56 protein-coding genes, 2 tRNA genes, 1 other RNA gene and 1 pseudogene (2 of these 60 cut by a window edge) are annotated in these 54,033 nt (G+C 70.8%); 31 read left to right on the forward strand and 29 right to left on the reverse strand.

Going from position 1 to position 54,033, the window contains the following annotated elements; genetic code table 11:
- Positions 1-262, forward strand: the 3' portion of a protein-coding gene (locus ACZ6YG_RS35205; protein ID WP_261808992.1) for a hypothetical protein. Its footprint begins 41 nt before the window's first position; the window shows 262 of its 303 coding nt (coding positions 42-303); its start codon lies beyond the left edge, outside the window; the stop codon is at positions 260-262.
- 3 nt (positions 263-265) lie between these two features.
- Here the strand turns inward: ACZ6YG_RS35205 and ACZ6YG_RS35210 are convergent, their stop codons facing one another.
- Together ACZ6YG_RS35210 and ACZ6YG_RS35215 are read right to left on the reverse strand one after the other, a co-directional pair.
- Entirely contained in the window at positions 266-865 is a 600-nt protein-coding gene (locus ACZ6YG_RS35210) for a TetR/AcrR family transcriptional regulator (RefSeq protein ID WP_148036010.1), read from the reverse strand.
- Positions 862-1,398 (reverse strand): GNAT family N-acetyltransferase, encoded by a 537-nt coding sequence (locus ACZ6YG_RS35215; RefSeq protein ID WP_148036009.1) that lies wholly within the window; start codon positions 1,396-1,398, stop codon positions 862-864. Before ACZ6YG_RS35215 ends, ACZ6YG_RS35210 begins: the two co-directional genes overlap by 4 nt.
- 60 nt (positions 1,399-1,458) lie before the next feature.
- Here ACZ6YG_RS35215 and ACZ6YG_RS35220 point away from each other — a divergent pair, with 60 nt between their 5' ends.
- The 4 genes from ACZ6YG_RS35220 (at position 1,459) to ACZ6YG_RS35235 (ending at position 4,982) form a co-directional block, all read left to right on the forward strand.
- Positions 1,459-1,920 (forward strand): winged helix-turn-helix transcriptional regulator, encoded by a 462-nt coding sequence (locus ACZ6YG_RS35220; protein WP_148036008.1) that lies wholly within the window; start codon positions 1,459-1,461, stop codon positions 1,918-1,920.
- Positions 1,921-1,962: 42 nt separating this feature from the next.
- On the forward strand, positions 1,963-2,751 hold the full coding sequence (locus ACZ6YG_RS35225) for an SURF1 family cytochrome oxidase biogenesis protein (protein WP_148036007.1): 789 nt from the start codon (positions 1,963-1,965) through the stop codon (positions 2,749-2,751).
- A 10-nt stretch (positions 2,752-2,761) separates the two neighbouring features.
- Entirely contained in the window at positions 2,762-3,490 is a 729-nt protein-coding gene (locus ACZ6YG_RS35230) for a tyrosine-protein phosphatase (RefSeq protein WP_466020386.1), read from the forward strand.
- Positions 3,491-3,782: 292 nt separating this feature from the next.
- Complete coding sequence (locus ACZ6YG_RS35235; protein ID WP_148036005.1) at positions 3,783-4,982, forward strand: amidohydrolase family protein; 1,200 nt, start codon at positions 3,783-3,785, stop codon at positions 4,980-4,982.
- On the opposite strand, the gene ACZ6YG_RS35240 is transcribed toward ACZ6YG_RS35235, so the two are convergent.
- From ACZ6YG_RS35240 to ACZ6YG_RS35250, 3 genes are all read right to left on the reverse strand, one after another.
- Positions 4,979-5,341, reverse strand: a complete 363-nt coding sequence (locus ACZ6YG_RS35240; protein ID WP_397196501.1) for a YkvA family protein — start codon at positions 5,339-5,341, stop codon at positions 4,979-4,981. The two genes, ACZ6YG_RS35235 and ACZ6YG_RS35240, sit on opposite strands and share 4 nt — an antisense overlap.
- Positions 5,342-5,403: 62 nt before the next feature.
- Positions 5,404-6,360 (reverse strand): LLM class F420-dependent oxidoreductase, encoded by a 957-nt coding sequence (locus ACZ6YG_RS35245; RefSeq protein WP_148036003.1) that lies wholly within the window; start codon positions 6,358-6,360, stop codon positions 5,404-5,406.
- Between the two features lie 33 nt (positions 6,361-6,393).
- Positions 6,394-7,062, reverse strand: coding sequence for a TetR/AcrR family transcriptional regulator (locus ACZ6YG_RS35250; protein ID WP_219549848.1), 669 nt, complete (start codon positions 7,060-7,062; stop codon positions 6,394-6,396).
- A 284-nt stretch (positions 7,063-7,346) separates the two neighbouring features.
- On the opposite strand from ACZ6YG_RS35250, the gene ACZ6YG_RS35255 reads away from it, so the two are divergent.
- Positions 7,347-8,069, forward strand: coding sequence for a hypothetical protein (locus ACZ6YG_RS35255; protein WP_466020387.1), 723 nt, complete (start codon positions 7,347-7,349; stop codon positions 8,067-8,069).
- 24 nt (positions 8,070-8,093) lie between these two features.
- On the opposite strand, the gene ACZ6YG_RS35260 is transcribed toward ACZ6YG_RS35255, so the two are convergent.
- The 5 genes from ACZ6YG_RS35260 to ACZ6YG_RS35280 all read right to left on the reverse strand — a co-directional run bounded on the left by ACZ6YG_RS35260 (position 8,094) and on the right by ACZ6YG_RS35280 (position 11,982).
- Positions 8,094-9,152 (reverse strand): aspartate-semialdehyde dehydrogenase, encoded by a 1,059-nt coding sequence (locus ACZ6YG_RS35260; protein ID WP_364233852.1) that lies wholly within the window; start codon positions 9,150-9,152, stop codon positions 8,094-8,096.
- A complete protein-coding gene (locus ACZ6YG_RS35265; protein ID WP_148035999.1) occupies positions 9,149-10,423 on the reverse strand; it encodes an aspartate kinase in 1,275 nt (424 codons plus the stop codon). The genes ACZ6YG_RS35260 and ACZ6YG_RS35265 overlap by 4 nt, the downstream gene beginning before the upstream one ends.
- Before the next feature lie 83 nt (positions 10,424-10,506).
- Positions 10,507-11,037, reverse strand: a complete 531-nt coding sequence (locus ACZ6YG_RS35270) for a DUF5063 domain-containing protein (RefSeq protein ID WP_148035998.1) — start codon at positions 11,035-11,037, stop codon at positions 10,507-10,509.
- Entirely contained in the window at positions 11,030-11,629 is a 600-nt protein-coding gene (gene recR / locus ACZ6YG_RS35275; RefSeq protein WP_148035997.1) for a recombination mediator RecR, read from the reverse strand. The genes ACZ6YG_RS35270 and recR overlap by 8 nt, the downstream gene beginning before the upstream one ends.
- Before the next feature lie 2 nt (positions 11,630-11,631).
- Complete coding sequence (locus ACZ6YG_RS35280; RefSeq protein WP_187281561.1) at positions 11,632-11,982, reverse strand: YbaB/EbfC family nucleoid-associated protein; 351 nt, start codon at positions 11,980-11,982, stop codon at positions 11,632-11,634.
- Between the two features lie 340 nt (positions 11,983-12,322).
- Between ACZ6YG_RS35280 and ACZ6YG_RS35285 the strand changes: the two genes are divergently transcribed.
- On the forward strand, positions 12,323-13,762 hold the full coding sequence (locus ACZ6YG_RS35285; RefSeq protein ID WP_466020388.1) for a helix-turn-helix domain-containing protein: 1,440 nt from the start codon (positions 12,323-12,325) through the stop codon (positions 13,760-13,762).
- Between the two features lie 1,512 nt (positions 13,763-15,274).
- Here ACZ6YG_RS35285 and ACZ6YG_RS35290 read toward each other — a convergent pair.
- Together ACZ6YG_RS35290 and ffs are read right to left on the reverse strand one after the other, a co-directional pair.
- Positions 15,275-17,200: pseudogene (locus ACZ6YG_RS35290) on the reverse strand (DNA polymerase III subunit gamma and tau); the annotation flags it as partial.
- Positions 17,201-17,229: 29 nt separating this feature from the next.
- Positions 17,230-17,328, reverse strand: an RNA gene (ffs, locus tag ACZ6YG_RS35295) — signal recognition particle sRNA small type.
- 82 nt (positions 17,329-17,410) lie between these two features.
- Here ffs and ACZ6YG_RS35300 point away from each other — a divergent pair.
- A tRNA-Ser gene (locus tag ACZ6YG_RS35300) sits at positions 17,411-17,495 on the forward strand.
- Between the two features lie 114 nt (positions 17,496-17,609).
- Here ACZ6YG_RS35300 and ACZ6YG_RS35305 read toward each other — a convergent pair.
- Positions 17,610-18,155 carry a sigma factor-like helix-turn-helix DNA-binding protein gene (locus ACZ6YG_RS35305; protein WP_466020389.1) on the reverse strand — a complete coding sequence of 182 codons (546 nt, stop codon included), beginning with the start codon at positions 18,153-18,155 and terminating at the stop codon, positions 17,610-17,612.
- Here ACZ6YG_RS35305 and ACZ6YG_RS35310 point away from each other — a divergent pair.
- The 5 genes from ACZ6YG_RS35310 (at position 18,143) to ACZ6YG_RS35330 (ending at position 23,217) form a co-directional block, all read left to right on the forward strand.
- The gene (locus tag ACZ6YG_RS35310) at positions 18,143-18,790 is read left to right on the forward strand and encodes an amidohydrolase family protein (RefSeq protein ID WP_466020390.1); all 648 of its coding nucleotides are present in this window, start codon (positions 18,143-18,145) and stop codon (positions 18,788-18,790) included. The genes ACZ6YG_RS35305 and ACZ6YG_RS35310 overlap by 13 nt on opposite strands.
- Before the next feature lie 51 nt (positions 18,791-18,841).
- Entirely contained in the window at positions 18,842-19,918 is a 1,077-nt protein-coding gene (locus tag ACZ6YG_RS35315) for a threonine aldolase family protein (protein ID WP_466020391.1), read from the forward strand.
- A gap of 58 nt (positions 19,919-19,976) precedes the next feature.
- A complete protein-coding gene (locus ACZ6YG_RS35320) occupies positions 19,977-20,387 on the forward strand; it encodes a VOC family protein (protein WP_271279878.1) in 411 nt (136 codons plus the stop codon).
- Positions 20,388-20,453: 66 nt separating this feature from the next.
- Positions 20,454-22,838, forward strand: coding sequence for an ATP-binding cassette domain-containing protein (locus ACZ6YG_RS35325; protein WP_148035992.1), 2,385 nt, complete (start codon positions 20,454-20,456; stop codon positions 22,836-22,838).
- 46 nt (positions 22,839-22,884) lie between these two features.
- On the forward strand, positions 22,885-23,217 hold the full coding sequence (locus ACZ6YG_RS35330; RefSeq protein ID WP_148035991.1) for a YbaB/EbfC family nucleoid-associated protein: 333 nt from the start codon (positions 22,885-22,887) through the stop codon (positions 23,215-23,217).
- On the opposite strand, the gene ACZ6YG_RS35335 is transcribed toward ACZ6YG_RS35330, so the two are convergent.
- The 4 genes from ACZ6YG_RS35335 to ACZ6YG_RS35350 form a co-directional block, all read right to left on the reverse strand.
- The gene (locus tag ACZ6YG_RS35335; RefSeq protein WP_466020392.1) at positions 23,210-24,163 is read right to left on the reverse strand and encodes a hypothetical protein; all 954 of its coding nucleotides are present in this window, start codon (positions 24,161-24,163) and stop codon (positions 23,210-23,212) included. The two genes, ACZ6YG_RS35330 and ACZ6YG_RS35335, sit on opposite strands and share 8 nt — an antisense overlap.
- Before the next feature lies 1 nt (position 24,164).
- Entirely contained in the window at positions 24,165-24,545 is a 381-nt protein-coding gene (locus tag ACZ6YG_RS35340) for a hypothetical protein (protein ID WP_466020393.1), read from the reverse strand.
- Between the two features lie 107 nt (positions 24,546-24,652).
- Positions 24,653-25,354 (reverse strand): DUF4097 family beta strand repeat-containing protein, encoded by a 702-nt coding sequence (locus tag ACZ6YG_RS35345; RefSeq protein WP_466020394.1) that lies wholly within the window; start codon positions 25,352-25,354, stop codon positions 24,653-24,655.
- Positions 25,355-25,423: 69 nt separating this feature from the next.
- On the reverse strand, positions 25,424-26,023 hold the full coding sequence (locus ACZ6YG_RS35350) for a LysE family translocator (RefSeq protein WP_246640995.1): 600 nt from the start codon (positions 26,021-26,023) through the stop codon (positions 25,424-25,426).
- 127 nt (positions 26,024-26,150) lie between these two features.
- Between ACZ6YG_RS35350 and ypfJ the strand changes: the two genes are divergently transcribed.
- On the forward strand, positions 26,151-26,981 hold the full coding sequence (gene ypfJ / locus ACZ6YG_RS35355; RefSeq protein WP_148035986.1) for a KPN_02809 family neutral zinc metallopeptidase: 831 nt from the start codon (positions 26,151-26,153) through the stop codon (positions 26,979-26,981).
- A gap of 48 nt (positions 26,982-27,029) precedes the next feature.
- A complete protein-coding gene (locus ACZ6YG_RS35360; RefSeq protein WP_148035985.1) occupies positions 27,030-27,326 on the forward strand; it encodes a type II toxin-antitoxin system VapB family antitoxin in 297 nt (98 codons plus the stop codon).
- Positions 27,327-27,425: 99 nt separating this feature from the next.
- Here ACZ6YG_RS35360 and ACZ6YG_RS35365 read toward each other — a convergent pair.
- The 4 genes from ACZ6YG_RS35365 to ACZ6YG_RS35380 form a co-directional block, all read right to left on the reverse strand.
- Positions 27,426-27,515, reverse strand: a tRNA-Ser gene (locus ACZ6YG_RS35365).
- Positions 27,516-27,525: 10 nt separating this feature from the next.
- Positions 27,526-27,963, reverse strand: coding sequence for a nucleoside deaminase (locus ACZ6YG_RS35370; RefSeq protein WP_148037197.1), 438 nt, complete (start codon positions 27,961-27,963; stop codon positions 27,526-27,528).
- Positions 27,964-27,977: 14 nt separating this feature from the next.
- Positions 27,978-28,454 (reverse strand): tRNA adenosine deaminase-associated protein, encoded by a 477-nt coding sequence (locus ACZ6YG_RS35375; RefSeq protein WP_148035984.1) that lies wholly within the window; start codon positions 28,452-28,454, stop codon positions 27,978-27,980.
- A 14-nt stretch (positions 28,455-28,468) separates the two neighbouring features.
- Positions 28,469-28,978 carry a tRNA adenosine deaminase-associated protein gene (locus ACZ6YG_RS35380; protein WP_148035983.1) on the reverse strand — a complete coding sequence of 170 codons (510 nt, stop codon included), beginning with the start codon at positions 28,976-28,978 and terminating at the stop codon, positions 28,469-28,471.
- Positions 28,979-29,131: 153 nt separating this feature from the next.
- Here ACZ6YG_RS35380 and upp point away from each other — a divergent pair, with 153 nt between their 5' ends.
- The 6 genes from upp to ACZ6YG_RS35410 all read left to right on the forward strand — a co-directional run bounded on the left by upp (position 29,132) and on the right by ACZ6YG_RS35410 (position 33,117).
- On the forward strand, positions 29,132-29,770 hold the full coding sequence (upp, locus tag ACZ6YG_RS35385) for a uracil phosphoribosyltransferase (protein WP_219549824.1): 639 nt from the start codon (positions 29,132-29,134) through the stop codon (positions 29,768-29,770).
- 130 nt (positions 29,771-29,900) lie between these two features.
- Positions 29,901-30,125 (forward strand): three-helix bundle dimerization domain-containing protein, encoded by a 225-nt coding sequence (locus ACZ6YG_RS35390; RefSeq protein ID WP_148035981.1) that lies wholly within the window; start codon positions 29,901-29,903, stop codon positions 30,123-30,125.
- Between the two features lie 97 nt (positions 30,126-30,222).
- A complete protein-coding gene (locus ACZ6YG_RS35395) occupies positions 30,223-30,381 on the forward strand; it encodes a hypothetical protein (RefSeq protein ID WP_187281558.1) in 159 nt (52 codons plus the stop codon).
- The gene (locus ACZ6YG_RS35400) at positions 30,378-30,911 is read left to right on the forward strand and encodes a PH domain-containing protein (protein ID WP_148035980.1); all 534 of its coding nucleotides are present in this window, start codon (positions 30,378-30,380) and stop codon (positions 30,909-30,911) included. Before ACZ6YG_RS35395 ends, ACZ6YG_RS35400 begins: the two co-directional genes overlap by 4 nt.
- A 96-nt stretch (positions 30,912-31,007) precedes the next feature.
- On the forward strand, positions 31,008-32,339 hold the full coding sequence (locus ACZ6YG_RS35405) for a helix-turn-helix domain-containing protein (RefSeq protein ID WP_219549822.1): 1,332 nt from the start codon (positions 31,008-31,010) through the stop codon (positions 32,337-32,339).
- Between the two features lie 103 nt (positions 32,340-32,442).
- Positions 32,443-33,117 carry a FadR/GntR family transcriptional regulator gene (locus tag ACZ6YG_RS35410; protein ID WP_148035978.1) on the forward strand — a complete coding sequence of 225 codons (675 nt, stop codon included), beginning with the start codon at positions 32,443-32,445 and terminating at the stop codon, positions 33,115-33,117.
- Between the two features lie 19 nt (positions 33,118-33,136).
- Here ACZ6YG_RS35410 and ACZ6YG_RS35415 read toward each other — a convergent pair whose 3' ends face one another.
- The gene (locus ACZ6YG_RS35415) at positions 33,137-33,955 is read right to left on the reverse strand and encodes an NAD(P)H-binding protein (protein ID WP_148035977.1); all 819 of its coding nucleotides are present in this window, start codon (positions 33,953-33,955) and stop codon (positions 33,137-33,139) included.
- Entirely contained in the window at positions 33,952-34,239 is a 288-nt protein-coding gene (locus tag ACZ6YG_RS35420; protein ID WP_219549818.1) for an antibiotic biosynthesis monooxygenase, read from the reverse strand. The genes ACZ6YG_RS35415 and ACZ6YG_RS35420 overlap by 4 nt, the downstream gene beginning before the upstream one ends.
- 61 nt (positions 34,240-34,300) lie before the next feature.
- On the opposite strand from ACZ6YG_RS35420, the gene ACZ6YG_RS35425 reads away from it, so the two are divergent.
- Entirely contained in the window at positions 34,301-34,756 is a 456-nt protein-coding gene (locus ACZ6YG_RS35425; RefSeq protein ID WP_466020395.1) for a MarR family winged helix-turn-helix transcriptional regulator, read from the forward strand.
- Here ACZ6YG_RS35425 and dnaN read toward each other — a convergent pair.
- The 3 genes from dnaN to ACZ6YG_RS35440 all read right to left on the reverse strand — a co-directional run bounded on the left by dnaN (position 34,739) and on the right by ACZ6YG_RS35440 (position 37,980).
- Complete coding sequence (gene dnaN, locus ACZ6YG_RS35430) at positions 34,739-35,836, reverse strand: DNA polymerase III subunit beta (RefSeq protein ID WP_271279664.1); 1,098 nt, start codon at positions 35,834-35,836, stop codon at positions 34,739-34,741. The two genes, ACZ6YG_RS35425 and dnaN, sit on opposite strands and share 18 nt — an antisense overlap.
- A 63-nt stretch (positions 35,837-35,899) precedes the next feature.
- Positions 35,900-36,550 (reverse strand): response regulator transcription factor, encoded by a 651-nt coding sequence (locus ACZ6YG_RS35435; RefSeq protein ID WP_148035973.1) that lies wholly within the window; start codon positions 36,548-36,550, stop codon positions 35,900-35,902.
- A complete protein-coding gene (locus ACZ6YG_RS35440; RefSeq protein WP_466020396.1) occupies positions 36,550-37,980 on the reverse strand; it encodes a sensor histidine kinase in 1,431 nt (476 codons plus the stop codon). The genes ACZ6YG_RS35435 and ACZ6YG_RS35440 overlap by 1 nt, the downstream gene beginning before the upstream one ends.
- 110 nt (positions 37,981-38,090) lie before the next feature.
- On the opposite strand from ACZ6YG_RS35440, the gene ACZ6YG_RS35445 reads away from it, so the two are divergent.
- From ACZ6YG_RS35445 to ACZ6YG_RS35475, 7 genes are all read left to right on the forward strand, one after another.
- Positions 38,091-38,996 carry an ABC transporter ATP-binding protein gene (locus ACZ6YG_RS35445; RefSeq protein ID WP_148035971.1) on the forward strand — a complete coding sequence of 302 codons (906 nt, stop codon included), beginning with the start codon at positions 38,091-38,093 and terminating at the stop codon, positions 38,994-38,996.
- Positions 38,993-39,727, forward strand: a complete 735-nt coding sequence (locus ACZ6YG_RS35450; RefSeq protein ID WP_148035970.1) for an ABC transporter permease — start codon at positions 38,993-38,995, stop codon at positions 39,725-39,727. Before ACZ6YG_RS35445 ends, ACZ6YG_RS35450 begins: the two co-directional genes overlap by 4 nt.
- 9 nt (positions 39,728-39,736) lie before the next feature.
- Entirely contained in the window at positions 39,737-40,456 is a 720-nt protein-coding gene (locus ACZ6YG_RS35455; RefSeq protein WP_466020397.1) for a metallophosphoesterase, read from the forward strand.
- Positions 40,457-40,466: 10 nt separating this feature from the next.
- Complete coding sequence (gene soxR / locus ACZ6YG_RS35460) at positions 40,467-40,946, forward strand: redox-sensitive transcriptional activator SoxR (protein ID WP_148035968.1); 480 nt, start codon at positions 40,467-40,469, stop codon at positions 40,944-40,946.
- 120 nt (positions 40,947-41,066) lie between these two features.
- On the forward strand, positions 41,067-41,549 hold the full coding sequence (locus tag ACZ6YG_RS35465; RefSeq protein WP_148035967.1) for a hypothetical protein: 483 nt from the start codon (positions 41,067-41,069) through the stop codon (positions 41,547-41,549).
- Between the two features lie 30 nt (positions 41,550-41,579).
- Positions 41,580-45,872: a cation-translocating P-type ATPase gene (locus tag ACZ6YG_RS35470; protein WP_466020398.1), complete on the forward strand. Its 4,293-nt coding sequence runs from the start codon at positions 41,580-41,582 to the stop codon at positions 45,870-45,872.
- 100 nt (positions 45,873-45,972) lie between these two features.
- Positions 45,973-46,098: a hypothetical protein gene (locus tag ACZ6YG_RS35475; RefSeq protein WP_261808989.1), complete on the forward strand. Its 126-nt coding sequence runs from the start codon at positions 45,973-45,975 to the stop codon at positions 46,096-46,098.
- Here ACZ6YG_RS35475 and ACZ6YG_RS35480 read toward each other — a convergent pair.
- Positions 46,095-49,631: a replicative DNA helicase gene (locus ACZ6YG_RS35480; protein WP_466020399.1), complete on the reverse strand. Its 3,537-nt coding sequence runs from the start codon at positions 49,629-49,631 to the stop codon at positions 46,095-46,097. The genes ACZ6YG_RS35475 and ACZ6YG_RS35480 overlap by 4 nt on opposite strands.
- Positions 49,632-49,913: 282 nt before the next feature.
- Between ACZ6YG_RS35480 and ACZ6YG_RS35485 the strand changes: the two genes are divergently transcribed.
- Both ACZ6YG_RS35485 and ACZ6YG_RS35490 read left to right on the forward strand, forming a co-directional pair.
- The gene (locus tag ACZ6YG_RS35485; protein ID WP_364233901.1) at positions 49,914-51,215 is read left to right on the forward strand and encodes an MATE family efflux transporter; all 1,302 of its coding nucleotides are present in this window, start codon (positions 49,914-49,916) and stop codon (positions 51,213-51,215) included.
- A gap of 88 nt (positions 51,216-51,303) precedes the next feature.
- Positions 51,304-52,773, forward strand: a complete 1,470-nt coding sequence (locus tag ACZ6YG_RS35490) for an APC family permease (protein WP_261808988.1) — start codon at positions 51,304-51,306, stop codon at positions 52,771-52,773.
- Here ACZ6YG_RS35490 and ACZ6YG_RS35495 read toward each other — a convergent pair.
- Together ACZ6YG_RS35495 and ACZ6YG_RS35500 are read right to left on the reverse strand one after the other, a co-directional pair.
- The gene (locus tag ACZ6YG_RS35495) at positions 52,770-53,513 is read right to left on the reverse strand and encodes an amino acid ABC transporter ATP-binding protein (RefSeq protein WP_187281557.1); all 744 of its coding nucleotides are present in this window, start codon (positions 53,511-53,513) and stop codon (positions 52,770-52,772) included. The genes ACZ6YG_RS35490 and ACZ6YG_RS35495 overlap by 4 nt on opposite strands.
- Positions 53,510-54,033, reverse strand: partial view of an amino acid ABC transporter permease gene (locus tag ACZ6YG_RS35500; protein WP_466020400.1) — the 3' portion only. It continues 325 nt past the right edge of the window; only the last 524 of its 849 coding nucleotides appear in the window; its start codon lies off the right edge, out of view; the stop codon is at positions 53,510-53,512. Before ACZ6YG_RS35500 ends, ACZ6YG_RS35495 begins: the two co-directional genes overlap by 4 nt.

Below are 54,033 nucleotides of genomic sequence, written 5' to 3' on the forward strand. Positions count from 1 at the left end.
CGACGACTACTTCGCCGCCTGCTCCGACTACAACCGCGGCCTGGACCTGGTGTCGTGGACGTGCCCGCACTGCGGCAACCGCGACGACCTCCGGGTGCTGCCCGGGGAGCTCGGGTTCGGCTACTCGCGCGGCGGGCGCTTCGACGTCCAGGACCGCGTGCGCGTGCCGGGGCTGCGCCGGCAGCGGGGAGAGCTGCGGCTGGACATCTCGCTCGACGCGGCGAGCTGGAGGGTGCGGACGCGGGTGCGGCAGCCCGCCTGACCGCTAGTCCTCGTCGCGCTGGCGCAGGCTGTGCCAGGCGGCCTCGCCCAGGCCCTTGACCTCTTCCTCGGTCGGGGTGTGCGCGCCGGCGAACCACAGCCGGCAGATCTCCTGCGCCGGCCCGAGCCACAGCACGTAGCACATGGTCGGGGAGACGGGCTGGAGCATGCCGTTCCTCATGTGCGGCCGCCACCAGTCGGACACCTGGCGGAAGAACTCGCGCCGGGCCTCGGCCACCTCGGCGCCGCCCGGCTCCTGCTTGCGCGGCGGGCGCTCGCTGACGAGCAGCCTGGCCCGCTCGGGGTGCTCGCCCGACCAGCGCATATGGAAGGCGACCACGGCCTCCACGCCGTCGCGGGCGTCGTCGTGGCGCCTCAGCTCGGCGACGAACTCCTGCTGGTAGGCCCGGAGCGTCTCGGCGTAGAGCACGCCGAAGACGTGCTCCTTGCTCGCGAAGTGGTGGTAGAAGCTGCCTACGCTCACACCACTCTCGTCACGGAGGCTGGCCAGGGTGGTGGCCGACACCCCATCCTGGCTGAATCGGCGGAGGGCCCCCTCGATGATCCGGGTCCGGCCGTCGCGTCCGTTCTTGGCACTCTTCACACTGTCAATGGTGAGCCACCAGAACCTTGTTCCGCAAATATCTGGGCCTCTCGGATCATAGCGGTCACCTCCACCGATCCGGCGGATACTTTCATCTGCGCGCCCGGCCAGATCCTGCGGATCATGCCCAGCACCTTGCGGTTGTCACCGAGCACGTCCATGCCGACGGTGCTGGCCCCGCGCACGGTCGCCCTGGCCAGCAGCGTGTCGATCAGGGCGGGGCCGAGCCCGAACCCCTGCCACTGGTCGGCCACCACCACCGCGATCTCCACGTCGGTCTGGCCGCCCCGGTAACTCATGGCGTGGCCGACGACCTCTCCCTCCAGCACGGCGACGAGCGCGTCCCTGGTCTCGTTCACCTCGATGAGCGCGCGCACCAGGCTCGCCGCCGGACGGCTGACGCCGGCGAAGAAGCGCAGGGTCTGCGTGTGCAGGGAAAGGCCCGTCAGGAAGCGCCGGACGCGCTCGGCGTCGTCGCTCACGGCCGGACGGATCAGCACGCCGCACGGAGGTTCCCCCTGAGTTCCAGACATGAACTCAGCTTGCTTCAGCAGACCTGAGTCTGTCAATTGAACTCAGGTAGAATGTGCGGCATGAACGTGCCTTTCCGGGTGAACAACTGCTCGATCGAGAGCACCCTGGACGTCGTCGGGGAGAAATGGACCTTCCTCGTGCTGCGTGAGGCGTTCAGCGGCGTGAGACGGTTCGCCGACATGCAGTCCAACACCGGCGCGCCGCGCCAGGTGCTCAGCGCCCGGCTGACGCGCCTGGTCGACGAAGGGCTGCTGCGCAAGGTCCCCTACCGCGAGCCGGGCCAGCGGCAACGCGACGAGTACCGGCTGACCGAGAAGGGGCGCGACCTCTATCCGCTGCTGGTCGCGCTCATGCACTGGGGCGACAAGTACCTCACGGGCGAGGAGGGGCCGCCCGTGCTGCTCTCCCACCGCGACTGCGGCGCCCTCGTCGAGCAGCACTTCCGGTGCGCCGAAGGCCACGAGGTGGGCGGCCCGAGCGAGGTCACCCCGCTGCCGGGAGCTGCGCGTAAGACCGCCTGAGCCGCGTGCGGGACCACCCGCCGCGGTGCCTACCCTTGAAGCGTGTACCGGTTCCTGCTCACACCCCGGTGGATCGCGCTCCACGTCGTCGTGCTGCTCGTGATCCCCGCCTTCGTGCTGCTGGGGCAGTGGCAGTTCGGGCGCTTCGAGGAACGCTCGGCCAACAGCGACCTGGTCACCCGCAACATCGAGAGCGCCCCGGTGCCCCTGGAGACCCTCGTCCAGCCGGGCCGGCCGGCCAAGGAGTCCGACCGGTTCAAGAACGTCACGGTCACCGGCACGTACGACCCCCAGCAGGAGCTCGTCGTGCGCCGGCGGCCGCAGGGCGGGCGGCCGGGCTACTACGTGCTCACTCCCCTGTCCATCGGCGGCGGCCACGCCGTTCTGGTCAACCGGGGCTGGGTCAAGGCGGGCGCCACCGCCGACGAGTATCCCGCGGTGCCGCCGCCGCCCACGGGTGAGGTAACTGTCACCGGGAGGCTACGCCCGAGCGAGACCGAGGCCGGCAGCGGCATCAGGGAGCGGTCCGGGCTGCCGCCCCGGCAGGTGCTGCTCATCAACCCGGCCTCGATCGGCCGGTCCCTGCCGTATCCCCTGCTCGACGGGTACGTCGAGCTGACCGGGCAGGAGCCCGCGGGCGCCGCCGCCCCCGAGCCGGTGACCGAGCCCGACGTGGGCGCGGGCGGCGGGCTCAACCTCGCCTACGGCGTGCAGTGGTGGCTCTTCATCGGCATCGCGATCGGCGGCTGGGTGCTGCTCATCAGGCGCGAGGTGGCTGACAGGAAGGCGCAGGAGTCCGTACCCGAGCCGGAGGAAGTTCGCGCCGATTAAGGTGTTGGACGTGATCCGGCACATCAAATTCGCCAACATCCACAATTTTCGTGACGTTGGCGGATATGCCACCGCCGACGGCCGGTCCGTCCGCTGGCAGCGCCTCTACCGCGCCGACTCCCTCGGCTGGCTGGCCGGCGAGGACCTCGACACGTTCCGGGCGCTGCGCGTGCGCACCGTCATCGACCTGCGCAACCCCTTCGAGGCGGAGAAGTACGGCCGGGTCCCCGAGGAGCACGGGCTGGCCTACCACAACCTGCCCATCGAGGGCCGCCGCTGGGACTTCGCCCTCTACGAAGAGGACCGGGGCGTCGCCCGCTACCTGGCGGACCGCTACCTGGAGGTGACCGAGGACGGGGTCGCCAACCTGCGCACCGCCATGGAGACGATCTGCCGCGCCGACAGCGCGCCCGTCGTCGTCCACTGCGCCGCGGGCAAGGACCGCACCGGCCTCCTTCTGGCGATCGTGCTGTCCCTCCTGGGCGTCGCCGAGGACGACATCGTCGCCGACTACGCCCTGACCGGCCTGGCCACCGACCGCTTCATCGCCGACTGGACGGCCCGCCACCCGGACGGAACACTCTGGCCCGGCTTCGGCCTGGCCCCCGCGGAAGCCATGCGCCTGTTCCTCACCGACTTACGCGCCCGCCACAACTCCATAGAGTCATACGCGACGAAAACCCTCCACCTCACCCCCGACGCCCTCACCGAACTCCGCCAACACCTCCTCACCAACTGACGGGCAGTGCCAGTGCCTGGACTGAGGAGGGAGGGAGCCCCGCGAGGAGCGCCGGTGTCTGGACTGAGGAGGGAGGGAGCGAAGCGACCGAGCGACGAGGGAAGACGCCGGGTCTGAGCGACGAGCCGCGATCCGCAGGATCGCCATAAGCACAGCGACTGAGCGACGAGGGAAGGCGCCGGGTCTGAGCGACGAGCCGGCGATCCGAAGGATCGCCAATCAAACACAGCAGATCGCAATTAGAGACCTCGCAGCTTGTTCCACGTTATCCAGCCGTCGTACGGTTACCTGCGTGACTACGCCGCTGCTTCCCGACCCAGAGCCGAGGCGGCGCGACTACGTGATCATTTCCGCCGACGATCATCTGATCGAGCCCCCCGACCTTTTCGAGGACCGGGTGCCGGAGAAATTCGCCGACGTCGCGCCGAAGGTGGTGGAGACCGAGGCCGGTCACCAGGTGTGGCGCTATGGAGGCGCCACCTATCCCTGCGCGGGGCTCGACGTCGGCGCCGGCCTGCCGCGCGAGCAGTGGACGCTCGACCCGGTCAGGTTCGAGAACATGCGCCCCGGCTGCTACGACATCGAGGCCCGCGTCAAGGACATGGACACCGCGGGCGTCTGGGCCGCGCTCTGCTTCCCCGGCATGGTGGCGGGCCAGTCCGGCATGGCCTTCGCCAGGACCCGTGACCAGGAGCTCGGCCTGGCCCTGGTCAAGGCCTACAACGACTGGCACATCGACGTCTGGGCCGGCACCTTCCCCGAGCGCATCATCGGCCTGCAGCTGCCCTGGCTCCCCGACCCCGACGTGGCCGCCAAGGAGATCAGGGCCAACGCGGCGCGCGGTTTCAAGGCCGTGGTGTTCCCCGAGTTCCCGACGCGGCTGCGGCTGCCGTCCATCCACAGCGGCCACTGGGATCCGTTCTTCGCGGCCTGCGAGGAGACCGGCACCGTGGTCGCCCTCCACACCGGCGCGTCGAGCTGGTCGCCGGTGCCGTCGCCCGACACGCCGATCGAGGCGATCACCACGCTGATGCCGACCGGCGCGATGTTCGCGTGCGCCGACTGGCTGTGGTCCGGGCTGCCGCTGCGCTTCCCCAACCTGCGGATCCTCATCGTGGAGGGCGGGGTGGGCTGGCTGCCGATGCTGGCCGATCGGGCCGACTACGCGCTCGACCACCCGGTGACGGGCGGCGAGACGTCGTGGGAGGGCGGGCTGAAGCCCAGCGAGGTGCTGCGCCGCAACTTCTTCTTCGGCACGCTCAACGACCACGCGCTCTCGGGGGTGCGGCTCGCGGTCGGCCTCGACCACGTGCTGCAGGAGAGCGGCTACCCGCACTCCGACTCGACGTGGCCCGACACGCAGAAGGCCGTGGCGCGCAACCTCGGCCCGCTGCCGCCGGCCGACATCGCCAGGGTCGCGTACGGTAACGCGGCGCGGTTGTTCGGCCACCCGCTCCCGTCACGCGCCTGGCTGCGCATGGAGGAGATCTAGCCTTCCTGCGGCCGGGCCTCCACGTGCCCGGTGACGACCTTGCGCTGCTCCCAGTCGACGTAGCGGCCGCTCTCCCCGAGCAGCGACGCCATCAGCCACAGGAACACCCCGAAGTCGTCGGCGACCCCGATCAGGACGAGGAAGTCGGGCACCAGGTCGATGGGCGAGATCATGTAGACCACGCCCATCGCCATGAGCCCCAGCTTGCCCTTGCCGAGCCCGTCGTACCGGCCGCGCATCACGTCGCCGATCATGCGCGGGATCGCCCGCACTCTCGTCATGAAGGACGGGGAGCCCGGCTTGCTCACTTCGCGGTACGTCCGATAGACCGCGGCGGCGCGTGCTGGTTTCGGCTTCATGTGATCCCCTTACCCCGGTTTCACGACATAACGTGTTACCCACGGGGATTGGTTCCTAACGATCAGGCTTTTGGCGCGAGGTCCCGGACGGCCTGGGCGATCGGGGTCTCGCCGGGGATGGGCGCGAGCACGGGCGTGTCGAGGCCGTTGTCCACGTACTCCTGGATCCTGGCCCGGCAGGTGGCCGCGTCGCCGTGCACGATGAGCGCGTCGACGACCTCGTCCGGGATGGCCTGGAGCGCGGCCTTGCGGTCGCCGGCGGCCCACGCCTCGTGCAGCGGGCGCAGCTGCTCGCCGCGGCCCAGCCAGTCGTGGAAGGCCGCGTAGGCGGGCACCGTGAGGTAGCTGGCCAGCATCCAGCGCCCGCGCTCGCGTACCGCGTCCGCGTCCTCGCTGACGCAGACGAACAGGCGGGCGATCAGCTCGGTCTCCGGCCGGACCTCCGCGCGGACCTTGCGCACGTCGTCGGGCGAGAGCCAGTTCGTGATCGCGCCGTCGGCCTCCTCGGCGGCCAGCCGGAGCATCCGGGGCCGGAGGGCGGCGAGCACGATCTTCGGCGCGACCTTAGGCGCCCGCTCCAGCTTGAACCCCTTGACCGCGAATGTCTCGTACGTCTCCGACACCTTCTCGCCGGCCAGGGCGGCCCGCAGGAAGCGCAGGGTGTCGCGGGTGCGCGCGTACGGCTTGGTGAACTCCATCGCGTTCCAGCGCTCCACGATGGCCGGCGAGGACGAGCCGATGCCCAGCACGAACCGCTCCGGCGCCAGGTCGGCCAGCGTCGCGGCGGACATCGCCAGCAGGCCCGGGCCGCGCGTCGAGACCGGCACGATCGCGCTGCCGAGCCGCGTTCCCGGGGCCCACTGCGAGGCCAGGGCCAGGGGCGTGAACCCGTCGGCGCCGTTCACCTCCGCGGACCACAGATCGGTGTAACCGAGCGACGGCAGCTCCTCGATCAGCTCCTTCGACGCGGCGAGCGAACGGTCGTAGAAGGGAATGGTCATGCCCCAGTTCTGCGTCATGCACCGCACCATACCAATCGGTATGTGGTACGCCTATGCCCTGAGCTCGTGCATCGCGGCGATGAAGTCCTTGGTGATGCCGCGCAGCCCCGGCAGGTGTGACATCCCCACCAGCCGGTCGACCAGCGGCACGGTCACCTCGATCAGCCGGTACGTGCGCGCGCACCCCGGCGAGGTGTCGTGCACCCAGAACAGCACCATGCCCATCGACAACAACCAGAGCAGCTCGGGCAGCTCCTCGCGCAGCTCGGCGTCCATGCGGTCGGCCGCGCCCTCGACCACCTGACGGTAGATGGCGATCGACGCCTCCCTGGCCGGGGAGGACTGGGCGCTGAACGGGCTGAGCGGGTTGGCCGGCTCGGCCGCGTGCTTGAAGAACTTGACGGCGAACGCGTGGTACGGCTCCGAGACCCGTACCCACTCCCGCAGCACGCCACTCAGGCGGGCCGCGAAGGCGCGCTCGGTGGCCAGCAACTCCGCGCAGGCCTCCTCGTGCTCGGCCTGGGCGCGGTCGTAGTACGCCTGGACAAGCGCTTCCTTGCTGTCGAAGTAGTAGTAGGCGTTGCCCACCGACACCCCGGCCTCGGCGGCGATGGCCCGCATCGTCGTCGCCTCGAAGCCACGCTCCCGGAACAGCCTGAGGGCCGTCGCGACGATGACCTCCCGGGTGCTCTCCGATCCTCGGTTTCGGGCTTCGGCCACGTTCGTCACTTTACGGCTTGATGCGGGGTTAGGTCATGAACCCGCACGGTGATCGCAGACACAGGGCAAAGATGCCGCTGAGACAGGGGTCATCTCGTGTGAAGCGTGGGATTGATGATTCCAGCGGAAGGGCTATTCCGCGAAAAGGCACAGACATGTGGATACGTAGGACAGTGCGGCTCTGCGTGGTCGCGCTCTTTGCTATAGAAACTTCCATAATCGCCATGGCCACCGCCGCCTCAGCCACTCCGATCCCTCCCGGTAAGGACCTGGGAGAGGAGCTGGTGCCGATCATTCGCATCGAGGACGCGTTCAAGGCTCCCCGCTGGATCGACTCACTCGAGAACAGAAACGACGGCCTGGACTGGACGTACGGCGGCGCCCGCTCGCTGGCCCCTCGCCACGAGCATGCCGCGCACCGGATCCGCGAAGCCGGACGGCACGTCCGGGACATCGGCTGGTCCGGCTACCGCGCGGGCCCACCGGCCCACAGGACCAGGTGGCACGACTACGAAGCAGGCTGGCGGTCCCGGGCCCACGAGGCGCTGGAGGGCACCGACAGCCGCAGCAAGCGGCGCGTGAAGCTGGCCCGGGTCAAGCCCAGGTACGCGACCATGCACCTGTCGCACAGCCACGCCACCCGCTGGCTCAAGCAGGCCGGCCTGCGCTGGACCTCGTCGGGCGGCTGCGCGAACCGGCACGTCCGCCACTGCACCTCGCTCGAATCCGTACGCACCGCGACCGTGCAGCGGATGGTCCAGCTCAAGAAGCGCAGCGGCTGCTCCGTCACCGTCACCGGCGGCACCGAGACCGGGCACGCGCCCGGCCGCTTCAGCCACGGCAGCGGCCACAAGCTCGACATCGGGCACAACAAGTGCATCGACCGCTACATCAAGAAGATCGCCGAACCGGCCGGGGTGCGGGGTGACGGCGCCCGGTTGTACCGTTCGCCGTCAGGCACCGTCTTCGCCGACGAGGGCGACCACTGGGACATCCTCTTCAGGTGACGGGCCCGTACCCCGGCCGCTCGGTCAGAACTCGGCGGCGACCAGCTCCGCGATCTCGGCCGCGTTCAGCGCGGCGCCCTTGCGGAGGTTGTCACCGCAGACGAACAGGTCGAGCGTGTTGGGGAAGTCGACCGCCTGGCGGACCCGGCCGACATAGGTCGGGTCGGTGCCGACGACGTCGGCCGGAGTGGGGAAGACGCCGTTGGCGGGGTCGTCCATCAGGACCACCGTCGGCGCCGCCTCCAGCACCCGGTGCGCGTCGGCCACCGTGATCTCGCGCTCGAAGCGCGCGTGCACCGCCAGCGAGTGGGTGGTGATCACAGGCACCCGGACGCAGGTCGCGGAGACCTTCAGGCCGGGGATGCCGAGGATCTTGCGGGACTCGTTGCGGAGCTTGAGCTCCTCCGAGGCCCAGCCACCGTCCTTGTAGGAGCCCGCCCACGGCACCACGTTGAACGCGACGGGCGCGGGGAACGGCGAGTCGTCAGGCAGCTTGTTGGCCAGCGCCTTGCGCACGTCGCCCGCCGCCTGGCCGATCGACCGGTCGCCGGCCAGCGCCTCGACCTCGTCGTAGAGCCTGGCCGAGCCCGCCACGCCGGCGCCGGACACCGCCTGGTAGGAGGCCACCACGAGCTCCTGGAGGCCGTACTCGGCGTGCAGGGCGCCCATGGCCGCCATCATCGACAGCGTGGTGCAGTTGGGCGTCGAGATGATGTTGCGCGGGCGCCGGCGCGCGTCGTGCGGGTTGACCTCCGGCACCACCAGCGGGACGTCGGGGTCCATCCGGAACGTGCCGGACTTGTCGATCACGATCGCGCCCCGCTCCGCGGCGATCGGCACCCACTCGGCCGACACCTCGTCGGGCACGTCGAAGATGGCGATGTCGATGCCGTCGAACACCTCGGGCGCGAGCGCCCGCACGACGACGTCCTCGCCGCGGACCCGCAGCACCTTGCCCGCCGAGCGCGGGGAGGCGACCAGGCGGACCTCGCCCCAGACGTCGTCACGCGACGAGACGATGTCGCGCATGACGGTGCCCACGGCACCGGTCGCGCCGATCAGGGCCAGATTGGGTCTGCTCATCGTCCGGTACCTCCATACACAACGGCTTCGACCTGGTCGACGTCGAGGTCGAAGGCGTGGTGGGCGGCGGCGACCGCCGAGTCCACGTCGTCCTGCCCGACGACCACGGAAATCCGGATCTCCGAGGTGGAGATCATCTCGATGTTGACCCCCGCGTCCGCGAGAGCCGCGAAGAACGTGGCCGTGACGCCGGGGTGGGAACGCATGCCCGCGCCGATCAGCGAGACCTTGCCAATCTGGTCGTCGAACAGCAGCGACTCGAACCCTATCCGGGCCTGAATCTTCTTCAGCGCCGTGAGCGCCGTCTGGCTGTCGGCCGTCGGCAGCGTGAAGGAGATGTCGGTGCGGCCCGTCGCAGCGGCCGAGACGTTCTGCACGATCATGTCGATGTTGACCTCGGCGTCGGCCAGGGTTTTGAAGATCGCGGCAGCCTCACCGACCTTGTCGGGGACCCCGACAACAGTGATCTTGGCCTCGCTCCGGTCGTGTGCCACGCCGGAGATGATCGGCTGCTCCATCTCGGTTCCTTCGGAGTAGGGGTCGGAGACGACCCACGTGCCTTCCTTGTTGCTGTACGAGCTGCGTACGTGGATCGGCAGGTCGAAACGGCGAGCGTACTCGACGCAGCGCAGGTGGAGGATCTTCGCGCCGCAGGCCGCCATCTCCATCATCTCGTCGTAGGAGATGCGCGGGATCCGGCGGGCGGCCGGCACGATGCGCGGGTCGGCGGTGAAGATGCCGTCGACGTCGGTGTAGATCTCGCACACGTCGGCCTCGAGCGCCGCCGCCAGCGCGACCGCGGTGGTGTCGGAGCCGCCGCGGCCGAGCGTGGTGATGTCCTTGGTGTCCTGCGAGACGCCCTGGAAGCCGGCCACGATCGCGATGTGGCCCTGGTCGATGGCCTCCTGGATGCGGCTCGGCGTCACGTCTATGATGCGCGCCTTGCCGTGGGTGGAATTGGTGATCACACCCGCCTGCGAGCCGGTGAACGAGCGCGCCTCGTGGCCGAGGTTGGCGATCGCCATCGCCAGCAGCGCCATCGAGATGCGCTCGCCCGCGGTCAGGAGCATGTCGAGCTCGCGGCCCTGCGGCAGCGGCGACACCTGCTCGGCCAGGTCGAGCAGCTCGTCGGTGGTGTCACCCATGGCGGAGACGATGACGGCGACGTCGTTGCCGGCTTTTTTCGTCGTGACGATACGCTGCGCCACCCTTTTGATGGAGGACGCGTCGGCAACGGACGAACCACCGTACTTCTGCACAACGAGTGCCACGAGAGTCTCCCGATCTGGACTGTGAAAGCCCAGTCTACTTGGGACGTCTCATGCCACTGATGTGCCAACCACTATGTGGACACCTACCCGGTCGTGACCTCTTCCGCCACGTCGAGCCGCGAGTGCGCGGCCAGGGCCTGCAGCGCGCGCATGGCCGCGCCCGCGTGGTTGCCCCAGGTGTTGAAGTAGGAGTATTGCCACCACCACAGCGCCTCGTGCGGCCGGCCCGCCTGATAGTGGCGCAGTCCGTGGATGAGATCGGCGGCCACCGCCGTCAGGTCGTCGGACAGACGGTAGGGAGTCACCCCGGTGTCCTTGTACGGGTCGAACACCTCGGCGTAGTCGTCGACCGGGCCGAGCCGCTCGGCCAGGGCCGTGCGCACCCCGTCGATGTCGGGATCCTCGCTCAGCGGCGGTTCGTAGTTGCCCGAGAGGATCACGTCGCGGTTGGCGCCGAGCTTGGCGCCCGCCAGGCTCACCTGGGCGACCTCGACCAGGAGCAGCGACCAGATGGCGTCGCCCCCCTCGCCGCCCGCGACCCTCGCCAGGCCGTCGACGTAGTTCTGCGCGTGACCGGCGATCTCCTCCGCCAGCGCTCCCCACTCGTCAGACATCCAGCAGCCTCCGTCCTTCGAACGCGCGGCCCAAGGTCACCTCGTCGGCGTACTCGAGATCACCGCCCACGGGCAGACCGCTGGCCAGTCGTGTCACTTTCACACCCATCGGCTTGACCAGACGGGCAAGGTAGGTAGCCGTCGCCTCACCCTCGAGATTGGGGTCTGTGGCGAGGATGAGCTCCGTCACCCGGCCGTCGGCCAGCCGGGTCATGAGCTCGCGAATCCGCAGGTCGTCGGGGCCGACACCGTCGATCGGGCTGATGGCACCGCCGAGCACGTGGTAGGTGCCGCGGAACTCGCGCGTCTTCTCGATCGCGACGACGTCCTTCGACTCCTCCACCACGCAGATCACGTGAGTGTCGCGGCGCGGGTCGCGGCAGATGCGGCACTCCTCCTCGGAGGCCACGTTGCCGCACACCCGGCAGAACCGGACCTTCTCCTTGACCTCCAGCAGCGCGTGCGCCAGCCGCTTGACGTCGGCCGGGTCGGCCGCCAGCAGGTGGAAGGCGATGCGCTGCGCGCTCTTGGGACCTACGCCGGGCAGCAGGCCCAGCTCGTCGATCAGATTCTGGACGACCCCTTCGTACATCGCTAGAACCCTGGCAGCTGGCCGAGGCCGCCGCCGCCCAGCCCCTGGGCCAGCGGCCCGAGCTTCTCCTGCTGCAGGTCGCCGGCCGCCCTGACGGCGTCGCGCACGGCGGCGATCACCAGGTCGGCGATCGTGTCGGCAGTGTCCTGCGCGTCTCCGGCGTCGATGACACTCGGATCGATCTTGAGCTCCAGCAGCTCGCCCGAGCCGTTGACGACGGCGGTGACCATCCCGCCGCCGGCCGAGCCCTCGATCTGCGCGTCGTTGAGCTCCTGCTGGGCGCTCACGAGCTGCTGCTGCATGAGCTGGGCCTGCTCCAGCAGCTGCTGCAGGTTGACATCCCCTGGGTTCACCGTCGTGCGCTCCTCGTGGCTCCGCGTTCTTGACTGCCACGAGCCTACGGTGTTTGGGCCTCGGCATGTACTGGAGGCTTGCAGGTGTTTCGCTCCCGGGCCGTGAATCCGGACATCTTCTTGGCCGGGTCCCGGCCCCCCTCCAGCGTCCGGGACCCGGCCAATCGCGTCGACCGGAGCGGCCGCACCACGCCGACGCGGTACGCCGGAACGCTAGCGGCAGTGACGTTGCACACACGTTGCTATCGTTCAATCACCCTCGGCAATCCCCTGAACTGCTTGCGCGGGCGGCACCCCAACGCGGATGCTCCCCCTAGGGGACGATTACTTGGAGTGGCTGATGAGTTACGCTCACCTTGACGCATACTCCCGCCGTCTGCAGGCCGCGCACGAGGTGGTGACCGCTGCCGCCCCGGTTCCCGCAGGCCCGCGCAAGCTGATCCGCGACTCCTGGCGCCGCTCGCTCGCCGCCGGCATCGACCCCGACGCCCCCGGCGCGCCCGCCGCCCACGACCCCGGGCAGGTGAGGAACGCGTTCGAGACCCACCCCCTGCGGCCCCTGCTCCCGCTCATCAAGCAGACCCTGCGCACGGTCGCGGACGAGGGCGAGCACATCATGGTCCTCACCGACCGTGAGGGCCGCGTCCTGTGGCGCGACGGCCACACCGCCACCATGCGCCGCGCCGACGAGGTCGGCCTCGCCGGCGGCTACCGCTGGGCCGAGGAGGCCGCCGGCACCAACGGCATCGGCACCGCGCTCGCGCTCAGGCGGCCCGTGCATGTCTACTCCGAAGAGCACCTCATGCGCGTGCTGCGCGTCTGGTCCTGCAGCGCCGCCCCCATCACCGACCCGGAGACCGGGCAGCTCCTCGGCTGCGTCGACGTCAGCGGCACCGCGCCCAGCCTCCACCCCGCCACCGTCGCCCTCGTGGCCGCCACCGCGAAGCTGGCCGAGACCCAGCTCGCCCTCCGCATGCGCGACCACGACGATTCCCTGCGCCGCCGCTACGAGTCGCTCCGCGCCCGCCCCGCCGTGCTGCTCTCCGCCGGCGGCCGGGTCATCGCCGGCGACCCCGGCGGCCAGCTCGGGCCGCGCCTCCAGCTTCCCGTCACCGGCGAGCGCATGATCCTGCGCGACGGGCGGATCGCGCTCCTGGAGCCGTTCTCCGACGGCTACCTGCTGCGCGCCACCTCCAACACCGCCTCCACACCCGCCGCGCTCGCCCTCACCTTCCTCGGCGACGGCCCGCCGACGGCCATCGTCGGCGGCCGCAAGGTGCTGCTCTCCCTCCGCCACGCCGAGATCCTCGCCATCCTGGCGCTCCACCCGCGCGGCCTCACGGCCGAGCAGCTCTCCTTCCACCTGTACGGCGACCTCGGCAATCCGGTCACCATCCGCGCCGAGATCCACCGGCTGCGCACCCAGCTGGACGTCCCCATCGACGCCAAGCCCTACCACCTGGCCTGCCCCGTCGAGGCCGACTTCCTGGACCTGCGCCGCCTCCTGGCCGCCGACCACCCCGCCTCCCTGGTGGCCCGCGCCTACCCCGGCCCCCTGCTGGCCCGCTCCGAGTCCCCCGAGATCCGCCGCGAGCGCGACGAACTGGAGGTCCTGGTACGCACCTGCCTCCTCCAACGCGGCGCCCCCGAGGACCTGTGGACATACGCCCAGACGATGAACGGCCGCGAGGACTTCCAGCTCCTCGAACGCCTCACCTCCAGCCTCCCCCAGGCGGACCCCCGCGCCGCCGCCGCCCGCGCCCGCCTGCGCGCCCCTTGACCCCTCACACCGCGAAACCCCTACGGCGCTCACTGAAGTCACATCCCGCCGCCCGCCCCCCGCCCGGCCGTCACCCACCTCAGACCTGAGAACCCCCGCGGCACTCACCCCACGACCCCCGCGCGGCCCCATTTGCCGTCTCCGCCCGCACGGCAAGCCCCGCGCCGAATCACCAACACGCCGCGCCCGTACGACCGGGAGTACAAGCATCCCGAAGCCCGACCTGCGGCCATGTGAAAGGTGGGACCGGTTACCGGCTCCGACGTGCCGCCCGTACAGCTACCGACCCTTCCGTACGACCGCGAACGCGAGTATCGGGAAGACGCATCCGAAGCGGCCCTCTTAGGAAGTCCGAGCGGTCCCAACTCCGACGTGCCGCCCGTACGGCAACCGGTCCCTTACGGCCGGGAGTGCGGTATCGGAGGAGGTTGGCCCTTGGCAAGGGTTGGCGGCTCGCTGTCAGGAGTGGTCGATCTCGCCGATGACCTGGGCGCCCAGTTCACGTTGCAGGAGAGCCATCCCCGAGAGCTCGTCCACGTCGGCGTCGGCGTCGTTCAGCGGGTCCACGTCATCCGTGTCGGGAGCGCTGCCTCGCTTGGGGATGGCGCTGGGCCACCCGGCCGAGCCGCCTCCCTGCCTGGCGGCCGGAACCCGGGGGCCCGCCTGCGCCGCCGCCCTGGCCGCCGAACGAGCGGCAGCCAGCCCGGTCCCGGTCATCACACTGGCAGGAGCCGCCTGCGACGGATCCGGCCCAGGCGGGGACCCAGGGCCGGGTTCGTCGGGAGCCGACGGCCAGGACTCGTCCGTCGTCGGCCGCTGCTGGGACCCACCCGCCGCCTGAACGCCTCCAGCCTCCGCGAACTGTCCAGACGACACGGCACCCACGGCAGCGCCCGGCCCGGAGCCGACGCGACCGTCCGCCCCCGCTCCGGCGCCATGCGCCGCAGAGCCGGCGTGACCATTCGCACCGGTCGCCCCGGAGCCCGCCCGGCCATCCACACCGGTCGCCCCGGAGCCGGCCTGGCCACCGGCACTGGTAATCCCAGAGCCGGCGTGACCATCCACACCGGTCACCCCCGAGCCCACGCGGCCATCCACACCGGTAATCCCAGAGCCCGCGCGGCCATCTACACCGGTTACCCCAGAGCCCGCGCTGCCGTCCACACCGGTTACCCCAGAGCCCGCGCGGCCGTCCACACCGGTCATCCCAGAGCCCGCGCGGCCATCCGCAGCGCCCGCGTGCCCGCCAGCGTCAGGCATCCCGGCACCGGCGCGACCCTCAGCACCGTGCGTCGCGGAGCCCGCGTGGCCATCCGTGCCAGGCGTTCCCGCCCCGGGGCCGCCGGTGGACGGCCGCGTACCGCCGGAGGCATGGGCGCCAGGGGAACCGGCGGCGTCACCCCAAGAATCTTGGGAACCCCCGTACGGCCCAGCGGCTCCTCCCGGAGAGCCCGCAGGCCCCGAACCCCCGGAGTGGGTCCCACGAGACGGCGGAGGACCGTTGCCGACCACGGCCTCGACCCGCCACGTGCCCCCCAGCACGTCGGCGAGCGCCGTGGCCACGACGGCGTCCTTGCCGCCGCCGGTGAAGTTCTTCATCGCGCCGATCTGGGTGAACCCGAGCGTCACCAGGTTGCCCTCGACGCCGACCACCTGCGCGTTGGTGCTGACGTTCGCCCACACGACGATGCTGCGCTGCTTGAGCGCCGCCAGCACCGCGGGCCACTGCTGCTGCAACGCCGCCGTACCGCCGCCCGACTGCGCAGCCCCCGCCTGTCCGGAAGCCTGGGGACCACCATGAGCCGGACCACCCTGCTCCTGGCCGCCGCTCTGGGATTGCCCACCGTACGCGGGAGCACCCGAGCCGGAGCCCGGCCGAACGGTCTCGGGCCAGTCGTCGGCCACAGGCCCACCGGTCCGGGCCGGGTGAGGCCCGTCCAGCGCCTGACCGCTCGGCGTCGCGACGGTGCCCGGCGCTCCCGCCTGCGAGGCCGCGGGCACACCACCACCGGCATGCCCCGTACCGACACTCCCGGAAGCACCGTGACCAGACGAGGCCCCCGCAGCCCCGGACGAGGCGTGCCCAGAAGCCGCAGACCCAGAAGCGCCAGGCCCGGAAGCGGCAGGCCCAGAAGCGCCAGGCCCAGAAGCCGCAGGCCCGTAGGCCCCAGGCCCAGAAGCCGCGGGCCCGGACGAAGGGTGCCCCGTGGCGGCGGGCCCGGACGAGGGCGGCCCGGCGGGTGGAGCGGCCGGGACCGCGCGGGCGGCCATGCCGGCGACGGCGCTGCCGCGTTCGAGGCGCTCCAGGCGGGCCAGCAGGGCGGCCTCGCCCTGTTCGGCCGCCGGGAGGAGGACGCGGGCGCACATCAGCTCCAGGAGCAGACGCGGCGAGGTGGCGCCGCGCATCTCCGTGAGACCGGCGTTGAAGATCTCGGCGGCCCTGGTCAGCTCGGCGGGCCCCATCGAGGCCGCCTGCTGGACGAGCCGCTCCAGCTCGTCGGCGGGCCGGTCGAGCAGGCCGTTGGCGGCCGCCTCGGGGACGTTGGCCAGGATGACCAGGTCGCGGAAGCGTTCGAGGAGGTCGGAGGCGAAGCGGCGGGGGTCGTGGCCGCCTTCGACGACCCGGTTGACCGCCTGGAAGACCTGGCCGCCGTCGCGGGCGGCGAACGCGTTGACCACCTCGTCGAGCAGGTCGCCGTCGGTGTAGCCGAGCAGGGAGACGGCGCGGGCGTAGGTGATGCCGTCGTCGCCGGAGCCGGCGAGGAGCTGGTCGAGGATCGACTGCGAGTCACGGGCGGAGCCGGCGCCCGCGCGGACGACGAGCGGCAGCGCGGCGGGCTCGAACGGGACGTTCTCGGCGGTGAGGATCTCTTCCAGCAGCGCGCGCAGCGTCGCCGGCGGGATCAGCCGGAACGGGTAGTGGTGGGTGCGCGACTTGATCGTGCCGATGACCTTTTCCGGCTCGGTCGTCGCGAAGATGAACTTGAGGTGCGGCGGAGGCTCCTCGACGAGCTTGAGCAGCGCGTTGAAACCCTCGCGGGTCACCATGTGCGCCTCGTCGATGATGTAGATCTTGAAGCGCGCCGACACGGGGGCGAAGAACGCCCGCTCACGCAGGTCACGCGCGTCGTCGACGCCGCCGTGGGAGGCCGCGTCGATCTCGATGACGTCGAGGTGGCCGGGCCCGGTCGGGGCGAGCGCCACGCACGACTCGCACTCGCCGCAGGGGTCGGGGGTCGGGCCCTTCTCGCAGTTGAGCGAGCGGGCCAGGATGCGCGCGCTGGAGGTCTTGCCGCAGCCGCGGGGCCCGCTGAAGAGGTAGGCGTGGTTGATGCGGCCGGTGCGCAGCGCCTGCCGCAGCGGGTCTGTGACGTGTTCCTGACCCTTGACCTCCGCGAAGGTCCCGGGTCGGTACTTGCGGTAAAGCGCAAGGCTCATGCGACCATCCCGCCTGCGAGGGGCTTCCCAACGAAGGAACCCCTCGCACACCCGCCAGAGCCCGCTTATCCTTGCTGCCTTCCGGCCCTGGGGAGGTTCACAGGATGACGCCGCGCGAGGGGTCCGGGGACAGTCTATCCACATGCGGCAGTGCTCGCTGCCACGAAATGGTGGTCCCGAGACCCTGCCGAGTCCGGTAAGCTCGTCGGCGGAGGATTCGCCTAGTGGCCGAGGGCGCACGCTTGGAAAGCGTGTAAGGGGCAACCCTTCGGGGGTTCAAATCCCCCATCCTCCGCGCCTGGTTGAGGCAGTAAACGCGAAGGGGCCGACCCTATCCAAGTCGGCCCCTTCGCTGTTTTCCGACCTCATCATGCTCGCAGCATGCCGAGGGCGCGGACCCGGCGGCGCGTCAGGTTCGGCGGATCCCGGTGAGCTTGTCGGGGTTGGTCACCGAATAGATGCCGGCGATCCGGTCGCCGTCGGGCGCGAGGTCCACGACGACGACGGCCAGCGGGCTGTCGCCGGAGAAGACGAGCGCGCACGGGTCGCCCGCCACCCGCCGGTAGCGGATGTCCAGCCCGCCGTCGGGCAGCGTCGCGGCGACCGACACGAACAGCGCCGCCACCCGGTCGCGGCCGCGCACGGGACGCAGGCTGGTGGCGGGCCCCTTGCCGCCGCCGTCCGTCCACAGGGTCACGTCCGGTGCCAGCACCTCCAGCAGCGCCCGCAGGTCCCCGCCGAGCGCGGCGGCGGCGAAGCGCTCGGTGACCTGGGCGTGGACGTCCGGCTCGGTCCGGTGGCGGGGGCGGCGCGCGTGCACGTGGCGGCGCGCGCGGGCCGCGAGCTGGCGGACCGCCGCAGGCGTGCGGCCCAGCATGCCCGCGATCTCCGGATGGCCGAAGCCGAACACCTCGTGCAGCACGAACACCGCCCGTTCGAGCGGTGACAGGGTCACACGGCGCCGACCTCCCCGCGACGACGCCGGACGTGGCCACCGCCCTCACCGAGGCGGCGCACGACGCCGGGCTGCGGGTCGTGGCCCACGCGATCACCGCGGCCGAGGTGGGCATCGCGCTCGACGCCGGCGCCGACGGCCTGGCCCACGTGTGGACCGACCTCGCGCCGGGCGACCCGGCTTCCCGGCGGCTGGCCGAGCGGGTACGCGCCCTGGGCGTCTTCGTCGTGACCACGCTCGCGTACTTCGAGGCGATCACCGCTGGGCACGTCGAGACCGCTGACCGCGCGCGTCCCGGCAGCTCGGCCGGGGCCGCCGGCGCGCTGCGGGACCTGCACCGGGCCGGGGTGCCCCTGCTCGCGAGGACCGACGCCACCCCGTTCGCGCCCGCCCACGGGGCCGGCCTGCACCGCGAGCTGGAGTTGCTCACCGAGGCCGGGCTCAGCGCCGAGGAGGCGCTCGCCGCCGCGACCGGCCTGCCCGCCCGGCACTTCGGCCTGGACGACCGGGGCCGGATCGCCCCAGGTCTCCGGGCGGACCTGGTGCTGGTCGAAGGCGACCCCACCCGTGACATCACCGCCACCGGCGCCATCGTGGACGTCTGGCGCCGAGGGGTGCGCCAGACCCGTCGGTGACGCACTGTACCTTTCTCCTTATTGCACATGGATTGCAATAAGGAGGCCTTCATGTCCGACGCCAGCCCGCCGGTCCGGCGCTCGCTGTTCCTGCACGCGCCGATCCGGCGGGGGCCGCGCATGATGCTGGAGCGGATGCTCGCCCTGGTCGACGATGACACCCCGGCCGACGGCCCCGAAGGCCCCGTCGCGGTGCTGGAGCGGCGGCTGGCCGAGCTGCTCGGCAAGGAGAGCGCGCTGTTCTTCCCCAGCGGCACGATGGCCCAGCAGACCGCGCTGCGCGTGCACGCCGACCGGCGCGGCCGCCGCACGTTCGCCGCGCACCCGCGGTCCCACCTGGACGTGTGGGAGGAGCAGGGCTACAACGCCGTCCACGGCCTGCGGTTCCGCAGGGCCGGCGACCCGCACGAGCTGATGACCGCGGAAGACCTGGCGGCGATCGGCGAACCGCTCGCGGCAGTCGTCTGGGAGCTGCCGCAGCGCGACCTCGGCGGCCTGGTGCCCGGCTGGGACGACCTGCGCGAGCAGGTCGCGCTCGTGCGCGCCACCGGCGCCGCCACGCACCTGGACGGCGCCCGGCTGTGGGAGGCCCAGACCTACTACCGGCGGCCGTTCGACGAGATCGCCGCGCTGTTCGACACCGTCTACGTCTCCCTCTACAAGAGCCTGCAGGGCGTGCGCGGCGCGGTGCTCGCCTCCGACGCGGCCACCGTGGAGGTGGCGAGGGTGTGGCGGCAACGACTCGGGGGCGGCATCGGCGACGCCTGGCCGCTCGCCCTGGCCGCGCTGGTCCACCTCGACACCCTGGCCGGCGAGATGCCCGCGTACCGCGAGCACGCCATCGCCATCGCGGCCGCGATCAACGCGGACGGCGCCGCCCGCGCCTGGCCCGACCCGCCGCAGACGCCGCTGTTCCACATCCACCTGCCCGCCGACCGGCGCGCCGTCGAGCGGGCCGGCGCGGAGATCCTGGCCGAGCGCGGCATCCAGCTCTGGGGCCGGGTACGGTCCGCGTCCGAGCCCGGCCGCTGCGCCTTCGAGGTCAGCGTCGGCGAGAACGCCATGGAGTTCACCCCCGGCGAGGTGGTCGCCCTCATCCGCGACCTGCTCGCCCGCGCCGCCCCTTGAGCGACACGATCAGGAATCGAGAAGCGTCGCCGGGCGCGGCACGCCTAACGTGGCAGCCATGGACATCACCATTCACGCGAGCTTCCTCCCGCACTCCGACCCCGACGCCTCGCTGGCCTTCTACCGCGACGCCCTCGGCTTCGAGGTGCGCAACGACGTCGGCTACGAGGGGATGCGCTGGATCACGGTCGGCCCCGCCGGCCAGCCCGACACGTCCATCGTCCTGCAGCCCCCGACCGGCGACCCCGGCATCACCGACGACGAGCAGCGCACCATCGCCGAAATGATGGCCAAGGGGACCTTCGCCGGTATCGTCCTGTCAACCGACGACCTGGACGGCACCTTCGCCCGGCTCCGCGACAACAGCGCCGAAGTGATCCAGGAGCCGACCGAGCAGGACTACGGCCTGCGCGACTGCGCGGTCCGTGACCCCGCGGGCAACATGATCCGCATCCAGGAACGGCCCTGACCCTCCGGCGTTCACCGCGGTGGCCGCCCAGCTGACGAGCGACCACCACGTACCCATGGAGACACGATGACCACGAGAACGGACACGCGGTCGCCCGAGCCGCACGCCGCCGACACCCACGACCTGATCCGCGTGCACGGCGCGCGGGTGAACAACCTCAAGGACGTCAGCATCGAGATCCCGAAGCGCCGGCTGACGGTGTTCACCGGCGTCTCCGGCTCGGGGAAGAGCTCGCTGGTGTTCAGCACGATCGCCGCCGAGTCGCAACGGCTGATCAACGAGACCTACAGCGCCTTCGTCCAGGGCTTCATGCCGGTGCTGGCCCGCCCCGAGGTCGACGTGCTCGACGGGCTGACCACCGCGATCATCGTCGACCAGCAGCGGATGGGCGCCGACCCCCGCTCCACCGTCGGCACCGCCACCGACGCCAACGCGATGCTGCGCATCCTGTTCAGCCGGCTCGGTGAGCCGCACATCGGCTCGCCGCAGGCCTTCTCCTTCAACGTCGCGACGGTACGGGCGAGCGGCGCGATCACGGTCGAGCGGGGCGCGCGCAAGACCGAGAAGGCGACCTACACCCGCATCGGCGGCATGTGCACGCGCTGCGAGGGCCGCGGCACGGTCTCCGACATCGACCTCACCCAGCTCTACGACGACTCCAAGTCGCTCTCCGAGGGCGCGTTCACCATCCCCGGCTGGAAGTCCGACAGCTTCTGGACGGTGCGGGTCTACGCCGAGTCCGGCTTCGTCGACCCGGACAAGCCGATCCGCGACTACACCAAGAAGGAGCTCCAGGCCTTCCTCTACAAGGAGCCGGTCAAGGTCAAGGTCGACGGCGTCAACCTGACGTACGAGGGCCTGATCCCCAAGATCCAGAAGTCGTTCCTCTCCAAGGACCGGGAGGCGATGCAGCCGCACATCCGCGCGTTCGTGGACCGGGCGGTCACCTTCACCACCTGCCCCGAGTGCGACGGCACCCGGCTCAGCGAGCTGGCCCGCTCCTCGCGCATCCGCGGCGTCAGCATCGCCGACGCCTGCGCGATGCAGATCAGCGACCTCGCCGCGTGGGTCCGCGACCTCGACGAGCCGTCGGTCGCGCCGCTGCTCGCCAAGCTGCTGCACACCCTCGACTCGTTCGTGGAGATCGGGCTGGGCTACCTCTCGCTCGAACGGCCGGCCGGCACGCTGTCGGGCGGCGAGGCGCAGCGCACCAAGATGATCCGCCACCTCGGGTCCGCGCTCACGGACGTGACGTACGTGTTCGACGAGCCGACCATCGGCCTGCACCCGCACGACATCCAGCGGATGAACGACCTGCTGAAGCGGCTGCGCGACAAGGGCAACACCGTCCTGGTCGTCGAGCACAAGCCGGAGACGATCGCGATCGCCGACCACGTCGTGGACCTCGGCCCCGGCGCCGGCACGGCGGGCGGCGCCATCTGCTTCGAGGGCACCGTCGAGGGCCTGCGGGCCAGCGGCACCATCACCGGCCGCCACCTCGACGACCGGGCGTCCCTCAAGCCGGAGGTGCGCACCCCCACCGGGAAGCTGGAGATCCGCGGCGCCAGCCGTCACAACCTGCGCGACGTCGACGTGGACATCCCGCTCGGGGTGCTCTGCGTGGTCACCGGCGTCGCCGGCTCCGGCAAGAGCTCCCTGATCCACGGGTCGATCCCGGCCTCCGCGGGCGTGGTCGCGGTCGACCAGTCGGCGATCAAGGGCTCACGACGGAGCAACCCGGCGACGTACACGGGGCTGCTCGACCCGATCCGCAAGGCGTTCGCGAAGACCAACGGCGTGAAGCCGGCGCTGTTCAGCGCCAACTCCGAGGGCGCCTGCCCCGACTGCAACGGCGCCGGCGTCATCTACACCGACCTGGGGATGATGGCGGGCGTCGCCACCACCTGCGAGGAGTGCGGGGGGAAGCGCTACCAGGCGTCGGTGCTGGAGTACCACCTCGGCGGCCGGGACATCAGCGAGGTGCTCGCGATGTCGGTGACCGAGGCCGCCGAGTTCTTCGGCGCCGGAGAGGCGCGCACGCCGGCCGCGCACGCCATCCTCGGCAGGCTCGCCGACGTCGGGCTCGGCTACCTCAGCCTCGGCCAGCCGCTCACCACGCTGTCCGGCGGCGAGCGGCAGCGGCTCAAGCTGGCCACCCACCTGGCCGACAAGGGCGGCGTCTACGTGCTCGACGAGCCGACCACCGGCCTGCACCTGGCCGACGTGGAGCAGTTGCTCGGCCTGCTCGACCGGATCGTGGACTCCGGCAAGTCCGTGATCGTCATCGAGCACCACCAGGCGGTCATGGCGCACGCCGACTGGATCGTGGACCTCGGTCCCGGCGCGGGCCACGACGGCGGACGGGTCGTCTTCGAGGGCACCCCCGCCGACCTGGTCGCCGCCCGCTCCACCCTCACCGGCGAGCACCTGGCGGCCTACGTCGGCGCCTGATGCGCGTTCGTAGCATGATTGACATCCGCGCGCAGGACAATGCCTCATGGCCGAACGAGAGCAGCGCACCGGCGACCCCGAGCTCGACCGCGTCATGGCGGAGTTCCGGGCGAACTCCACGGAGCTCGCCGACGTGATGGGCGCGGTCGGCGAGGTGACCGGCCACGCGGCCACCCCGGACGACAAGATCAAGATACGGGTCTCGGCGTCCGGGCAGCTGGCCGCGCTGCACATCGACCCCCGGGCGATGAGGATGGGCTCACGCGAGCTGGCCGACACGATCGTGGACCTGTCGCGCCGGGCCGCCGAGGACGCGGCGCGACGGCTGGTGGAAGTGACGCGGCCCTACCTCGGCGAGGGTGACCGGAAAGTCACTTGAGTCGCGGGATCAGGCTCCGCGTGCCGTGGACGATGAACTTCTGGTACATCTCCTCCTCGGTCAGCCCGTGCTCGGTCCCGGGCAGGGGGTTGTCGCCGCGCTGCGCGTCCAGGGACATCGAGTACGCGGTCGAGCCGGCCAGTCTGGGGACGAAGTTGCCGGTGTTGAGCGTCGTCCCGTTCGGCAGGGTCAGGTTGGCGGTGACGGCCCGCAGCCCGGGCACCTTCGCCATCAGCGCCGCCGTGCCGTCGAGGACCCCGTTGAAGGTCATGTTGGCCACGAAGTGCTCGCGGAACGCGGTGAGGTTGTGGCCGAGTGACCTGACGTCGTTGCCGGACAGGTCGGTCTTGATGCCGCCCGCGTAGTTGAGCGCCAGGGGCAGCGCCACCTCGCCGGTCGCGTACGACACGCTGTCGGCCACCCAGTAGGAGAAGGTGGGCAGCAACAGGGTGACGAAGCGGTGCGCGCCCAGTCGGAGCAGGATCGCCTGTCTCTTCATGATCGCTTGCAGGAGCTTCCAGGTGAAGACCTGATAACCGATGGTGTACATCATGTCCACGGTCAGGATCCAGCACAGCACGTGCAGCGCGTGGTTGACCTTTTCCACGACGTCGGCGTAGGCCCGGCAGGCGTTGGCCGCGTTGCGGTGTTTGAGCGAGACCGCGAGAACCGCGGGGCCGTATTCCTCCTGCCAGAACTTCTTGAACGCGTCGACCGCCTCGTCGGAGCTTTTCTTCCATAACGTTTCCGCGGCCGTGTTCGCCTCCCGGAAACGCAGGTCGATCGCGTCGGCGAGGTCGTCGAGGGCGTCGGCCGCCTGGCGGATCCGTTCGGGGTCGCCTTCGAGATAGGAGATGCCGAACAGCACCTCGGGTGCCAGCGCACCGGCCACGCCGGCGCCGGCCATACCGCCCAGGGCGACCTTGGTCGCGAGGCCGACGGGCATGTCAGGCCCTCTCCACCGGGGTGGTGGGCACGCTGACGTCGTCGTTCTCGCGCTCGGCGAAGGCGACCAGGTCGCGTACGGACGCGTTCCGGTCGACCATGCTCGCCCAGTCGGCCGCCTTGACGTTCTTGCTCATGGCCACGACGGCGGACCCGATGTCCCGGTACGCCTTGCCGAGGTTGTCCACGGCGGTGCTCAGGTCCTCGTAGGCGCTGTCGAAACCGGGGTGACCGTCGGCGCCCCTGCGGAAGATCCGCGCGGCCTCGTCGCTCGCCGGGTTTCCGAAGTAGGGAATGAGCGGCTCCAGTTCGGTGTGGAGCCGGCTGATCTTGCGGGCGCAATCACCATCCTCGCCGTGGATCGCCTTGCCGCTGCTCTCCATACTGGAATGGTCGATATCCAAGGTGGTCGCCTCCTCAGACGGCAATCAGCGGCCAGCCTTCACCTCATGTGTTACTCGTGGATGACTTCTCAGTTTCCGTTTGTGCGCTATCGCGCGGGCAGGACTTCGAGGGCGCCGGAATCGCTACGCAGGGTGATCTTGCGCGGGGCGGCGCCGTCGTGCGGGGCGTCGACGCGCCTGCGGCCCGAGTCGGTGGTGGCGGTGATGTCGTACGGGCCCTCCGGCACGCGTACGACGCTGGAGCCGGAGTCCGAGTTGGTCTCGACCTTGTCCGGCGCCGCGGCGAAGGACAGGGAGATGCCGCCCGAGTCGGTCCCGGCGACGACCTGCTTGCCGGTCAGGTCAGTGGCCTCGATCCGGCCGGAGTCGGAGTTCGTCTCGACCTCGCCGGACAGCCCGCGCAGCGTCACGGCGCCCGAGTCGGTGCCGGCCTTGACGCGCAGCCCGCGGGGGATCTCGACCTTGTAGCCGACGTCGCAGTGGAGCATGCCTCCCCAGCCGGTCGGGCAGGTGTACGCGAGCACGAGCGTGCCGCCCTCGACCTCGTGGGTGGGCTGGGGAGGCCGGTCGCCGGTCCAGGTGAGCGTCTCGGTGACGTGCACGCCCTGCCGGTCGGACTCGATCACCTCGATCGCGCCCCCGTCGGCCCCGACGTCGAGCGCGGTCACCGTGCCGGTGACGTCGTAGGAGGCGGTTTCCGTGTTCTCGGGACCGCCGATGCCGCAGCCCGCCGTCACCGCCGCCAGCCCGAGCAGGCCGGCGATCATCGCTGTTCGCCTGACGTCCATGGGCTCAAGTGTCGTGGGTCGCGGTCCGGGGGACCTCAGGTGACTCCCTGAGACTTCCCCTGAATCCGGTTAGGCGGTCGTCAGGGCTCTGGACCGGTCGGTCGCCAGATGGACGGCCATGCCGCCGAGCACGGTGCCCATGAAGTAGCGCTGGACCCTTACCCAGACCGGGCGGCGGGCGAGGAAGGCGGCCAGGCCGCCGGCCGAGATGACGATGAGCCCGTTCACCAGCGTGCCGACGGCGATCTGGGCGGAGCCGAGCACGAGGCTCTGCAGCATGATGTGGCCCATCGAGGGGTCGATGAACTGCGGCAGCAGCGACATGTACAGAATGGCGATCTTGGGGTTGAGCAGGCAGGTGAACAGGCCCATGGCGAAGAGCCGGCGGGCCGGCTCGACCGGGAGCTCGCGGGGCTCGAAGGCGGAGGTGCCGCCGGGCTTGATGGCGCTCCAGGCGAGGTAGAGCAGGTAGGCGGCGCCCGCCAGCTTGAGCGCGGTGTAGGCGGCGGGGACGTACGCGAAGATCGCCGTCAGGCCGAGACAGGTGGCGGTCAGGTAGACGCTGAACCCGAGGAAGACGCCGACCAGGGAGATGAGGCCCGCCCGCCGGCCCTGGGTGATCGACCGGGAGACCAGGTAGATCATGTTCGGCCCCGGGGTGAGGACCATGCCCAGGGAGACCAGTGCAATCCCTACTATTCCGCCCGTCATAGGGGAAGACTAACGGAACAACATAGGGATGACCATCTGCCCAGGGGGAAGCAGTGATCCACCCCCACGGAAGGGACACCGGGCAATGGACTTCAGGGACGACGTCAATCTAGACCCCTCACAGGTGGAGGACCGCGGCGGCGGGGGCGGCGGCGGCCGGTTCCCCGGCGGCATGGTCGTCGGCGGCGGCGGGATCGTCAGCCTGATCGCGCTCGTCCTGGTCTTCGTGCTCAACAATGTGGGCGGCGTGGACACCGAGCCCGGTCAGGGGCAGCCGCCCGCCAACCTGGCCGAGGAGTGCCGCACCGGCAAGGACGCCGACCAGGCCGGGAAGTGCCAGGTCGTCGGCGTGGTCAACAGCATCCAGGACTACTGGAAGACCGAGCTCCCGGAGTACCGCCTGGCCAAGACCGTCCTGTACTCCGGTGGCGTGCGCACCGCCTGCGGCGCCGCCGACTCCTCCGTCGGCCCGTTCTACTGCCCCGGCGACCAGCGGGTGTATCTCGATCTGACCTTCTTCGACGACCTGGAGACCCGGTTCGGGGCCAAGGGCGGCCCGTTCGCCCAGGCGTACGTGATCGCCCACGAGTACGGTCACCACGTGCAGAACCTGCTCGGCGCCCTCGACTCCGGCAGTTCGGTGGCCGTCGAGCTGCAGGCCGACTGCTACGCCGGGGTGTGGGCGAAAAAGGCGTACGAGGGCGGCTTCTACGCCGCCGAGTTCACCGCGGCCGAGATCGCCGAGGCGCTCGACGCGGCGGCCGCGGTCGGCGACGACCGGATCCAGCAGCGCAGCGGCGGCCGGGTCGATCCCGAGTCGTTCACCCACGGCAGCTCGAAACAGCGGACGGCGGCGTTCCAGCGCGGTTACGACACCGGAAATCCGGGCCGATGCGAGGGCGCCGAGCTGATGTGAGGAGTGCGGAGAACACGAGCGGGCGAAATCCGGCCTAAAATCGGGGGGGTGATCTTCAAGATGGTCGGCGACGGACGCCCTTATCCCGAACACGGATTGTCCAACCGCGATTGGGCCCAGATACCACCGCGGCAGGTCCGGCTCGATTCGCTGATCACCACCAAGGCCATGCTCGACCTGCACTCGCTACTCGCCGCCGATTCCACGTTCTACGGCGATCTCTTTCCGCACGTCGTGCAGTGGCAGGGCGAGCTCTATCTGGAAGACGGCCTGCACCGGGCGTTGCGCGCGGCCCTGCACCAGCGGTCCATCCTGCACGCCAGGGTTCTCGAACTTCACAGCTAGGGGAAAGCGCGCTCTTTTCTTCCGGGCCGCGGCGGCCCGGTCATTTCGCGCGACCTGAAAGGCGAAGGGGCCCCCGCTCGACGCGGAGGCCCCTTCGGGTGGCGGTGGTGGTGGGATTTGAACCCACGGATGAGTTGCCCCATCACACGCTTTCGAGGCGTGCGCCCTCGGCCACTAGGCGACACCACCGCCGACGAGCTTACCGGATCCGGCGAGTGCCGAAGAACTTCTTGAGGACGGCCGCGGACTCCTCGGCCAGCACGCCCATGACGACCTCGGGCCGGTGGTTGAGCCTGCGGTCGCGGACGACGTCCCAGAGCGAGCCCACGGCCCCGCCCTTCTCGTCGACGGCTCCGTACACGATCCTGTCGACGCGCGCCAGGACGGCGGCTCCCGCGCACATCGTGCAGGGCTCCAGCGTGACGACGAGCGTGCAGCCGTCGAGCCGCCAGGCGCCCCTGCGGCGGGCGGCGGCGCGGAGCGCGAGGACCTCGGCGTGGCCGGTGGGGTCGGCGGCGGACTCGCGGTCGTTGCCCGCGGCGGCGAGCACCTCGCCCGAAGGGCCGAGCACCACCGCGCCGACGGGCACCTCGCCGCGCTCGCCGGCGGCGGCCGCCTCGGCGAGCGCCTGCCGCATCGCGGCGGTCCAGGTCACCGCAGGCGGTCGAGCTCGTCGGCGAACGACAGCCGCTCGGCCAGCACCGAGACGATGTCGGCCGGGAGCATGTTCTCTTCCATGCTGAGTTCGAGCAGCTCCTCGGAGCTGATGCCGAGGTCGCTCAGCAGCTCGAAGTCGCCGGCCGGGCGCACCCCCAGCTCGTTGCCCTCCTTGTCGGGCGCCACGCCGGCGAACTCGGCGAACAGCTCACCCAGGTGGTCGGACATGATCGCGTGAGCGTCGGAGAGGAACACCCGGGGCTCGTCGTCGCCGCGGTAGCGCACGATCGCGAACCATTCGTCCTCGACCTCGACGCAGAGCAGGGCCAGCTCGTCGCCGACCAGCCCGAGCGCCTCCGTCACGGCGTCGCCGAAGTCGTCGACGATCTCGGTGGCGGACAGGTCGACCTCGGCGCCGCTCCAGCCGTCGGAGGTCCTGACGAAGGCCGCAGAGAAGGTGTTCGCCGCCATGTGCGCTCCAGGGGTCAGTCGAAGACCGATTCGATGGCACGCTCGAACGGCTCGGAGAACCCGAGCCGCGCCGCGATGCTGGACAGGACCTCGTCCGGCAGCAGGTCGACGTCGCCGGAGAGGATGCCGAGCTCCATCTCGTCCAGCCCGAGGTCCGCGAAGATCGACAGGTCGCCGGCCGGGAGCGCGGTGTCCTCGTCCTGGAGGATCTCGTCGAGCTCCTGCTCGTCGGGCACCGGCACGTCGAGGTAGTCGAGCACCTGCCTGGCCAGCGGGAAGTCCCACGAGGCGGCGATGTCGGAAAGGAAGACATCGACCCGCTCACCCAGGACCCGCAGCGCCACGAAGAACTCATCCCCCACGGCCACGAGGCCAATCGTGCCGCTCTCGCTCGGCTGCTGGCGGAGCGCCTTGACGAGCCCCTGCAGATCGGACGTGAGCGCCACGGGGAGCAGCTCGGCGTCCCAGCGCTCGTCCTCTCGATAGACCACGATGGCGAAATCGAGTGCCTCTTCGTCTGTCATCGCGATCCCCCACCCGACCCTGACACCAGAGTCTTCACAGGTATCCAATCGTTCCAGACCAGGCTGCCCGTCGTGGGCCGCTCCGACCAAATTGTGATCAAAACCGAGACCGGGACGTGCCGGTACGTAACACACAAGATAGCGTTGTCCCTTATGGAAACCCTCGTCGTCGATCATCCGCTCGTGGCCCACAAGCTCACCGCGCTGCGCGATGTCCGCACCGACTCCCCCACCTTCCGCAGGCTGGCGGACGAGCTGGTGACGTTGCTGGCGTACGAGGCGACCCGCGACGTGCGCGTGACCGAGGTGACGGTGCAGACCCCCGTGTCCCCGGCGCGCGGCCTGCGGATGGCCAAGCCCCACCCGCTGGTGGTCCCGATCCTGCGGGCCGGGCTGGGCATGCTCGACGGCATGACCCGGCTGCTGCCCACCGCCGAGGTCGGCTTCCTCGGCATGATCCGCGACGAGGAGACGCTCCAGGCGGAGACGTACGCCACCCGGCTCCCTGACGACCTGTCGGGGCGGCAGTGCTACGTGGTCGACCCGATGCTCGCCACGGGCGGCACGCTCGCGGCGGCGATCAAGTTCCTGTTCGACCGGGGCGCGGTGGACGTGACGGCCATCTGCCTGCTGGCCGCCCCGGAGGGCCTGGCCTACATGGACAAGGTGTTCGCCAACTCCGGCAAGCCGATCCGGGTCGTCACCGCGGCGCTGGACGAGCGGCTCAACGAGTACGGCTACATCGTGCCGGGTCTCGGCGACGCCGGCGACAGGCTCTACGGCGTGGTCTGACCTGCGCCAATCCCCCACCCAGGGTGGCCACTTCGTTACATACTGTGATTGCATGGGTACGTAGAGCCATGAAAGACACTGGGGTGTGGGGGATCACCATGTGCGTTTGTCCGAGCTCCGGAGTGTGCTCGTGAACGGTCACACCGAGTCGGAGCCGAGCCCGTACGCGGAGGTCGAGGCGGCGCTGTGCGACGAGTTCGCCGGCGTCCACTCCGCGGCCACCGTGACGAGATGTGTCGAGGCGGCACATTACGGCGCGCTGGAGGTCACCGGGTTCGCCCACCCCAACCTTGTGGAGCGGATCGCTCGCAAGCATCTCCACGTGCTCGCCCTCGTGGCCAGCGACCGTGGCTAACAAGATCGGAACCAAACCGTCGAGTCACCTTTACCCCGGCATGGGGGTGGGTAATGTATGAGACGGGTGGAGTGGGTAAGTCGGTTCGGAGGCGACAGTGCAGGTCAAAAAGGTCCTCACATACGGCGGCATCGGTTTTGTCGCCTACTACCTGTTCGCACGGCCCGCTGACGCCGCTGACGCGGTCAGAGGGGCGTTCGACACCGTGTTCACCGCGGCCGATTCGCTGGCCCAATTCGTGAACAACCTCGCATGAGACTTGTGACCCACGGGGACTCTGCTCCGTCGTCGGTCAACCGCTACCTTCTCCCCCACGAGCAACAAGTCATCATGGTGCGGCGCCACCCCGCCGTGCTGCTCCGCCCCGTCGCCGAGGTCTTCGGGGGCCTGATCGTCGCCGGACTCCTCAGCCGGTTCTTCAGCGGCGAGGGCAGCGCCGGCACGGCCCTGGTGGTCGTCTGGTGGCTGTGGCTGCTGTTGTTGATCCGTTTTGTCTGGAAAGTGGCTGAGTGGTCGGTTGACTACTTCGTCGTGACTTCCAAACGGATGCTCTTGACCACCGGGCTGATCACGCGCAAGGTCGCGATGATGCCGCTGGGAAAGGTCACCGACATGAGCTTCCAGCGATCTCTGCTGGGGCGCATGCTCGGCTACGGTGAGTTCATCCTGGAGTCCGCCGGCCAGGACCAGGCACTCTCCACCGTGGAGTACATCCCGTATCCGGAGACCCTGTACCTGGAGGTCTGCTCGATGCTTTTCCCGGGCAAGGACGACGGAGACGATTAATCTCCAGGTAGAGAATTCTTCACGCGGGTATACCCCATTCGGCTACTTCATGCAATCATTGCGGGGTGTTGACCCTTCCCCGCCTTGAGAGATGAGATGCCGAGTCAGGGAACCATCGGTGACCGCGTCCGAGGATTGCGGCTTAACAGGCGGATGTCGCAGGCCCAGCTGGCCGGACCCGACCTGTCGGACAGTTACGTCTCGCTCATTGAGTCGGGCAAGCGCACGCCGACTCCCGTCGTCGCCCGGCTTCTGGCCGAGAGACTCGGCTGCACCACCGAGTTCCTCCTCCATGGCATAGAGCCCCGCCAGCGCATCGACACCGAGCTCGGCCTGCGTCATGCGGAGCTGGAGCTGCACCACGGTGATCCCGCCGTAGCGGCCGACCGATTCACGGAGATCGTCAAGGCCGCCGACGAGGAGAACGCCATGCTGACGGCGCAGGCCCGCTTCGGCAGGGCTCGCGCGCTGGAGGCCCAGGGCAGGCTCGGGCAGGCCGTCGAGGCCTTCGAGCGGCTGCGCAGGGAGGCCTCGGCCCACCCTGAGCGGCTGGCCGACCTGCCGATCACGGTCGCGCTCAGCCGCTGCTACCAGCGGGCCGGCGACCGGCTGCGGGCCCGCGACCTGGCGTCGAAGGCGCTGGAGCAGGCCGAGCGGATGTCGATCGTGCAGGGCGAGCTCGCCGTCGACCTGGCCTGCGCGCTGGTGGCGCACGCCGGCCGCGAAGGCGACTCCCCCGAGCTCGTCTACGTCAAGAAGGTGCTCGACGTCGCTGGCTTGTCTGATGTTATGGACCGTTCCGGAGAGGTCCGCGCTCTCTGGCGGGCGAGCGGCGAGGCGGCCGCGGGCGAGGACTCCGCGCTGGCGGTGCGCCTGGCCGACGACGCCATCAGCGCAGGTCGCGACGGCCGGATCGCGCTTCAGCTGGCTCGCCTGGGCATGCACTGGGCGCGGCTGGAGTGGGCTCCGGCGGACGAGGCGGAGCGGTTCGCCGCCGCGGCCGCCCGCACGTTCGCGTCGGCGGGCCTCGGTCACGAACGGGGCGAGGCCCTCATCGTGCTGGCCCGGGTCATGCTGCGCGCGGCCGATCCGGACCGCGCGGCCGAGCTCGCCGCAGAGGCGCTGGGGCTGCTCGGCGGCGGCAGCGCCGTGGCCGAGGCACACCTGGTGAGCGCCACGGTGGCCGTCAGGCGCCAGGCCGACCCGGCCGACCACCTCACCGCCGCCCGCGTCGTCCTCGACGGAGCAGGCCGCCAGCCGTACGGCGCCGACCGGGTCTCCGCCCGGTGCTGGCGTGAGCTGGGCGACCTTTTCGGCCAGGTCGGCGACCGGGCCGAACAGACGGCCGCCTACCGTAAGGCCCTGGAAGCCGCCGGGGTGCGCTCGATGATGGCGGGGCTGACCGTCGACACGACGATCGCCCGCTGACCGCCGAGGGGGGTTCCAGACTCGGGCATTCCCGGGTCTGGAATACACTGGGGTTCCAGTCATTGACTCATAGGATGATCGGTTTCCCCAGAGGAGGCGGACTGTGAGTCTGCGTACGGCGCAGCGGGCTTCGCTCGTCGACCAGGTGATCGATCAGCTCAAGGAGCAGATCACCACAGGGTCGTGGCAGATGAACGGCAAGATCCCGACGGAGACCGTGCTCGCCGAGCAGCTCGGTGTCGGGCGCAACACCGTTCGGGAGGCCGTGCGCGCGCTCACCCATGCCGGCCTGCTGGAGTGCCGCCAGGGCGACGGCACCTACGTGCGCGCCACGAGCGAGCTCTCGGGGGCCATGCTCAGGCGCCTGCGTCAGGCCGAGCAGCTGGAGATCTTCGAGGTCCGCCGCGCGCTGGAGGTCGAGGCCGCCCGGCTGGCCGCCACCCGCCGCACCGACGAGGACATCGCGCTCATCGAGGCGGCGCTGGCCGAGCGCGACCACGCCTGGGAGCAGGACGACCCCGCCCGGTTCGTGGAGACCGACCTGGCCTTCCACATGGCCGTCGCCTACGCCACGCACAACCGGGTGCTCATCGACCTGTACGAAGACTTCTCCGCGGCGCTGCGGGCCAGCATCACCGCGGCCGGCACGTCGCTCAACAAGACCTACATCCCGCATGACGCGATCGCCCGCGCCATCGCCGCCGGCGACGCGTCCGCCGCCGAGCGCGCCGGACACGCGTGCATGGAACACATCCTCATCGCGCTCACCGAGGGCTGAGGCCGGCCCGAGGGCCGGGTCAGCCGCCGAGCCGGTCGGCGTGGTCGGCGGCGAACGCCTCGAACGCGCGGGCTTGGTGTCCCATCACCTCGGCGAAGTCACCGGTCGTGTAGTCCCCCCAGCCGCTCGCGTACGCGCGGGCGTACTCGACGTTGACCGCCGCGTCCCACTCCGGCAGCCCTGCCTGGATCATCGCCTGGCGCGCGTCCTCGGGGCCGACGGGCTGATAGCCGGCGCCGATCCTGGCGGCGGCCTCGCGCAGCGAGATGCTCTCCGGGCCGGTGATCGTGTAGGTCCTGCCGTGGTGTGGCCGCGCGTCGGCGAGCACGCGGGCGGCGAAGGCGGCGATGTCACGCACGTCGATGAGGCCCATCCTGCCCTCACCCGTCGGGCCGTACAGCGTGCCGGCGTTGACCGACCCGAACAGGTTCTGCATGAAGAAGGCCGGCCGGATGACGGTCCAACTCAGCCCGGAGGCGGCCAGTTCGATGTCGGACAGCACGTGCAGGCGGCCGTTGCGGGTGGGCGCGTCGTGCCCGGCGCCGATGGCCGACATCCGCACCACGTGCCGCACCCCCGCCTCGCGGGCCGCCCACACGGCGTTGGAGCCGGCGTGCGGCGCGTCCGGCCCCATCGCGGTCAGCAGCCATACGGTTTCGACCCCCTTGAAGGCGTCTTCGAGCGTTTCCGGCCTGTGCAGGTCGCCCACCGCTACATCCACCCCTCGCGGCGCCCGCGCCGGGTCACGGACGAGCACGCGCACGTCGTCGGTGCCGGGCAGGGCGCGCAGCAGCGCGCCGGAAACGGTGCCGGTGGCACCGGTTATCAGCAGAGTCACGTCAGCTCTCCTTCTTCGGTGGAAACCAGGTCGTCGATCAGATCGAAGAAGGCTCGGATGCCGGGCAGGTCGCCGCCCTTGGCGCGCGAGGCGGCCAGGTCGGCGGGGCTGCGCCACTCCACGATGTCCAGCCACTCTCCGCCGGGCAGCCGGACGAGGCGGGCGCCGAGGAAGCCGGTCCGGCCGGTCCGAAAGCCGGCCAGCATGCCGGGGCGGGCGGCCAGCAGTTCGCCGGTACGCTCCGGGGCCACACGGAATCTCGTCAGTTCCACTGTTGCGGTCATACCGGAAGCCTAATAGTACCAATTAATGACCGTCAATATCAGTGACTAATTGGAGGATGGCATGCGCCGGAGCGAGCGCAAGAGAAACGAACCCGACCTCGGGATCCTGAGCAGCCGCACCCTCTTCAGCCTGCAGAAGGAGTTGTTCGCGGCGCTGGCCGAGCAGGGGCACCCGCGGCTGCGGCCGCGCCACGGCGCCGTGCTCGCGTACCTGGACGAGGAGGGCAGCCGGGCCACCGACCTCGCCGCCCGCTCGGGGCAGCACAAACAGGTCATCGGCACGCTCGTGGACGAGCTGGAGGAGCTCGGTTACGTGGAGCGGCGGCCCGACCCGGCCGACCGGCGGGCGAAGCTCATCGTGCCGACCGGCAGGGGCCTGGACCAGATGGCGCGTTCGGAGGAGATCCTGGCCGCCATCGAGGAGCGGCACGCCGAGGCCGCGGGCGAGGCCGACTACGCGACGTTCAAGCGGGTCTTCAGGCTGGTCGCCGAGCGCCAGTCAGGTCAGGCGGAGTGACATCACGAGATAGCGGAAGTCGGGGCCGGCGTCGCCGGGCACGTCCTGGATGAGGGCCGGCCGGGTCGTGGACTCCATGTTGATGCGGGCCAGCTCGGTCTCGATGCCGGTGAGCCCGTCGAGCAGGAACTGCGACTGGAACGCGATCTGGATGTCGTCGCCGCGCAGCTCGCAGTCCACCACCTCGGCGCCGCGGCCGATGTCGCCGCCGCCCGCCTGGATGAGCACCTGGCCCTGGCTGAACGACAGCCGGATCGCGGTGTTGCGCTCGGCCACCAGCGCCACCCGCTTGATGGCCGCCACGAACGGCGCCACCCGCACGTCGGCCCTGATCGACCACTGCGAGGTCAGCCTGCCCCGGTAGTCGATGAACTGCTCGTCGAGCAGCCGCACGGTGGTGCTGCGGCCCACGCTCTCGAACCCGGCCACCCCGTCGCCGAGCGCGACCTGCACCTCGCCGCCGCGCAGCGACCTGGCCACCTCCACCAGCACCCGGGCGGGCACCATGGCGGAGACCGCGGCGTCGGGGCTGACAGGGCGCCAGCCGAACTCGCGGGCGGCGATGCGGTAGCGGTCGGTGGCGGCCATCGTCACCGACTCGCCCTCCACGTCGACCCGGATGCCGGTGAGCATGGGCAGCGTGTCGTCGCGGCTGGCCGAGGGCGCCACCTGGCCGACGGCGGAGGCGAACACGCCACCGCCGATGGCGCCGATGGCGGGCGGCATCGTCGGCATGGTCGGGAAGTCTTCGACCGGCATGGTGATCAGGCCGAACTCGGCGCTGCCGCAGGTCAGCACCGCCTCCTGGCCCTCGGTGAGGATCTCCACGTCGTCTTCGGGCAGGCTCCGGCTGATCTCGGCGAGCAGCCGGCCGGGGATCAGCACGCGGCCGGACTCCGCCACGTCGGCGTCGACGGCGGCCCTGGCCGAGACGTCGTAGTCGAACGCGGACAGGCTCAGCTCCTCGCCCGCCTCCAGCAGCAGGCCGGACAGCACGGGGGTCACCGGGCGGCTGGGCAGAACCCTGGCGGCCCAGGCGACGGCGTCGGCCAGCACGTCACGGTTAACCCGGATCTTCACCTGATCGACCCTTTCTTCTCGGCATGCCCTTAGAAGGTATCCGAGGCCACCGACAAAGCCCGCCTAGCGGTTGTTGAGGTAGGCGAGGACCGCCAGCACCCGGCGGTTGTCGTCGTCGGACGGGGCCAGGCCGAGCTTGCCGAAGATGCCCGCCGTGTGCTTGGCCACGGCGCTCTCGCTCAGGTAGAGCCGCTGGGAGATGGCGGCGTTGGAGCGGCCCTCGGCCATCTGCTCCAGCACCTCGCGCTCGCGCGGGGTGAGCGCGGCCAGCGGCTCGTTCTTGGCGTTGCTGGCCAGCAGCTTGGAGATGACCTCGGGGTCCATCGCGGTGCCGCCCGCCGCGACCCGGCGCACCGCGTCGATGAACTGCTCGGCGTTGAACACCCGGTCCTTCAGCAGGTAGCCGATGCCGCCCGAGCCGTCGGCCAGCAGCTCGCGCGCGTAGAGCTGCTCGACGTGCTGCGACAGCACCAGGATCGGCAGCCCCGGCACCTTCTTGCGCGCCTCCAGTGACGCCTGGAGCCCCTCGTCGGTGAGCGTCGGCGGCAGCCGCACGTCCACCACCGACACGTCGGGACGGAGCTCCAGCAGGCCCTTCAGCAGCTCGGGGCCGCTCTCCACGGCGGCGACCACGTCGAACCCGTGAGCCTGCAGCAGGTGGACCAGCCCGTCTCTGAGCAGGTAGAGGTCTTCGGCGACGAGCACCCTGTTCATCAGCAGAACCCTACGCCCTCAAGCGGGTTGCGGGGCGCCAAGGGGTGGTCCTTGTGGTGGGCCGGGATGGCGACCGCGGTCGCGTACATGGCCGTACCGAGCAGGATCATGAAAGCGATGCAGGGCCACTGCCACGCATCGGGCAGGTGCAGCGCGAGGAACCAGGCCTTCTCGTCGAAGCCGACCAGTTTGAAGATGCCCGCCACGACGCCCTGTGGGAACAGCGGGCACCAGGCCGTCCCGTACAGGGCGATCACGGTGGCCAACTTCCAGCGAGGCAACTTGGCCACGTCTCCGGCCCAGTGCTCGGGCAGCACCTTCGGCAGCTCCAGGGTCACCGTCGTCGGCCCGCCCGCCGGGCTGTGGATCGCCATCACGCCGTCGAAGGCCGCCAGCCGGCGCTCGATCCCGGTCAGGCCGCTGCCCTTGGACGGGTCGGCGCCGCCCCAGCCGTCGTCGGTGACCGTGATGCGCAGGTTGGCTCCGCTGGTGCTGATGTCGATCTCCACCGACTCGGCCCCGCCGTGCCGGGCGGCGTTGGACAGCAGCTCGCTGACCGCGAAGTACGCCGCCGCCTCGACCGGCGCCTCGGGCCGGTGCGTCAGCTCCACCTGGACCGACACCTTCAGGGCGCTGTCCATCGCCAGCGCCCGCACCGCGTCGCCGAGGCCGCGCTCGGCCAGCACCGGCGGGTGGATGCCGCGGATCACCCGGCGCAGCTCGGTGAGCGTCTCCGCCGACGCCTCCCTGGCCTTGGCCATCAGCGCCCTGGCCGCCTTCGGGTCGGACTCCATGAGCTGCTCGGCGGCCCCGATCGTCATGCCGAGCGCCACCAGTCTGGCCTGCGTGCCGTCGTGCAGGTCACGCTCGATCCTGCGCATCTCGGCGGCCTGCGTGTCGACGGCGAGGTTGCGTGCCCGGTTGAGACTGCTGAGCTGGCCGGCCATCCGGCTGGACGCGGTCGCGGCCAGCAGCAGCTCGCACCAGAGCCCGTACACCCGCAGCCCGCGGCCCGGCAGCAGGATCAGCAGCGGCAGCAGCACCATCTTGACGCCCGGATCGAGCAGCAGCCAGAACCCGTCGCGCCAGGTCGCGGGGTCGGTGAGCATCCACTTCCAGCGGTCGTTCCAGGCCGGCATCCGGGGCGTCTTGTAGAGCGTGCGGTGCGACCGGTAGAGCCCGTCGGGCTGCGGCTGCGGAGGCGGCGGCTCCGGCAGGTACGGCGGCTCGATCACGATCCCGGACGAGGAGCGCACCAGGTAGCGCGTCATCCCGGTCACCCATCTGATCATCCGCACCTGCGGCGGGAACAGGAACACCATGCCCAGGCCGAAGCAGAGGACCAGGCACAGGAACGCCGACACGAGCGTCAGGAGCTGCACGACGACGAGCGCGAGCAGCGCGAGGACGTGACCGATCTTCCGCACCATGACAACCAGTGTGCGCGATGGAGCGGGATGCGCACACTGCACCTAAGTACACCTATGCCCGGCAACCAGCTCGATTCCCCGGCAGAACCGGCGTCCCTAGCGTCGTAGACATGAACGTCATCGAGGTCAAGAACCTCCACAAGCGCTACAAGGACCACGTGGCGGTGGAAGACGTGTCGTTCGAGGTCCGGGCCGGAGAGATCTTCGGCATCCTCGGCCCGAACGGCGCGGGCAAGACCACCACCGTGGAGTGCGTGTCGGGCCTGCGCGTGCCCGACGGCGGCACCCTGCGCGTCGCCGGCATCGACCCTGTACAGGACAGGGACGGGCTCCGGCGCGTGCTGGGCGTGCAGCTGCAGAGCTCCGCGCTGCCCGAGAAGATCAAGGTGTGGGAGGCGCTCGACCTGTACGCGTCCTTCTACCAGGACCCCGCCGACTGGCCGGAGCTGCTGGAGCGGGTCGGCCTGGGCGCCAAGCGCGACGCCATGTTCGGCAAGCTGTCCGGCGGCCAGCGCCAGCGGCTGTCCGTCGCGCTCGCGCTCGTCGGCAAGCCGCGCATCGCGGTGCTCGACGAGCTGACCACCGGGCTCGACCCGCAGGCCCGCCGCGACACCTGGGAGCTGGTCGAGCAGGTGCGCGACTCCGGCGTGACGATCGTGCTCGTCACCCACTTCATGGAGGAGGCCGAGCGGCTCTGCGACCGGATCGCACTCATCGACTCCGGCCGCGTCGCCGCTATCGACTCGCCCGCCGGGCTCGTCGCCCGGGTCGGCGGGGAGCAGAAGGTGCGGTTCAGGCCGTCCGCGCCCGTGGCCGACTCGGTGCTGACGTCGCTGCCCGAGGTCAAGGAGATCAGCCGCACGGGCGACCAGGTGGTCGTCACCGGCATCGGCAACCTCGCCCCCGCCGTCACGCTCGCGCTCGCCGAGCAGCGGATCGTCCCCAACGACCTGCGGATCGAGCAGGCCACCCTGGACGACGCGTTCCTCGCACTCACCGGAAGGAAGCTGGCATGAAGAAGATCCTGCTCGTCGAGACCAAGCTGCTGGCGCGTGACTGGCTCGGCGTCGCGCTCTCGCTGGCGCTCCCGGTCGGCCTGCTGCTGGTCCTGGGGCAGATCCCCGACCTGCAGAAACCCGACCCGAACCTGGGCGGTCAGCGGTTCGTCGACGCCCAGCTGCCCGCCCAGATGATCCTGCTCGCCCTGCTGACGACCGCTTTCACCATCCTGCCCGGCGCCATGGCCACGTATCGGGAGCAGGGCGTGCTGCGCCGGATGTCCACCACGCCGACGCACCCGGCGCGGCTGCTCGGCGCGCAGCTCCTGCTCAACCTGATCATCGCGCTGTGCAGCGCCGTGGTGGTGATCGTCGCCGGGTGGCTGGTGTTCGGCTCGCAGATCCCCGGGCAGCTCTTCGGGTTCCTGCTGGCGTACCTGCTCGGCGCCGCCGCGATGCTGGCGCTCGGCCTGGTGATCGCCGCCATCGCGCCGAACAGCAAGACCGCGCCCGGCATCGGGTCGGTGGCGATGTTCCCGCTGCTGTTCGTGGCCGGCATGTGGATCCCGCGCGAGATCATGCCCGACACGCTGCGCACGATCAGCGACTTCTCCGTGGTCGGGCCGTTCGTCAACGCCATGCGCGACACCTGGGCGGGCGACTGGCCGCAACTGCCGCACCTGGCCGTCATGGTCGGCGGGCTGGTGCTGTTCAGCGGGCTCGCCGTGCGCCTGTTCAAGTGGGAGTAGTTTGTTCCCATGGTGGCCTTCGCACAGATCAGCGACATCCACATCGGCGGCTCGCCGGCCAGCGAGGAGCGAGCCGCCGCCGTCCTGCGTCATGTCGACTCCCTCGGCCTCGACGCGATCCTGGTCACCGGCGACATCGCCGACCACGCGCTGCCGGAGGAGTACGACACCGCCGCCGCGCTGATGCGCGTCGGCACCCCGCTGATCGTCTGCCCGGGCAACCACGACTCGGTGCCCGAGTTCGACAAGCGGATCGGGCCGGCCAACCAGGTGCTCAGGCTCGACGCGGTGACGCTCGCGCTGGCCGACTCCAGCGTCCCGGGCGAGGCGTACGGGTTCCTCGCCGACGAGACGCTGGCCTGGCTCGACGAGGTGCTGTCCGAGCGGCCGGGGGTGCCGGCCTTCGTGGGCCTGCACCATCCGCCCGTCCCGCTCGGCATCCCGTACGTGGACAGGATCGCCCTGCGTGAGCCGGAGCGGCTCGCAGACGTGCTGGCCAGCCACCCGCACGTGACGGCGGTGCTGGCCGGGCACGCGCACACCGCCGTCCAGGCCCGGTTCGCCGGGCTGCCGCTCGTCGTCGCGCCCGGCGTCGTCTCGACCTGCCTGACGAGCGTGGAGACCGCCGACACGTTCCCTGTCTCGTACGAGCTGCCACCCGCGTTCGCGCTGCACCTGTTCGACGGCGGGAACCTGGTCACCCACTTCAGGCCGGTCGTCCTCAAGTAATGTCGAGGTCGTGACCAAGGTTGCCTGGAACTCCAAGGAACTGACCGTGGGCCAGCTCGCCGAGCGCAGCGGCGTCGCCGTCTCGGCCCTGCACTTTTACGAGGCCAAGGGTCTCATCGCCAGCCGGCGCACGGCCGGCAACCAGCGCCGCTACACCCGCGACACCCTGCGCAGGGTCGCGTTCATCCGGCTCTCCCAGCGCCTCGGCATCCCGCTCAAGACCATCAAGGACGCCCTCACCGAGCTGCCCGAGGGCCGCACCCCCACCAGGGACGACTGGGCCCGGCTGTCGGCCGCCTGGCGCGGCGAGCTCGACGACCGCATCGAGCAGCTCCAGCGGCTCCGCGACGACCTCACCGACTGCATCGGCTGCGGCTGCCTCTCGCTCGACCGCTGTGTGCTCGCCAACCCCCACGACCGGCTCGGCACCGAAGGGCCGGGCGCCCGGCGCATCGACACCCGGATCTGTCCTCCCAGCACCTGCCGCTAGCCCGGCCGGGGACGATTCGGCAGGGGACGGCAAAAAGGTCAAATACCTCCTGTCCGGATTATGGGGTGAGGCCGAGGAGAAAAACCGAGAGGTACCGGCATTCGCGCCCAAGGAGGAGTCATGGCTGATACCCAGACGCAGCCGTCCACAGCCCAGGACAAGAAGGTCACGCTGGACCTGCCCATGATGTCCATCCAGCTCCACAAGCCCGACATGAAGCTGCCGCACGTCCCGATGCCGCACATCAGCAAGCAGGAGATGGGCCACGCGGTCGACGTCGCCAAGTCGATCCTGCCGCCGCCGGAGCGCGTCGCCTACTACGGGGCGCTCGGCGCGCTCGCGGTGTTCGGCGTCGTCGAATGGCCCGTGGCGGCCGCCATCGGCGTGGGCACCGTCATCGCCCAGCGCGCCCGCGGGAACGGCAACGGCAAGCCCACCTCGGCCCGCAAGCCCGAGAAGCCCAAGCAGAACGAGATGGAGACGAGGCAGAAGACGGCGAGCAAGGCGGCCGAGGCCGCCACCGCGAAGAACAAGGCCGCGGCGGTCAAGAACGCCTTGACCCGGCAGAAGGAAGCGGTCGAGCGCACCCGTCCGAGCAAATAGGCCGAACCAGCCGAGAGAACAGGGGGCGGCATGCCGGCGTTCGGCCTGTTCTCCGCTGACACCTTGCTGGACCTCCTTCCTGAGCCGGTACGCGGCCTCGTCCCGCGCCCCCGCCGGGTGCGGGCGTGCCCCGGCGGGACCCGCGTGGAGCTGCGCCACCTGGGCGGGCCGGGAACGGAAGAGCGCGTCCGCGAGCTGGAAGGGCGGCTGCTGGCCCACGGCGCGCGCCGCGCCGAGGTGAACGGGACGCTCGGCTGCGTGTTCGTCGACTGCCCGCCTGGCGGCGAACTGGACGAGCTCATCGAGCTCATCGAGGAGCACGACACCGAGGGCCCGCCCCCCGCCCGGGTGCTCGACGGTGCGGAGCAGCAGGCCAAGGCCGCCGTGAGCCTCGGGCTCAACCTCGTCGGCGCCGCCCTCGCGCTGACCGGCCAGGTCGCCCGCGTCCCCCGGCTGTCCGACGCGGTGCCCAGCTTCGCCGCGCTGGCCGACGAGATCCCCCGGGTGCGCCTGGAGCTGGAGCGGCGCCTCGGCGCGTCGGCGACCGACGCGATACTCGGCACGACCAGGATCGTCGCCAACGCGCTGGCCGCGCGACCCGTGACGCTGCTCGTCGACTCCGCCGCCGCCGCGGGCCGGTACGCCGCCGCGCACACCGGCCGACGCGCCTGGGAACGGCGCGAAACGGCGCTCGCCGGCCACGACGGCTCCTACCGGCACATCAGGACCGAGGAGTCCGAACGGCCAGCCCCGCTGCCCCGCGGCCCGCTCGAACGCTACGCCGACCTCGCGGGCCCCGGCGCACTGGCCGCGCACGGCGTGACCACGTTCCTCACCCGCGACCACCGGCGCGGGCTTCCCCTGCTCATCTCCGGCACGCCCAAGGCCGGCCGGCTCGCCAGGGACGGCTACGTCAGCGCGATCATGGCCGCTCTGGCCGGGCGCGACGCGATGGTGCTCGACCGCCGGGCGTTGTCCCGCATGGACCGCGTCGACACCGTCGTCTTCGACGCCGCCGTGCTCACCTCCGGCCGGTGGGCGATCGAGAGCGTGCTCCCCCTCGTACCCGACGTGGACCTGGACGAGCTGCACGCCTGCCTCTACACGCTGCTCGACCTCACCGACCCGGACGCGCGGCGCGAGCAGGACGGCTGGACCGCCGCCCCCGCCGGCCTGGACGTCGCGCGCTCGGAGTGGGTCGACCAGGGCATCCGCCCCGTCACCGTCTCGAAGGACGGCGCGGAGGTCGCGCTGGTCGGGCTGGCCAGGGAGCCGCATCCGATGGCCGAGGCGCTGGTCTCCGCGGCCAGGAGCGCCGGCACCGTGATCATCGCCGGCGACGAGGACGGCCTCGCCCTCCGGCTCGGTGTCGATCCGTCCCCAGGGTCCGAGCCGGCTGAGCTGGTGCGCGAGTTGCAGGCTGACGGGCACGGCGTCGCCGTGGTCTCGCGGCGCGCGCGGCGCGCGCTCCGCGGGGCCGACCTGGGCATCGGCGTGCTGGAACCGTCCAGGCGCTTCCCCTGGGACGCCGACGTGGTGGGCGGGCTGGACGCGGCGCACCTGGTGCTGCGGTCCCTGCCGGTCGCCAGGAAGGTGAGCACCCGAGGCGTGTGGCTCGCCGCCTCCGGCGCGGTCGCGGGCTCGGGGCTGGCGTTCATCGGCCCGGAGGCGGCCGCCCCCCGGCGTGCCAGTTGGGTGCGGGACGCCGTGTCGGCGGTCGCGCTGGTCTTCGGCTACTGGTCGGGCCGCGCCACCGGGCGCGGCACTCCGCCCGTCCAGGCCGACCCCACGCCCTGGCACGCCATGGCCATACCAGACGTGCTCGCCCGGCTCGACACCTCACGCAAGGGACTGACCGAGGAGGAGGCCGCCCGCCGCAGGACCCCGCCCGCCGCGACGGAGGAGGCGCCGGAGTCCCTGGCCGGCGCGGCGGTCCGGGAGCTCGCCAACCCGCTGACACCGGTGCTCGCCGCCGGCGCGGGCGTGTCGGCCGCCGTCGGCTCGGTCCTGGACGCCGGGCTCATCGGCGGCGTGATGCTCATCGACGCCCTCCTGGGCGGCGCCCAGCGGACCGGCGCCGACCGGGCGCTCAACCGCCTCTCCGAGATCACCGCGGTCACCGTGCGCGTGCGCCGGCCCGGCGGCACGGTCGACTGCGACGCCGGCGTCCTCGTCCCGGGAGACGTGATCGAGCTGCGCGCGGGCGACGCCGTGCCGGCGGACGCCAGGCTGATCAAGGCGTCGGGGCTGGAACTCGACGAGTCCACGCTCACCGGCGAGTCGCAGCTCGTCACCAAGACCATCAGCCCCACGGCGGCGCCCGCCGTCGCCGAGCGCAGCTCGATGGTGTATCTGGGCACGACCGTCGCGGCGGGCAGCGGCCGCGCCGTGGTCGTCGCCACCGGCGAACGCACCGAGGCCGGCCGGACCGCCGCGCTCGCCGCCCTGGAACCGCCACCGAGCGGCGTGGAACTGCGGCTGCGCGAGCTGAGCCGCAGGATCCTGCCGGCCGCCGTCGGCTCCGGCGCGGTGCTGATGGGCATCGACCTGCTCCGCGGCTCGCCGCTGGCCACCGCGCTCGGGCCCGCCGTGAGCATGATGGTGGCCGCGGTGCCCGAAGGCCTGCCGTTCGTCGCCACCATCGCCGAACTCGCCTCCGCCAAGCGGCTCTCGCAGCGCAACACGCTGGTACGCAACCCGTCCACGATCGAGGCGCTGGGCAGGGTCGGCGTGCTCTGCTTCGACAAGACCGGCACCCTCACCGAAGGCCACATCAGCCTCGGCCGGGTGTCGGACGGCTGGCACCAGAGGTCGCCTGACGAGCTGACCGGCGAGATGCGGGCCCTCGTCGGCGCGGCGCTGCGCGCGGGGCCCAAGTTCGGCGACGACCGCAGGATCGCCCACCCCACCGACCGGGCCGTCATCGAAGGCGCGGACGCGCTCGGCATCACCCTCGACGAGGGCCTGAAGTCCTGGAAACGCGTCGACGAACTGCACTTCGAGCCCGCCCGCGGCTACCACGCCGTGCTGGGCACGTCCGGGCCCGGACACCTGCTCAGCGTCAAGGGCGCCCCCGAGGTCGTGCTCGGCCGCTGCTCCACCGTCCTGCGCGACGGCCACCACGTCCCGCTGGACGACCGGATCAGGCTGGAGCTGGGACAGGAGGTGGAACGGCTGGCCCGGCAGGGCTACCGCGTGCTCGCCGTCGCCGAGCGGTCCGCCTCCAGCCGCGCCGACCTGGACGAGTCCCGCATCGAACGGCTGTGCTTCCTCGGCTACCTCGGCCTGGCCGACCCCATCAGGCCCACGGCCAAGGCGAGCGTCCGGCAGCTCATCGGGGCGGGCGTCCGGGTCATCATGATCACCGGCGATCACCCCAGCACCGCCGAGGCCATCGCCGCCGAGCTGGACGCGATCAACGGCCGGCGGATCATGACAGGGCCCGAGATCGACGCGCTCGACGACGAGCGGCTCGGCGAGGTGCTCTCCGACGTGGCCGTCTTCGCCAGGACCACCCCGGAGCACAAGGCACGCATCGTGACCGTCCTGCGCGACACCGGCAAGGTCGTCGCCGTGACCGGCGACGGCGCCAACGACGTGCCGGCCATCCGCCTCGCCGACGTGGGCGTCGCGCTCGGCTCCACGGCCACCCCGGCCGCCCGGTCGGCCGCCGACATCGTCGTCCTGGACAACCGCATCGAGACCATCATCGACGCGATCGTCGAGGGCCGCGCCATGTGGGGGTCCGTACGCGACGCGCTGGGGATCCTGCTCGGCGGCAACGTCGGCGAGATCGCCTTCACCCTCGGGTCGAGCCTGCTGACCCGGCGCAGCGCGCTGAACGCCCGCCAGCTGCTGCTGGTCAACCTCCTGACCGACATGCTGCCCGCGCTGGCCGTGGCCGTGCGGCCGCCCAGCGCCGCCAGCCCGGAGAAACTGCTGGCCGAGGGGCCGGAGGCCTCGCTCGGCACCGCGCTCACCCGCGAGATCTACCTGCGCGCCGTCACGACCGCGGCGGCGGCCGCCGCCGCGTGGCTGCTGGCCAGGATGGGCGGCACCCGCGGGCGCGCCGACACCGTCGGGCTCATCGGCCTGGTCGCCGCCCAGCTCCTGCAGACCCTGGCGCTCGGCCGGCGGGACCGCCTGGTCGTGGCGGCGTCCGTGTCGTCGCTGGCCGCCCTCTTCGTGGTCGTGTCGGTGCCGGGCCTCAGCCAGGTCTTCGGCTGCCGCCCGGTCGGCCCCATCGGCTGGGGGATCGGGCTCACCAGCGCGGCCGCGGCCACGCTGGCCGCCGTCGCGGTCGAGAGCCTCGGTATCAGATAGACATCGATCGTTCACCTTCCGGTCACTCGGACTACAGCTCCCGGCGTGTTTTGTGGTTAATTATGCGAGGAAAGACACACTCGTCCCCGCAAGGTACCTAATGTCCGAATTCCTGGCGTCCCTGCTGGCCAAGGCGGCGGTCATGCTGCTCGAAGCCCTCATCATGCGCCTCGTCCAGTCGATCGTCACGTCGCTCGTGAGCCCTGCCGGAGTGCGCCTGGCCTAGTGTTGCGCCATGTCGACGAAGCGGCTGTAGTGGCCCTGGAAGGCCACGGTCACGGTCGCCGTCGGCCCGTTACGATGCTTCGCCACGATCAGGTCGGCCTCGCCCGCCCGTGGCGACTCCCTCTCGTAAGCGTCCTCACGGTGCAGCAGGATCACCATGTCGGCGTCCTGCTCGATGGAGTTGTGCAGGCTGATCCCGTTCGCGATGAAGTTGTGCGTGCCCAGCACCGTGGCGTCGAAGACCGGCTGCTCGCCCAACGACTCGACTGAGGCGATCTCATCCCAGAAGACGTCGTTGGTGGCCAGCAGTTCGAGGTCCGAGGCGTCCAGGACTGCGGCGACCCGTCCGAGGCGCTCCCGGCTCGGCGCGTGTTTCCAGAGCGTGGTCCCGCAATAGCTCGTCCCCATGCCGGCGGCGAACTCACGCTGTGACATACCTCGTTCCACCAGCGCTGTGCGGACGCGCGTCCAAACCTCCTTCGGCACCGTGTCGATGTTGGTGTTACCGGTGATCAGCCGTAGGCGCCCGGCGCACTGACGCGCAGCCGTCTCGCGCCCGCCGTGGACACCGATCTCGTCGAGGAAACGTAGCTGGTTCTCCGCTCCGTAGACGAACAGCTGGTAAGAAGGGCGGTGATCGCCCTTACGGGACTCCTTCACCCGAGTCATCACGTTGAACCGCAGCAGGAGCCGCGCCACGTCGTCCACCAGGCGCCTGCTGGTGGACGCGTAGGAGATGCGCGCCTGCCCGGCCTTCTCGTCCCACCACACGCACCCGTCGGTGGCCCACAGATGCCTGAGGAAGAGCGCGGCCTGCCGCTTCGGCAGCGCGAACAGGCCGTCCGGCATGAACTTCTCATGACTGCGCAGACCGAACAGGCCCAGCCCGTCGAGCCAGGCGGCGATGGGATTCCGCTTGCCATGGGTCAGCCGATACGGCGCGGGCAGCCGCAGGGAGGTGCACCGAGCCGCGGCGTGCTCGTCCCGCACGGCGGTGATGTGGAAACGCCGGGCGGCCGCCTCCGTGACGACGGCCAGGTTCGCCTCGTCGGTGCTGCTGTAGCGGATCGGCTGCCCACGTACGAACGAGCCGTCGCCGATCAAATGGGCGAGCAGGACCAACTCGTCCTCGTCCCAAGACTCGACGTCCAAGGGAGCGGGGACGTGTCGCGGCACGGCCACCCGCGCCCCGGCGGCGAGATCCGCCAGGGGACGCCAGCCGTCGTAGGTGAGGAACGGGTGTCTGGCCGTCGCCTCCACCTCTCTGCCTGACCGGAGCCGGACCCGGTAGACCTCCCTGACCCCGCTCGGGAAGACGTGCGTCATCGTCCGGGGCACAAGCTTCAGCCGGTCGTCGAGAGACCAGACCGGGATGTCGCGCGCACCCGATTCGAGCAGATCTCCCAGCGAGACCTCGGCGCCCGTGTCGGCCCGCATGACGCGGGTGGCGGCGGTCAGGCAACCGGACTCACGCAGGTCGCTCACCTGGGGGCGCTTGTCCGTGCGTTGTTCGGGGCCTCGGTTGAGCTGGGAGATGGCGATGACGGGGACCTCCAGCTCCTTGGCCAGCAGCTTGATGGCACGGGAGATCTCCGACACTTCGTTCTGACGGCTCTCGGTCTTCTTCGGCGAGCTCATCAGTTGCAGATAGTCGATGACCACGAACCGCAGGTCGTTGCGCTGCTTGAGGCGGCGGCACTTGGCCCGGATCTCCATCATCGACATGTTGGGCGAGTCGTCGATGAACAGCGGCGCCTCCGCCACCTCGCTCATCCGCCGCGCCAGGCGCGTCCAGTCGTCGTCGGTCATCATGCCCGAGCGCATGGCGTGCAGCGCCACCCGCGCCTCGGCCGACAGCAGTCGCATGGTGATCTCGTTGCGCGACATCTCCAGCGAGAAGATGACGGTCGACATGCCGTGCTTGATCGCCGCCGACCGGGCGAAGTCCAGGCCGAGCGTGCTGTTGTGGGTCGGGATCCAGGACCGGCTCGCCAGGTAGAGGTGGTCGGCGTTGTCGACCTGCACGCAGCGTACGGGCCTGGACGGGACGGGGCGCACGTCCACGATGTGGCGGACCGACGCGGCCGGGTCGGCGTCGCCGGCCTGACTGACGGCCTTCCTGGGGAGCCGGAAGACCTGGTCCGGCGTGGTGAAGCTGATCGTGTAGCAGGTCACCTGATTGGTGCGGACGGTCGGCTGGTAGCCGAGGCTCAGGATCAGCTCGCGCGCGTCGCGGGCGAGGCGCCGGTCCGTCACGGCGAACCGGATCCGGCCCGCGGCGTCGACGCGTCCGCCGGAGTCGAGCAGCCCTGCCAGCAGGGCGCGGCGCTGCCGCTCCGACGCGCGCAGGTAGCTGACCGGGATGTGCCTGTCATCCAGGACGCCGAGGGAGCGCAGGACACCCTGGAGGCTGGGGCTCACGCTCGCGCCCCGGCCGTCGCCCAGCCAGATCCCGAGGGCGTAGGGCGGCAGGGGAAGGTCCGCCTCCTCTCCCTGGAGAGCTGCGGCCACCTCGACGGCGTGGTGGGGCCGCTGATCGGCGGGACACCGCAGGGTGGCGGCGATCTCCTCGGTGGTCACGACCGAGCGGATGGCCGCGCGCGTCCGTCCCTCTCCGCCAGGCCGGGAGAGCGATCGGCGGGAGGCACGGGTCGTGGTGCGCCACTGATGGCCGGCGTCGGCCACGATCACCGTGCCGTCGCTGAACTCCACCTCGTAGCAGGGCCTGCCGTGCATCACCTCGGTGGCCGCGACGACGCGGGTCGGCCTGCCGTCGGCGCCGATCAGGTGGTCGCCGACCCGGACCTCGCCCATCGTGGTCCAGCCCGTCGGCGTGGGCAGGGGGGTGTCGAGGGCGAGAGCCTTCCCGATGGCCGGTCGGGCGGCGACGACGATCATCTGGCCCGGGTGGAGGCCGTTGGTGAGCTGGTCGAGGTCGGCGAAGCCGGTCGGGACGCCGACCATCTGACCGCCACGGCTGCCGATGGCCTCCAGCTCGTCGAGGGCGCCGGGCATGATGTCGGCCAGGGCCGCGTAGTCTTCGGACGTGCGGCGCTCGGTGACCTTGTAGATCTCGGCCTGGGCGCGGTCGACGAGGTCGTCGACCTCTTCGTTCTGGCCGCCGTAGCCGTAGGAGACGATGCGGGTGCCGGCCTCGATGAGGCGGCGCAGCACCGCCTGCTCGCGGACGATCTTGGCGTAGAAGTCGGCGTTGGCGGCGGTCGGGACGACGGCCGTGAGGGTGTGGAGGTAGGCGGCGCCGCCCACGCGGGCCATCTCGCCGCGTTTCTGCAGCTCGGCGAAGACCGTGACCGCGTCGGCCGGCTCACCGCGCCCGTAGAGGTCGGTGATGATGTCGAACACCATCTGGTGGGCGGGGCGGTAGAAGTCGTCGGAGCGGATGATCTCGATGACGTCGGCGATCGCGTCCTTCGACAGCAGCATGCCGCCCAGCACCGACTGCTCCGCCTCGATGTTGTTGGGCGGTGTGCGTTCGAACCCCGGGCCCGCACCGATCTCTTCGTCAATGCTCACCGCGCCCCCTCAACTGCTCGCAGCGGTCGAGCCACCCCCAGTTGTAGCCGACCGGTCTGACAGTTTCGCGGCTCTGCGGCCCATCAGCAACGCGGCCTGTGGACAAGGTTGTGGTCAAGCTGTGTACGCAGCCCGCTCAGGGTGTGAAAGGCCTGTGGACGAGCCTGGGGATAACTGTGGACATCATCATCCACATGCCCTCCGACCTGCGGATACGATGTCCACCGGCTGTGGAGGGAAGAAAGTTGGCAACCTGCGTCCCGTAAGGGGCATAATCGATGAATGCCCATTACGCCCCAGGATAGGGAGATATTGCGGCTGGCCGTGCCCGCATTCGGCGCGCTGGTGGCCGAGCCGCTCTTCCTGCTCTCCGACTACGCGATCGTGGGCCACGGGCTGGGCACCACCGCGGTGGGCGCGCTGGGCGTGGCCGGCACGGTCCTGACGACGCTGGTGAACCTCTGCGTGTTCCTCGCGTACGGCACGACCGCGTCGGTGGCGCGGCAGACCGGGGCGGGCCACCACGAGCGGGCGATGCGCCACGGGGTGGACGGCATCTGGCTGGCGCTCGGCATCGGCGCGGCGCTGATCGCGGTCATGTGGCCGCTCGCGCCGCCGGTGGTGGACCTGTTCGGCGCCGCCCCGGACCAGGCCGAGCAGGCCGTCACGTACCTGCGGATCAGCCTGCTCGGCACCCCGGGCATGCTGGTGGTGCTGGCCGGCACGGGAGTGCTGCGCGGCCTCCAGGACACCGTGACGCCGCTGGTGGTGGCGGTCGGCTCGTTCGCGCTCAACGCGGTGCTGAACGCCTGGTTCGTGCTGGGCCTGGACTGGGGCATCGCCGGGTCGGCGTGGGGCACCGTGCTGGCGCAGACGCTCGGCGCGGCCGTCTACGTGGCGGTCGTGGTCAAGGGCGCGCGGCGGCTGCGCGTCCCCCTGCGGCCGGACCCGGCGGGGGTGCGGCAGGCGGGCACGGCCGGGTTCGCGCTCCTGGTCAGGACCGTGTGCCTGCGGGTGGTGCTGGTGGTCGCCATGGTGATCGCCACCAGGATGGGGCAGGCCGAGCTGGCCGCGTACGCGATCGCCACGCAGGTGTGGACGATGCTGGCGTTCGCGCTGGACGCCATCGCCATCGCTGGGCAGGCGATCACCGGCCGGGCGCTCGGCGCCGGGGACGTCGAGGCCACCCGGCGGGCCACGCGGCGGATGGTGACGTGGGGCGTCTGGTCGGGTGCGGTGCTGGGGCTGCTGGTGCTGGCGGCGCGGCCGCTGCTGCCGGGCCTGTTCGACGCCGACCCGCAGGTGACCGAACAGCTGCTCGCCGTGCTCTGGCCGGTGGCGCTGTTCCAGCCGATCTGCGGGGTGGTGTTCGTGCTCGACGGCGTGCTGATCGGCGCGGGTGACCAGCGTTATCTGGCGTGGGCGGGGGTGTGGACGACGCTGGCGTACCTGCCCGCCGCCGCCCTCGCGTCCGGGATGGACATCGTGGCCCTGTGGTGCGCGCTCGGGGTGTGGATGGTGGCCAGGCTCGTCACCCTGGCCCGTCGCGCCACTGGCTCCGCCTGGCTGGTGGTCGGGGCTTAGCACCGTGACGCTTCCGTGCTTGCTGTCGCCGGAAGTGGTGAGGCACTGTGGGCGGGTCTCATGAGCGGGGTGTGTCACTTTGTCCGCAATGATGCGACGGCTGCCACCAGCCGAGGCGACCGGCCTCCGCACCGGCGCGCGCCATGCGCTGGCCCAGGTGTACCGGACCTCCGACCTCGTGGTGCTCGGACTCGGTGTGATGATCGGCGCCGGGATCTTCAGCATCGCCGGGCAGATGGCGGCGACGAAGGCCGGTCCCGGCGTCATCCTGTCCTTCATGATCGCGGGCATCGCCTGCCTGCTGGCCTGCCTGTGCTACGCCGAGCTGTCGTCGACGATGCCGACCTCCGGCAGCGCCTACACCTTCACCTACGTCATCTTCGGCGAGATCTGGGCGTGGATCATCGGCTGGGCGCTGATCCTGGAGCTGCAGCTGGCCGCGGCCGTGGTGTCGCGGGCGTGGGCGCAGATCACCGTGGGCGCCATCGGCAACTTCGGCGTGCGGGTCCCCCGGCCCGAGGTGGTCGAGAACGTCCTCGTCCTGGTCATCCTGGTGCTGCTGACCGGGGTCGTGGCGGCCGGCGCGCGGATCGGCCTGCGCGCGCTCTGGGTGATGGTGACGGCCAAGCTGCTGGCCATCGGCGCGGTCATCGTGGTCGGCGCGACGTACGTGGACGTGGCGAACTTCGGCGACTTCCACGCCGAGCCGCAGCCGGTCACCACGCCGACGGCGACCGTGCTGGACCTGTTCGTCGGCCAGGGCCAGACGTTCGGCTGGTCAGGCGTGTTCGCCGCCGCCCCGGTGATCGCGTTCGCCTACATCGGGTTCGACATCGTCGCGACCGCGGCCGAGGAGACGGTGAACCCGCGCACGGTGGTGCCGAAGGGCATGATCCGCAGCCTGGTCGTGGCCACGGTGATCTACATCGCGGTGGCCGCCGTCATGGTGGGGATGGTCCCGTACACGAGCATCGCGGTGGAGGCGCCGCTGGCGAGCGCGTTCCAGGCGGTGGGCGCCGGGTGGATGACGCACGTCATCGACGTGGGCGCGGTGCTCGGGCTGACCACGGTGATCCTGGTGCTGCTCGTGGGGCAGACCCGGGTGCTGTTCTCGATGGCGCGCGACGGGCTCATCCCGCGCCGGTTGGCGGTGATCAGCCGGGCCTACCACACGCCGTCGCGGGTGACGCTGGTGATCGGCGCGGTCGCGATCGTGCTGGCCGAGTTCGTGCCCGTGCTCACGATGCAGGAACTCGTCGTCATGGGGACGCTGTTCGCGTTCATGTTCGTGGCGGCCGGGGTGATCGTGATGCGGCGCAGGATGCCGGAGCTGGAGCGCGGCTTCCGGGTGCCGCTGTCGCCGCTGCTGCCGATCCTGTCGCTGGTCGCCACGTTCTGGCTGATGGTGAACCTGCAGGTGCACACCTGGGCGTGGTTCGCCCTGTGGATGGCCTTCGGGGTGCTGGTCTACCTCGGGTACGGCAGACGCCGCAGCCTGCTGGCCGACCCCGGCCGGGCCGCCGCGGCGACACCCGGACGGGGCAGGCACCGGCGTTAGAAGCGGCCCGACTCCAGCACGCTGCCCAGGAAGGCGCGGGTGCGGTCGTGCTCCGGCTCGGTGAAGATCTTCTCCGGCGGACCCTTCTCCAGCAGCACGCCGCCGTCGAGGAAGCACACGGTGTCGGAGATGTCGCGGCAGAAGGACATCTCGTGCGTCGTCAGGATCATCGTCATGCCCGACTCCTTGAGCTCCCTGATGACGGCGAGCACCTCGACGACCAGCATGGGGTCGAGCGCGGAGGTGACCTCGTCCAGCAGCATCACCCGCGGCTTGGTGGCCAGGGCCCTGATGATGGCCACCCGCTGCTGCTGGCCGCCGGAGAGCCGGTCCGGGTAGGCCCCGGCCTTGTCCGCCAGCCCGAACCTCCGCAGCAGCTCGTGCGCCTCCTCCTCGGCCTGCGCGCGGCCGACCCGGTGGACCTGGCGCGGGGCCAGGGTGATGTTGTCCATCACGGTCATGTGCGGGAACAGGTTGAACGCCTGGAACACGGTGCCCAGGCGCTTGCGCACCGCGTCGACGTCGGCCCGCGGGTCGGTGATCTCCTCGCCGTCGAGATGGATGGTGCCGTCGTCGGCCGTCTCCAGCAGGTTGACGCAGCGCAGCAGCGTCGACTTGCCCGAGCCGGACGCGCCGATCAGGCTCACCACCTCGTGCTGCTCGACCTCCAGGTCGATGCCGCGCAGCACGACGTTGCCGCCGAAGCTTTTCCACAGGTTGTGGATGGTCAGCACGCTCATGAGCCCTGCCTCTTACGCGCCTTCGCCGACAGGTGGTCGGTGTACCGGGCCAGCGGAATCGTCAGCAGGATGAACAGCAGCGACGCCACCAGATAAGGGGTGTAGTTGAACGTCTGCGAGGCGATGATCTGGGCCTGCCGGAGCACCTCCACCAGGCCGATCGTGGACACGAGCGCGGTGTCCTTCTGCAGCGAGATGAAGTCGTTCAGCAGCGGCACCACCACCCGGCGCGCGGCCTGCGGCAGCACCACGAACCGCAGGGTCTTGCCGTGGCTCAGGCCCAGCGAGCGCGCCGCCGCCACCTGGCTGGGGTGGATCGACTCGATGCCCGACCTGAACACCTCCGCGACGTACGCACCGTACGAGAGCGTCAGGGCGATGACGCCGAGAGTGACCAGGTCGTTCGGGATGCCTTGCAGCTTCAGGGCGGGGAGCCCGAAGCCGACCATGAGGATGACCAACAGGGTGGGCACACCGCGGAAGGCGTCCACGTAGAACGTGGCCAGTGCCCTGAGCGGGA

It is taken from the genome of Nonomuraea sp. NPDC054003, from assembly GCF_055585125.1.

Bases quoted from the DNA above. Each gene is read 5' to 3' on its own strand.
- ACZ6YG_RS35450 (WP_148035970.1), top strand. From the start codon at position 38,993: ATGAAGAAGATCCTGCTCGTCGAGACCAAGCTGCTGGCGCGTGACTGG.
- ACZ6YG_RS35485 (WP_364233901.1), top strand. From the start codon at position 49,914: ATGCCCATTACGCCCCAGGATAGGGAGATATTGCGGCTGGCCGTGCCC.
- ACZ6YG_RS35215 (WP_148036009.1), bottom strand. From the start codon at position 1,398: ATGTCTGGAACTCAGGGGGAACCTCCGTGCGGCGTGCTGATCCGTCCG.
- ACZ6YG_RS35440 (WP_466020396.1), bottom strand. From the start codon at position 37,980: ATGGTGCGGAAGATCGGTCACGTCCTCGCGCTGCTCGCGCTCGTCGTC.
- ACZ6YG_RS35370 (WP_148037197.1), bottom strand. From the start codon at position 27,963: ATGCGGCAGGCGCTCGCCGAGGCGGCCGCCGCCGGCGAGCGCGGCGAG.
- ACZ6YG_RS35240 (WP_397196501.1), bottom strand. From the start codon at position 5,341: ATGAAGCCGAAACCAGCACGCGCCGCCGCGGTCTATCGGACGTACCGC.
- ACZ6YG_RS35340 (WP_466020393.1), bottom strand. From the start codon at position 24,545: ATGGAGAGCAGCGGCAAGGCGATCCACGGCGAGGATGGTGATTGCGCC.
- ACZ6YG_RS35470 (WP_466020398.1), top strand. From the start codon at position 41,580: ATGCCGGCGTTCGGCCTGTTCTCCGCTGACACCTTGCTGGACCTCCTT.
- ypfJ (WP_148035986.1), top strand. From the start codon at position 26,151: ATGGACTTCAGGGACGACGTCAATCTAGACCCCTCACAGGTGGAGGAC.
- ACZ6YG_RS35445 (WP_148035971.1), top strand. From the start codon at position 38,091: ATGAACGTCATCGAGGTCAAGAACCTCCACAAGCGCTACAAGGACCAC.
- ACZ6YG_RS35320 (WP_271279878.1), top strand. From the start codon at position 19,977: ATGGACATCACCATTCACGCGAGCTTCCTCCCGCACTCCGACCCCGAC.
- ACZ6YG_RS35350 (WP_246640995.1), bottom strand. From the start codon at position 26,023: ATGGTCCTCACCCCGGGGCCGAACATGATCTACCTGGTCTCCCGGTCG.
- ACZ6YG_RS35375 (WP_148035984.1), bottom strand. From the start codon at position 28,454: ATGGCGGCGAACACCTTCTCTGCGGCCTTCGTCAGGACCTCCGACGGC.
- ACZ6YG_RS35425 (WP_466020395.1), top strand. From the start codon at position 34,301: ATGCGCCGGAGCGAGCGCAAGAGAAACGAACCCGACCTCGGGATCCTG.
- ACZ6YG_RS35420 (WP_219549818.1), bottom strand. From the start codon at position 34,239: ATGACCGCAACAGTGGAACTGACGAGATTCCGTGTGGCCCCGGAGCGT.
- ACZ6YG_RS35330 (WP_148035991.1), top strand. From the start codon at position 22,885: ATGGCCGAACGAGAGCAGCGCACCGGCGACCCCGAGCTCGACCGCGTC.
- ACZ6YG_RS35380 (WP_148035983.1), bottom strand. From the start codon at position 28,978: ATGACAGACGAAGAGGCACTCGATTTCGCCATCGTGGTCTATCGAGAG.
- upp (WP_219549824.1), top strand. From the start codon at position 29,132: ATGGAAACCCTCGTCGTCGATCATCCGCTCGTGGCCCACAAGCTCACC.
- ACZ6YG_RS35465 (WP_148035967.1), top strand. From the start codon at position 41,067: ATGGCTGATACCCAGACGCAGCCGTCCACAGCCCAGGACAAGAAGGTC.
- ACZ6YG_RS35490 (WP_261808988.1), top strand. From the start codon at position 51,304: ATGATGCGACGGCTGCCACCAGCCGAGGCGACCGGCCTCCGCACCGGC.
- ACZ6YG_RS35220 (WP_148036008.1), top strand. From the start codon at position 1,459: ATGAACGTGCCTTTCCGGGTGAACAACTGCTCGATCGAGAGCACCCTG.
- ACZ6YG_RS35245 (WP_148036003.1), bottom strand. From the start codon at position 6,360: ATGACGCAGAACTGGGGCATGACCATTCCCTTCTACGACCGTTCGCTC.
- ACZ6YG_RS35270 (WP_148035998.1), bottom strand. From the start codon at position 11,037: ATGTCTGACGAGTGGGGAGCGCTGGCGGAGGAGATCGCCGGTCACGCG.
- ACZ6YG_RS35335 (WP_466020392.1), bottom strand. From the start codon at position 24,163: ATGCCCGTCGGCCTCGCGACCAAGGTCGCCCTGGGCGGTATGGCCGGC.
- ACZ6YG_RS35405 (WP_219549822.1), top strand. From the start codon at position 31,008: ATGCCGAGTCAGGGAACCATCGGTGACCGCGTCCGAGGATTGCGGCTT.
- ACZ6YG_RS35435 (WP_148035973.1), bottom strand. From the start codon at position 36,550: ATGAACAGGGTGCTCGTCGCCGAAGACCTCTACCTGCTCAGAGACGGG.
- recR (WP_148035997.1), bottom strand. From the start codon at position 11,629: ATGTACGAAGGGGTCGTCCAGAATCTGATCGACGAGCTGGGCCTGCTG.
- ACZ6YG_RS35400 (WP_148035980.1), top strand. From the start codon at position 30,378: ATGAGACTTGTGACCCACGGGGACTCTGCTCCGTCGTCGGTCAACCGC.
- ACZ6YG_RS35325 (WP_148035992.1), top strand. From the start codon at position 20,454: ATGACCACGAGAACGGACACGCGGTCGCCCGAGCCGCACGCCGCCGAC.
- ACZ6YG_RS35260 (WP_364233852.1), bottom strand. From the start codon at position 9,152: ATGAGCAGACCCAATCTGGCCCTGATCGGCGCGACCGGTGCCGTGGGC.
- ACZ6YG_RS35455 (WP_466020397.1), top strand. From the start codon at position 39,737: ATGGTGGCCTTCGCACAGATCAGCGACATCCACATCGGCGGCTCGCCG.
- ACZ6YG_RS35475 (WP_261808989.1), top strand. From the start codon at position 45,973: ATGTCCGAATTCCTGGCGTCCCTGCTGGCCAAGGCGGCGGTCATGCTG.
- ACZ6YG_RS35315 (WP_466020391.1), top strand. From the start codon at position 18,842: ATGTCCGACGCCAGCCCGCCGGTCCGGCGCTCGCTGTTCCTGCACGCG.
- ACZ6YG_RS35345 (WP_466020394.1), bottom strand. From the start codon at position 25,354: ATGGACGTCAGGCGAACAGCGATGATCGCCGGCCTGCTCGGGCTGGCG.
- ACZ6YG_RS35285 (WP_466020388.1), top strand. From the start codon at position 12,323: ATGAGTTACGCTCACCTTGACGCATACTCCCGCCGTCTGCAGGCCGCG.
- ACZ6YG_RS35495 (WP_187281557.1), bottom strand. From the start codon at position 53,513: ATGAGCGTGCTGACCATCCACAACCTGTGGAAAAGCTTCGGCGGCAAC.